General features: G+C 70.9%; 45 protein-coding genes and 2 tRNA genes (1 of these 47 cut by a window edge). 15 read left to right on the top strand and 32 right to left on the bottom strand.

From position 1 onward, the window contains the following. Positions 1–473 carry the final stretch of a hypothetical protein gene (locus ACIGQF_RS19525; RefSeq protein ID WP_399711575.1) on the top strand. Its footprint begins 1717 nt before the window's first position, so the window shows 473 of its 2190 coding nt (coding positions 1718–2190); its start codon lies off the left edge, out of view; its stop codon occupies positions 471–473. 189 nt (positions 474–662) lie between these two features. Here ACIGQF_RS19525 and ACIGQF_RS19520 read toward each other — a convergent pair whose 3' ends face one another. Both ACIGQF_RS19520 and ACIGQF_RS19515 read right to left on the bottom strand, forming a co-directional pair. Then, the gene (locus ACIGQF_RS19520; protein ID WP_399711573.1) at positions 663–869 is read right to left on the bottom strand and encodes a DUF397 domain-containing protein; all 207 of its coding nucleotides are present in this window, start codon (positions 867–869) and stop codon (positions 663–665) included. Beyond that, entirely contained in the window at positions 829–1677 is an 849-nt protein-coding gene (locus tag ACIGQF_RS19515) for a helix-turn-helix domain-containing protein (protein ID WP_399711572.1), read from the bottom strand. Before ACIGQF_RS19515 ends, ACIGQF_RS19520 begins: the two co-directional genes overlap by 41 nt. A gap of 89 nt (positions 1678–1766) precedes the next feature. On the opposite strand from ACIGQF_RS19515, the gene ACIGQF_RS19510 reads away from it, so the two are divergent. Further along, positions 1767–2213, top strand: coding sequence for an ATP-binding protein (locus ACIGQF_RS19510; protein ID WP_399711570.1), 447 nt, complete (start codon positions 1767–1769; stop codon positions 2211–2213). A 31-nt stretch (positions 2214–2244) separates the two neighbouring features. Here the strand turns inward: ACIGQF_RS19510 and obgE are convergent, their stop codons facing one another. The 18 genes from obgE to ACIGQF_RS19420 all read right to left on the bottom strand — a co-directional run bounded on the left by obgE (position 2245) and on the right by ACIGQF_RS19420 (position 28333). Then, positions 2245–3684, bottom strand: coding sequence for a GTPase ObgE (obgE, locus tag ACIGQF_RS19505; RefSeq protein WP_399711568.1), 1440 nt, complete (start codon positions 3682–3684; stop codon positions 2245–2247). 187 nt (positions 3685–3871) lie between these two features. After that, a complete protein-coding gene (gene rpmA, locus ACIGQF_RS19500; RefSeq protein ID WP_052866878.1) occupies positions 3872–4126 on the bottom strand; it encodes a 50S ribosomal protein L27 in 255 nt (84 codons plus the stop codon). A 14-nt stretch (positions 4127–4140) separates the two neighbouring features. Then, on the bottom strand, positions 4141–4461 hold the full coding sequence (gene rplU / locus ACIGQF_RS19495; protein WP_030249628.1) for a 50S ribosomal protein L21: 321 nt from the start codon (positions 4459–4461) through the stop codon (positions 4141–4143). Positions 4462–4720: 259 nt separating this feature from the next. Further along, positions 4721–9136 (bottom strand): ribonuclease E/G, encoded by a 4416-nt coding sequence (locus ACIGQF_RS19490; protein ID WP_399711565.1) that lies wholly within the window; start codon positions 9134–9136, stop codon positions 4721–4723. Positions 9137–9355: 219 nt separating this feature from the next. Next, positions 9356–10159: a TIGR03936 family radical SAM-associated protein gene (locus ACIGQF_RS19485; protein WP_361557621.1), complete on the bottom strand. Its 804-nt coding sequence runs from the start codon at positions 10157–10159 to the stop codon at positions 9356–9358. Positions 10160–10287: 128 nt separating this feature from the next. Further along, positions 10288–11034 carry a hypothetical protein gene (locus ACIGQF_RS19480; protein ID WP_399711563.1) on the bottom strand — a complete coding sequence of 249 codons (747 nt, stop codon included), beginning with the start codon at positions 11032–11034 and terminating at the stop codon, positions 10288–10290. Between the two features lie 42 nt (positions 11035–11076). Then, positions 11077–11619, bottom strand: a complete 543-nt coding sequence (locus ACIGQF_RS19475; RefSeq protein WP_399711561.1) for a GNAT family N-acetyltransferase — start codon at positions 11617–11619, stop codon at positions 11077–11079. A gap of 75 nt (positions 11620–11694) precedes the next feature. Further along, positions 11695–13620 carry a TIGR03960 family B12-binding radical SAM protein gene (locus ACIGQF_RS19470; protein ID WP_399711559.1) on the bottom strand — a complete coding sequence of 642 codons (1926 nt, stop codon included), beginning with the start codon at positions 13618–13620 and terminating at the stop codon, positions 11695–11697. Positions 13621–13781: 161 nt separating this feature from the next. Beyond that, positions 13782–15386 (bottom strand): CHAD domain-containing protein, encoded by a 1605-nt coding sequence (locus ACIGQF_RS19465; protein WP_399711557.1) that lies wholly within the window; start codon positions 15384–15386, stop codon positions 13782–13784. A gap of 111 nt (positions 15387–15497) precedes the next feature. Beyond that, the gene (locus ACIGQF_RS19460) at positions 15498–18881 is read right to left on the bottom strand and encodes a pyruvate carboxylase (protein ID WP_399711555.1); all 3384 of its coding nucleotides are present in this window, start codon (positions 18879–18881) and stop codon (positions 15498–15500) included. Between the two features lie 242 nt (positions 18882–19123). Continuing rightward, positions 19124–20320, bottom strand: a complete 1197-nt coding sequence (gene rodA, locus ACIGQF_RS19455; protein WP_399711553.1) for a rod shape-determining protein RodA — start codon at positions 20318–20320, stop codon at positions 19124–19126. Next, on the bottom strand, positions 20317–22455 hold the full coding sequence (mrdA, locus tag ACIGQF_RS19450; RefSeq protein WP_399711551.1) for a penicillin-binding protein 2: 2139 nt from the start codon (positions 22453–22455) through the stop codon (positions 20317–20319). The genes rodA and mrdA overlap by 4 nt, the downstream gene beginning before the upstream one ends. 39 nt (positions 22456–22494) lie before the next feature. Beyond that, entirely contained in the window at positions 22495–23196 is a 702-nt protein-coding gene (gene mreD / locus ACIGQF_RS19445) for a rod shape-determining protein MreD (protein WP_399711549.1), read from the bottom strand. Positions 23197–23201: 5 nt separating this feature from the next. Next, a complete protein-coding gene (mreC, locus tag ACIGQF_RS19440; RefSeq protein WP_399711547.1) occupies positions 23202–24140 on the bottom strand; it encodes a rod shape-determining protein MreC in 939 nt (312 codons plus the stop codon). Positions 24141–24408: 268 nt separating this feature from the next. After that, on the bottom strand, positions 24409–25428 hold the full coding sequence (locus ACIGQF_RS19435; RefSeq protein ID WP_030249658.1) for a rod shape-determining protein: 1020 nt from the start codon (positions 25426–25428) through the stop codon (positions 24409–24411). Positions 25429–25721: 293 nt separating this feature from the next. Further along, positions 25722–26135, bottom strand: coding sequence for a nucleoside-diphosphate kinase (gene ndk, locus ACIGQF_RS19430; protein ID WP_052866890.1), 414 nt, complete (start codon positions 26133–26135; stop codon positions 25722–25724). A 217-nt stretch (positions 26136–26352) separates the two neighbouring features. After that, entirely contained in the window at positions 26353–26799 is a 447-nt protein-coding gene (locus ACIGQF_RS19425; RefSeq protein WP_399711544.1) for a DUF4233 domain-containing protein, read from the bottom strand. Between the two features lies 1 nt (position 26800). Further along, a complete protein-coding gene (locus ACIGQF_RS19420) occupies positions 26801–28333 on the bottom strand; it encodes a folylpolyglutamate synthase/dihydrofolate synthase family protein (RefSeq protein WP_361557654.1) in 1533 nt (510 codons plus the stop codon). A 373-nt stretch (positions 28334–28706) separates the two neighbouring features. Here ACIGQF_RS19420 and ACIGQF_RS19415 point away from each other — a divergent pair, with 373 nt between their 5' ends. The 4 genes from ACIGQF_RS19415 (at position 28707) to ACIGQF_RS19400 (ending at position 33216) form a co-directional block, all read left to right on the top strand. Further along, positions 28707–29693, top strand: coding sequence for an Lrp/AsnC family transcriptional regulator (locus ACIGQF_RS19415; protein ID WP_399711541.1), 987 nt, complete (start codon positions 28707–28709; stop codon positions 29691–29693). 228 nt (positions 29694–29921) lie between these two features. Next, positions 29922–31343 (top strand): amidase, encoded by a 1422-nt coding sequence (locus ACIGQF_RS19410; RefSeq protein WP_399711539.1) that lies wholly within the window; start codon positions 29922–29924, stop codon positions 31341–31343. A 176-nt stretch (positions 31344–31519) separates the two neighbouring features. Next, on the top strand, positions 31520–31762 hold the full coding sequence (locus tag ACIGQF_RS19405; RefSeq protein WP_399711537.1) for a hypothetical protein: 243 nt from the start codon (positions 31520–31522) through the stop codon (positions 31760–31762). Further along, positions 31759–33216 (top strand): sodium:solute symporter, encoded by a 1458-nt coding sequence (locus tag ACIGQF_RS19400; protein WP_399711535.1) that lies wholly within the window; start codon positions 31759–31761, stop codon positions 33214–33216. Before ACIGQF_RS19405 ends, ACIGQF_RS19400 begins: the two co-directional genes overlap by 4 nt. Positions 33217–33324: 108 nt before the next feature. Here the strand turns inward: ACIGQF_RS19400 and ACIGQF_RS19395 are convergent, their stop codons facing one another. Then, on the bottom strand, positions 33325–34776 hold the full coding sequence (locus ACIGQF_RS19395; protein WP_399711533.1) for a peptidoglycan D,D-transpeptidase FtsI family protein: 1452 nt from the start codon (positions 34774–34776) through the stop codon (positions 33325–33327). Between the two features lie 146 nt (positions 34777–34922). Beyond that, positions 34923–37556 (bottom strand): valine--tRNA ligase, encoded by a 2634-nt coding sequence (locus ACIGQF_RS19390; RefSeq protein ID WP_399711531.1) that lies wholly within the window; start codon positions 37554–37556, stop codon positions 34923–34925. A gap of 140 nt (positions 37557–37696) precedes the next feature. On the opposite strand from ACIGQF_RS19390, the gene ACIGQF_RS19385 reads away from it, so the two are divergent. Beyond that, complete coding sequence (locus ACIGQF_RS19385) at positions 37697–38668, top strand: hypothetical protein (RefSeq protein WP_399711529.1); 972 nt, start codon at positions 37697–37699, stop codon at positions 38666–38668. 89 nt (positions 38669–38757) lie between these two features. On the opposite strand, the gene clpX is transcribed toward ACIGQF_RS19385, so the two are convergent. From clpX to ACIGQF_RS19360, 5 genes are all read right to left on the bottom strand, one after another. Next, a complete protein-coding gene (gene clpX, locus ACIGQF_RS19380) occupies positions 38758–40047 on the bottom strand; it encodes an ATP-dependent Clp protease ATP-binding subunit ClpX (RefSeq protein WP_052866896.1) in 1290 nt (429 codons plus the stop codon). Positions 40048–40222: 175 nt separating this feature from the next. After that, positions 40223–40915, bottom strand: coding sequence for an ATP-dependent Clp protease proteolytic subunit (locus tag ACIGQF_RS19375; protein WP_030614811.1), 693 nt, complete (start codon positions 40913–40915; stop codon positions 40223–40225). A gap of 66 nt (positions 40916–40981) precedes the next feature. After that, a complete protein-coding gene (locus ACIGQF_RS19370; RefSeq protein WP_030614813.1) occupies positions 40982–41584 on the bottom strand; it encodes an ATP-dependent Clp protease proteolytic subunit in 603 nt (200 codons plus the stop codon). Between the two features lie 344 nt (positions 41585–41928). Then, positions 41929–43335 (bottom strand): trigger factor, encoded by a 1407-nt coding sequence (tig, locus tag ACIGQF_RS19365; RefSeq protein ID WP_399711526.1) that lies wholly within the window; start codon positions 43333–43335, stop codon positions 41929–41931. Between the two features lie 243 nt (positions 43336–43578). After that, positions 43579–43655, bottom strand: a tRNA-Pro gene (locus ACIGQF_RS19360). A 138-nt stretch (positions 43656–43793) separates the two neighbouring features. On the opposite strand from ACIGQF_RS19360, the gene ACIGQF_RS19355 reads away from it, so the two are divergent. Together ACIGQF_RS19355 and ACIGQF_RS19350 are read left to right on the top strand one after the other, a co-directional pair. Further along, positions 43794–43867, top strand: a tRNA-Gly gene (locus ACIGQF_RS19355). Positions 43868–43953: 86 nt separating this feature from the next. Then, positions 43954–44322 (top strand): arsenate reductase family protein, encoded by a 369-nt coding sequence (locus ACIGQF_RS19350; protein ID WP_052866898.1) that lies wholly within the window; start codon positions 43954–43956, stop codon positions 44320–44322. 108 nt (positions 44323–44430) lie between these two features. Here ACIGQF_RS19350 and ACIGQF_RS19345 read toward each other — a convergent pair whose 3' ends face one another. Beyond that, a complete protein-coding gene (locus ACIGQF_RS19345; protein ID WP_361557684.1) occupies positions 44431–44625 on the bottom strand; it encodes a hypothetical protein in 195 nt (64 codons plus the stop codon). 547 nt (positions 44626–45172) lie between these two features. Here ACIGQF_RS19345 and ACIGQF_RS19340 point away from each other — a divergent pair. Then, positions 45173–46360 carry an acyltransferase family protein gene (locus ACIGQF_RS19340; protein ID WP_399711523.1) on the top strand — a complete coding sequence of 396 codons (1188 nt, stop codon included), beginning with the start codon at positions 45173–45175 and terminating at the stop codon, positions 46358–46360. Between the two features lie 249 nt (positions 46361–46609). Then, the gene (locus ACIGQF_RS19335) at positions 46610–47797 is read left to right on the top strand and encodes a cation:proton antiporter (RefSeq protein ID WP_399711521.1); all 1188 of its coding nucleotides are present in this window, start codon (positions 46610–46612) and stop codon (positions 47795–47797) included. Between the two features lie 172 nt (positions 47798–47969). Here the strand turns inward: ACIGQF_RS19335 and ACIGQF_RS19330 are convergent, their stop codons facing one another. Further along, positions 47970–49112 carry a PP2C family protein-serine/threonine phosphatase gene (locus ACIGQF_RS19330; protein WP_399711519.1) on the bottom strand — a complete coding sequence of 381 codons (1143 nt, stop codon included), beginning with the start codon at positions 49110–49112 and terminating at the stop codon, positions 47970–47972. 127 nt (positions 49113–49239) lie between these two features. Between ACIGQF_RS19330 and ACIGQF_RS19325 the strand changes: the two genes are divergently transcribed. Continuing rightward, the gene (locus ACIGQF_RS19325) at positions 49240–50469 is read left to right on the top strand and encodes a GNAT family N-acetyltransferase (protein ID WP_399711517.1); all 1230 of its coding nucleotides are present in this window, start codon (positions 49240–49242) and stop codon (positions 50467–50469) included. A gap of 117 nt (positions 50470–50586) precedes the next feature. On the opposite strand, the gene ACIGQF_RS19320 is transcribed toward ACIGQF_RS19325, so the two are convergent. Both ACIGQF_RS19320 and ACIGQF_RS19315 read right to left on the bottom strand, forming a co-directional pair. Further along, positions 50587–51396 (bottom strand): Fpg/Nei family DNA glycosylase, encoded by an 810-nt coding sequence (locus tag ACIGQF_RS19320; protein ID WP_399711515.1) that lies wholly within the window; start codon positions 51394–51396, stop codon positions 50587–50589. 24 nt (positions 51397–51420) lie between these two features. Next, entirely contained in the window at positions 51421–51909 is a 489-nt protein-coding gene (locus tag ACIGQF_RS19315; protein WP_361557701.1) for a ribose-5-phosphate isomerase, read from the bottom strand. A 214-nt stretch (positions 51910–52123) separates the two neighbouring features. Between ACIGQF_RS19315 and ACIGQF_RS19310 the strand changes: the two genes are divergently transcribed. Next, the gene (locus ACIGQF_RS19310; protein WP_399711512.1) at positions 52124–53539 is read left to right on the top strand and encodes an amino acid permease; all 1416 of its coding nucleotides are present in this window, start codon (positions 52124–52126) and stop codon (positions 53537–53539) included. A gap of 80 nt (positions 53540–53619) precedes the next feature. On the opposite strand, the gene ACIGQF_RS19305 is transcribed toward ACIGQF_RS19310, so the two are convergent. Then, the gene (locus tag ACIGQF_RS19305) at positions 53620–54219 is read right to left on the bottom strand and encodes a biotin transporter BioY (protein ID WP_399711510.1); all 600 of its coding nucleotides are present in this window, start codon (positions 54217–54219) and stop codon (positions 53620–53622) included. A gap of 279 nt (positions 54220–54498) precedes the next feature. Here ACIGQF_RS19305 and ACIGQF_RS19300 point away from each other — a divergent pair, with 279 nt between their 5' ends. Continuing rightward, complete coding sequence (locus tag ACIGQF_RS19300) at positions 54499–55920, top strand: amino acid permease (RefSeq protein WP_399711508.1); 1422 nt, start codon at positions 54499–54501, stop codon at positions 55918–55920. Between the two features lie 177 nt (positions 55921–56097). Continuing rightward, complete coding sequence (locus ACIGQF_RS19295) at positions 56098–57522, top strand: amino acid permease (protein ID WP_399711506.1); 1425 nt, start codon at positions 56098–56100, stop codon at positions 57520–57522. The last annotated feature ends 149 nt before the right edge of the window (positions 57523–57671 follow it).

Raw genomic sequence — 57671 nt, 5'->3', positions numbered from 1 at the left:
CCAACACCGCGGGCATGACCGAGGACGAGTTCCGGACGAACTTCCCGACGGTCCGTGCCGCGACGATCCTCACGCCCGAGGCGGACGGCGTCGCCGGCCTGCTGGAGACCGTGCGCAACCCGGAGCGCGACACGCTCGTACAGGCCCGTACGGAGCTGAAGGAGCACCTGCTCGGCCCGTCGGACCCGCCGTCCCTGGCCCGCTTCGACGGCGCCGCGCTCGCCCTGTACGCCGCCGCCGAGGAGCGCCGGATCCGGATGGAGGCCCGGCTCGCCGGCGTCCCCGGCCAGCGCGACGAGGGCACGGAGGCCAACGAGGCGCAGGAGGCCGCCGAGGAGATGGAGCTGGACCCGTCGGAGTCCACCGACCCGGCCCGCCCCGCCACGGAGCCCGCCGAAGCGGCCGAGGCCGCGGACGCGGCGGAGCAGGGCGACCAGCCCACGGACGGCTCGGAGGCCCGGGCGACGGTCTGACGCCGCCGGGAGCATGGCACCGGAAAGGCCCCGCGAGGTGATCCTCGCGGGGTTTTTCCGTACCCACCGGCGACGACCACGACGGGGTGCCGCGACACGGCGACGCGCAGCCGCCGCATAGCCCGTCACCATGACACCGCGTGCCCCTGCGGCTCCAGATGTACGGTGAGACTGCCCCCGGGCCGTGACCTAGGGTCGCGCGCCGCGCCCCACGTAGGCGACGAACGCGGCGAATGCCGCGGGCGCTACGACGAGAGCGGGCCCGTGCGGGTCCTTGGAGTCCCGGATGGCGACGCGGGCGGGGAGTTCCACTATCTCCACGCACTCGCCGCCGGTGTCACCGCTGTAGCTCGACTTACGCCAGTGGGCGCCGGCCGAGATCGGGGTGGTACTCATAACGCTCCTCCATCACTCGGGCGATCAGCTCCGCGGAGTCCACCGGGGGCAGCGCGGAGGCCCGCAAGAGATCGTAACGGAGCGAACGGGCCTTGATCTCCTTCGTGTTCACGGTCGCCCAGCCCTCGTCGTAGCCCTCCATGTAGGCAACGTTGCCGTTGTCCTCGAAGGAGAAGAGGGTGAATGAGCCCAGTAGCCCCGCGTGCCTGCCCGCCGTAAACGGCAGCACCTGGATCTGTACCTCGTCCACGTCGCGGTAATCCAACAGGTGCGCCAGTTGCCTTCCCATCACTTCACGGCCGCCGATTTCCCGGTGCAGCACCGCTTCGTCCAGCACGACCCAGAGCAGCGGCGGATTCTCCCGGCTCAGCACGCTTTGGCGGCCCACCCGGGCATCGACCTGGGTATCGAGGTCCACCTGATGCATGACACCGAGCACTTCACGTGCGTACCCCGGCGTCTGCAACAAGCCGTGCACCAACTGGGCTTGGAACGTCCGGATCTCCGAGGCCGTCGCCTCCAGGTCTGCGATCCGCCGGAACCACGACGGCAGACGCTGCCGCTTCGCCATCTCCCACAGCCGCACGAGCGCGCCATCCGCGCCGAGCGCGGCGTCGATGCGCGGGATGTGCTCGTCCTTCGGCGTCTTCGTGGCCGTTTCGATCTGGCCGAGCATCGAGCCGGTCAGGTAGACGATCTCGCCCAACTGCGCCAGCGTCAGCCCGGCCTCCTCCCGCAGCCGTCTCACCTCCGCGCCGAAGAAGTGCAGCGGGGAGGCCCCGGGATCAAGACACTTGACGTTGGGCATGGGAGCTCCCTCGCTCGACCTGCGCCACCCGACGGAGAGTTGCATTCAGATGGTCGCAGAGCGTAATCGACTCCGCACAGACTTGTCCCGTGAATGACACTTCGGACACCCGCATCATCGGCACCCACGGATTCCCGACGCGGGAGTACCGGCTCTCGCTGACCGTCGGTGACCACAGCCCCCGCCACGTACGGCGGGTCGTACGGGCGCTCCTGCGGCTCTGGGGGCTGGCGCGGCTCGAAGACGCCGCCGCGCTGGCCGTGACCGAGCTGCTGGTCAACGTGTACCGGCACGTGCCGGACCGGCGGTGCACCGTGACCGTACGCCGGTACGAGGGCAGCGGCGCGGGGGTGGTGGTCGGCGTGCACGACGACCACCCCGCACTGCCCGGCGTACAGGACGCCGGTCCGTGGGAGGAGGGCGGCCGGGGGCTCGCCCTCGTCGCGGCGGTCACCGACAAGTGGGGCGTGGCGGCGGACGACGAAGGCCCGCAGTGCACCGGCGGGAAGACCGTCTGGTGCGAGCTGCGGGCCTGACGTGGAAAGAGCCGCGAAGCGGCCAGGGAACTCAGCCCAGCGGGTCGAAGCCGTCGTACTCCGAGTCCGCCTCGTCGCGCTCCGCCTGGCGGTCCCTGCGGCGCTGCGCAGCCGGGCGGGGCGCCTCGAAGCGGTGGTCCTCACCGCGGCGGCCCAGCATCTCGGCCCCGGCCATCATCGTCGGCTCCCAGTCGAAGACGACCGCGTTGTCCTCGGGGCCGATCGCCACGCCGTCACCGGCGCGCGCACCGGCCTTGAGCAGCTCCTCCTCGACACCGAGGCGGTTGAGGCGGTCGGCGAGGTAGCCCACGGCCTCGTCGTTGTTGAAGTCGGTCTGGCGGACCCAGCGCTCCGGCTTCTCGCCGCGCACCCGGAACAGGCCCTCGCCCTCGGGCTTGACCGTGAAGCCCGCGTCGTTGACGGCCTGGGGGCGGATGACGACGCGGGTCGCCTCCTGGACCGGCTTCGCCGCGCGGGCCTTGGCCACGATGTCGGCGAGCGCGTAGCTCAGCTCCTTCAGGCCCGTGCGGGCGACGGCCGAGACCTCGAAGATGCGGTAGCCGCGGGACTCCAGGTCGGGGCGGATCATCTCCGCCAGGTCCTGGCCGTCCGGGATGTCGATCTTGTTGAGGACGACCACCCGGGGCCGGTTCTCCAGGCCGCCGTACTGCCGCAGCTCCTCCTCGATGATGTCGAGGTCGGAGAGCGGGTCGCGGTCCGATTCGAGGGTGGCGGTGTCCAGGACGTGGACGAGCACCTCGCAGCGCTCGACGTGGCGCAGGAACTCCAGGCCGAGACCCTTGCCCTGGCTGGCGCCGGGGATCAGGCCCGGGACGTCCGCGATGGTGTAGACGGTCGAACCGGCCGTCACCACACCGAGGTTGGGCACCAGGGTGGTGAAGGGGTAGTCGGCGATCTTCGGCCGTGCTGCGGAGAGCACGGAGATCAGGGAGGACTTGCCGGCGCTCGGGTAGCCGACCAGCGCCACGTCCGCGACGGTCTTGAGCTCCAGGACGATGTCCCGCTCCTCGCCGGGCTCGCCCAGCAGCGCGAAGCCGGGGGCCTTGCGGCGGGCCGAGGCCAGCGCCGCGTTGCCGAGGCCGCCGCGGCCGCCCTGGCCCGCGACGAAGGTGGTGCCCTGGCCGACCAGGTCGGCGAGGACGTTGCCCTTGCCGTCGAGGATGACCGTGCCGTCCGGGACGGGCAGGACGAGGTCCTGGCCGTTCTTGCCGGCGCGGTTGTCGCCCGCGCCGGGCTGGCCGTTGGTGGCCTTGCGGTGCGGGTGGTGGTGGTAGTCCAGGAGGGTGGTGACGTCCTGGTCGACGACGAGGATCACGTCGCCGCCGCGGCCGCCGTTGCCGCCGTCCGGGCCGCCGAGCGGCCGGAACTTCTCCCGGAAGACGGAGGCACAGCCGTGGCCTCCGTTACCCGCGGCGACGTGCAGCTCGACGCGGTCCACGAAGGTGGTCATGGGGGGTGCCTCCAGTAACTACGGGGGTACGTACGCGAGTGCCCTGTCCTGAGCGGCGGCCGCGTACGGGATGTGTCTCTTCGGTTCTTCGGTAACACGCGAAGGGCGGACCCGCTTCCCGTGGAGGAAGTCGAGGTCCGCCCTCGCGAGGAACCGTTCTACGGTGCCAGAAAACCCGTTACGGGATTCAGGCGACCGGAACGATGTTCACGACCTTGCGGCCACGGTGGGTGCCGAACTGCACAGCACCCTCCTGCAGCGCGAACAGCGTGTCGTCGCCGCCACGGCCGACGCCCGTGCCCGGGTGGAAGTGGGTGCCGCGCTGGCGGACGATGATCTCACCGGCGAGGACGGCCTGGCCGCCGAAGCGCTTCACGCCGAGCCGCTGAGCATTGGAATCGCGACCGTTCCGAGTGGACGATGCGCCCTTCTTGTGTGCCATGTCTCCTCAGTCCCTTACTTCGCCGGAGCGTCGATGCCGGTGATCTTCAGCGCGGTGTGCAGCTGACGGTGGCCGATCCGCTTCTTGTAACCGGTCTTGTTCTTGTACTTCTGGATGCGGATCTTGTCGCCCTTGTGGTGGTCCACGACCTCGGCCTGGACCTTCACGCCGGCGAGCACCCACGGGTCGCTCGTGACGGACTCACCGTCGACGACCAGCAGCGTGGAGAGCTCGACGGAGTCGCCGACCTTGCTGGTGGAAATGCGGTCAACCTCGATGACGTCGCCGACAGCAACCTTCTGCTGACGGCCGCCGGTGCGCACGATCGCGTACACGCGGAACTCTCTCTCGCTAGAAACGGGACCACTGATGCCAGCCGCCCCGGGGCCCTGCGGGCCCGGCTATCCGACGCGCTGCGCCCGCGAGGGGCGCGATCCGCATTGGACGAGCGGCCTCCCCCGGTGGAACCGGGAGGTGTTTGCTCAGATGGTGTGGCGCCATACAGACGCCGACGGTCAAGGTTACGGGGCCTTGACCAGGGGGTCAAACCGGGGCCCCGGGCCGTGACGTACGGCCCGGGGCCCCGGGTACTGCTCAGTCCTCCGCGGAAGCCGACACCGACGAGGGTGCGGGCTGCTCGGCGGCCGCGGTCTTCTTGGCGGCGGCCTTCTTGGCCGTCGTCTTCTTGGCCGTGGCCTTCTTCGCGGTGGTCTTCTTGGCCGCCGTCTTCTTGGCGGGCTTCTCCTCGGCCTCCGCGGACTTCTCCGCGGTGGCCTTCTCCGTGGCCTTCTTCGCAGCCGTCTTCTTGGCGGGGGCCTTCTTCGCGGCGGCCTTCTTGGTCGTCGCCTTCTTGGCCGCCGTCTTCTTGGCGGTGCTCTTCTTGGCCGCGGTCTTCTTGGCGGGGGCCGCCTCCTCGGTGGCCGCCTCCTGGACCTCGGGCTCCGGCTCGACGGCGGGCGCCGCCTCCCCCGGGGCCTCCCGCGGTGCCTCCGCGGGGCCGCCCTCGGGGGCCGCCTCGGCACCGGCCGGAGCCGACACCGCGCGGGTCGCCCGGCGGCGGGCACGGGCCGGACGGGCCGCGGGCTGCGGCTCCGGCTCGGCGGGCTGCTCGGCCACCGGCTCCTCGGCCTGCGCCGGAGCCGCGGGGGCCTCCTGCGTACCGGACACCGCCTGCTCGGCGGCCTCCGGAGCGGCCTCGGCGGCCGGCTGCTCGGCAGGGACCACGATCGCGGCGCTGTCGTCGGCGGCCTTCGGGGAGCCCGCCGGCGCGGACGCCTTCCGACTCGCCCGGCGACGGCCACGGCCGCGGCTGCCGCGCTCGGCAGCCGCCTCGGCCTCGGCCGGGCTGGAGAACCACTCGTCGGAGTCGGCGACCGCGGGGGCCAGCTCCGCCTCCGTGACGGGCGCGGGCTCCAGCACCTCCGCCGGCGCGGCCGCCTCGGCGGCCTTCTCCTGCTGGTGGTCGTGCTGGTGGTCGGCGTGCTTGTCGCCGTTGCCGCCCTTGCCCTTCTTCTTGCGCTTGCCGCCACCGCCGGAGCCGGTCGCCTGGTCCATGTGGACGATCACGCCGCGGCCGTTGCAGTGCACGCAGGGCTCGGAGAAGGACTCCAGCAGACCCTGGCCGACCCGCTTACGGGTCATCTGGACCAGGCCCAGCGAGGTGACCTCGGCGACCTGGTGCTTCGTACGGTCCCGGCCCAGGCACTCCAGCATCCGCCGCAGCACCAGGTCCCGGTTGGACTCCAGCACCATGTCGATGAAGTCGATGACGACGATGCCGCCGAGGTCCCGCAGCCGCAGCTGGCGGACGATCTCCTCGGCCGCCTCCAGGTTGTTTCTGGTGACCGTCTCTTCCAGGTTGCCGCCCTGGCCGGTGAACTTGCCGGTGTTGACATCGATCACGACCATGGCCTCGGTCTTGTCGATCACCAGCGAGCCGCCGGACGGCAGCCACACCTTGCGGTCCAGCGCCTTCATCAGCTGCTCGTCGATCCGGTACGTCGCGAAGACGTCGACGTCCGAGGTCCATTTCTGGAGCCGGTCGGAGAGGTCCGGGGCGACGTGCGAGACGTAGCCGGAGATGGTCTCCCAGGCCTCGTCACCGCTGACGATCACCTTGGAGAAGTCCTCGTTGAAGATGTCGCGCACGACGCGGACGGTCATGTCCGGCTCGCCGTACAGCAGGGTCGGAGCGTTGCCGCCCTTCGCCTTCTTCTGGATCTCCTCCCACTGCGCCTGGAGGCGCTCCACGTCGCGGCGCAGCTCGTCCTCGCTGGCGCCCTCCGCGGCCGTACGGACGATGACGCCCGCGTCCTCGGGGACGATCTTCTTGAGGATCTGCTTCAGGCGCGACCGCTCGGTGTCGGGGAGCTTGCGGCTGATGCCGGTCATCGAGCCCTCGGGCACGTAGACCAGATACCGGCCGGGGAGGGAGACCTGGCTGGTCAGCCGGGCGCCCTTGTGGCCGATCGGGTCCTTGGTGACCTGCACGAGCACGGACTGACCGGACTTCAGGGCGGTCTCGATGCGGCGCGGGCCGTGGCCCATGCCGAGCGCCTCGAAGTTGACCTCACCGGCGTACAGGACGGCGTTGCGTCCCTTGCCGATGTCGACGAAGGCGGCCTCCATCGACGGCAGGACGTTCTGCACCTTGCCCAGGTACACGTTGCCGACGTACGAGGTCGACTGCTCCTTGTTGACGTAGTGCTCGACGAGCACGTCGTCCTCCAGGACGCCGATCTGGGTCCGGTCGCCGTTCTGGCGGACGATCATCTCGCGGTTGACGGCCTCGCGGCGCGCCAGGAACTCCGCCTCGGTGATGATCGGCACCCGGCGACGGCCCTGCTCGCGGCCCTCGCGGCGGCGCTGCTTCTTGGCCTCCATACGGGTCGAGCCCTTGATGGACTGGACCTCGTCGAAGCCCGTACCGGGCTCGCGCTCTTCCTTCTTGCGCGGCTCGCGGACCTTGACGACCGTACGCTCCGGGTCGTCGCCGATCGCGGCGGAATCGGCACCGTCACCACTGCGACGGCGGCGACGGCGGCGGCGACGGCTGCTGCTGGAACCGCCGCCCGACTGCTCCTCGGCGCCCTCCTTGGCCGCCTCCGGCTCGCCGCCCTCGGCGGACTCCTCGGCAGGCTGCTCCTCGGCCTCGGCCTCGGACGCGTCCTCGCCGGACTCGCCGGACTCGCCGGACTCCTCCGCACCCTCGGCGTCCGCGGCGTCACCGCGGCGACGGCGGCGGCCACCGCGACGGCGGCGGCGCGAGGGCCGGTCGCCCTGCTCGTCGTCGCCCTGCGCGGCCTCGCCCTCGGGCTCCTCCTCGGCCTCGGCCTCGGCGGTCTCCTCCGCGGCGGGCGCGGGGGCGGCCTGCTGCTGCTCGGTGTCGGCCGCGCCACCACGGCGACGGCGGCGGCGCGCCGGACGCTCGTCGGCGGCCTCCTCCTCGGGCTCCTCCGCGACGGCGGCAGCGGCAGCGGCGGCGGCCGTCTCCGGGGTCTGGAACATCGGCTCGGTGAAGACCGGGGCCTGGAAGACGGCGCTCGGCGCCTGGGCGGCACGGCGGCGGCCGCGGGCCGGGGCCTCCTCGGCCGCGCTCTCGTCGGCGGCACGGTCCTGGTCGGCGGCGGCCTTGTCCTGCGCGGGCTGCGCGAAGGCGGGGGCGGCCGGACGCTCGGCACGACGGCGCGAACGCCGGCGCGGCGCCTCACCGGCCGCGTCCTCGGCCTGCTCGGGGACGGCCTGCTCGGCAGCGGGCTGCTCGGCAGCGGCCTCCGGAGCGGTCTGCGGGCTCTCGGCACGGCGGCGGGTGCGGCGGCGCGGGGCCGCGGCGTCCGGGGCCGGCGGGGCCTGCTCGGCGGCGAGCGCGTTCGCCGCGGCAGCCACCGGCTGCTCCTCGACGTGCTCGGCGACGGGCGCCTGGGTGGCGGTGGCGGCCTGCTCGGCGGGCGCACCCTGGGGGGAGGTCACCGTACGGGTGGCGCGGCGGCGGGTACGCGCGGGCTTGGCGGGCTGCGGCTCGGCCTCGGCGCGCGCCTCCTCGGCGGCGGCCTCGGCGGCAGCGGTCTGCTCCTCGTCCTCGTCCTCGGCGGCGACCGGCTCCTCGGCCACGGCGGCGACCGGCTCCTCGGCCACGGCGGGGGCCCGGGCGGTCTCGGCGGCCTGCGGCGCACCGGCGGGCGCGGAGGCACGGCGGGTGGCCCGACGGCGGGTACGGGCGGGACGCGGCTCCTCGGCGGCGGCCTCGGCGGGCTGCTCGGCCTCGGTCTCCTGCGCCTCCTGCACGGGCTCGGCGGCCTGCGGCTCTGCGGCGGCCGGGCTGCCGGCCGGCGCGCTGACCTTGCGGGTCACGCGGCGGCGCGAACGGGAGGGGCCCGACTCGGCGGCGGCGGTGGCGGGCCGCGCGGCAGCGGTCTCGGCGGCCGCGGTCTCGGCAGCGGCGGCGGACTCGGCCTGCGCCTCGTCGTCGGCGCCCACGGCAGCCGGATCGGGGTCGACGGCGACGGCCTGCGGGGCCACCGGCGCGGCGGTCTCGTCGGTCTGCGGCGCACCGGCGGGGGCGGAGGCCCGGCGGGTGGCGCGGCGGCGCGGACGCGCGGGGGCCGCCTCCTCACCGGTCACGACGGCGGGGGCCTCGGCGGCAGCGGCCTGCGGCAGGCTCTCGGCGGAAGCGGCGAGCGCGGCGGCGTCCTCGGCCGGCGACTCCGCGGCCTCGGCTGCGGTCGCGGCCGGCGCGCCGGCCGGGGCGGAAGTACGGCGGGTGGCACGGCGGCGGGGGCGCGCGGGCGCGGCCTCGTCACCGGTCACGACGGTGGTGGCGGCCTCCTGCGGGGCCTCGGCCGGCTGTGCGGCGGGCGTCTCGGCACCGGCGGTCTCGGCGACCGGCGGGCCCGCGGGACGCGAGGCGGCGCGGCGCCGGCGGCGCGGCGGCAGGGTGTCGCTCGGTGTGCTGTTCTCGGAGCGGTTGTTCCCGGACTCCGTGGATTCCTTGGGCTCAATGGGTTCGAGCATGCGGGCGGTTCTCCCGTCACGCTCCCGGGCGCCGCGACCGGTTCCGGCCACGGCCCGCGTGTCAAGCGCGGTGCCGCGGTCCGGGGCGCGGGCGCCACACGGGAGCTTTAGTCTCGCTCGCCGGGCCCTTGTTTCCGGGACCGGCGAAAGTCTCCTGGTCAGTTCGTTCGCCGGACCGGGGTGGCTCCCTGGTTGATCGGCGACGCGACGACGGCGGTCCTACGCTGCGCCGTCCGCCGCTCCACCGCCGGCAGGCGGTGCCTGCGTCGCGGCGGTCAGCCCGGCGGCCGTGGGTGGGGCGGCCGTGGCTGCTGCGTCGCGGTCGGGCGCGAGCGGGTCGGTCACTGCGCCGGTCTCCTCATCGAGCAGCCCCTGCGCCAGCCTGGTCACCGCAGCGGGGACCGGCGGCGCCAGGTCGGCCGTAGCTCGGAGGCCGGACAGGACGTCGTCGGGTCGTACGGCAGGTGTCAGATGCCGAACAACCAGCCGCAGTATCGCACAGGCATCAGCGCCCGGCCTATCGGCCTCGCACGCCGCGGCACGAAGATCCGCGACCGCCGCACGTGTGTCGAAGGTACGGATGCCCTTCTTCGTCTGCCGCTCGACCGGCACCTCACCGGCCGCGAGGAACGCCTCGACGGCGCGCTCGGCGTCCGCGACGGACACGCCGTCCAGACGCAGCTCCCACACCGAGGCCTGGAGCCGGTCGGCGAGGCCGGAGGTGTGTGCCTCGACCGCGTCGATCACGTCGAGGCCGTCCGGCAGGGACTCGTCCAGCAGCGCGCGCAGCACCGCCGGGTCCCGCCGCTCGGTGACCGCGATCTCCAGGTACTCGGCCTCGCTGCCGGTACCCGTCGGCGCGGCGTTCGCGTACGACACCTTGGGGTGCGGGGTGAAGCCCGCCGAATACGCCATGGGCACCTCGGCACGGCGCAGCGCCCGCTCGAAAGCGCGCTGGAAGTCACGGTGGCTGGTGAACCGGAGGCGGCCGCGCTTGGTGTAGCGCAGTCGGATGCGCTGCACCGCCGGTGCGGGCGGCGGGCCTTCGGGCTGTCGCTTGCCCAGTGTCGTCAGTCCTTCATGAGTGCGGTCGTACTGCTACCTAGAGTACGTGTCTGCCGGGCCGCCGGTTCCCGCCGGGGTGTGCCCCGTCACCCGAAGAGCGCCTGCCGCACTTCCCGGGCGGCGGTGCGCGCCGCGGAGAGCGCGGCCCGTACCGGCGGCCGGAGGACCGCGCGGATCGCATGCCCCACCGGGGTGAGGATCCAGCGGTACACCCAGCGCAGCGGCGCGACGACCAGCCACCGCCACAGGGCGGCGATGCCCCGGCCGACGGCCCGGGAAACGTACCCGGCGATCCGCCAGGCCCACGCGACCGCCGCGCCGACCGCCCGCAGCACGGGCCACAGCAGGTACTCCCACAGCGCCTTGGCGGGCACGACCAGCAGATAGTGCGCCAGCCAGGCCAGCGCGTGCCCGACCGGGGTCAGGACCCACCGGTACAGCAGGCGGACGGGGACCACGAACAGGTAGTACCCGAGCCAGGTCAGCGCGTGTCCGACCGGCGTGAGGACCCACCGGTACAGCCACACCGCGGGAATCACCAGCAGATACCTGACCAAGAAGACCAGCGGCACCACGACCAGGTAATTGATCAGCCAGGCGACCGCGCGCCCCACGGGCGCGAGTATCCAGCGGTACACCCAGCGCCCGGCCGGCGCCAGCACATGCCGCCCGATCCAGCACAGCGCGTCCCACAGCAGCCGCAGCGGAACCACGACGATCAGCACCGGAATCTTGATCAATTGTGCGAGGCAGCAGCCGCCGCCGTCCGGTTCCCACTCCCGTGCCGTGTGCTGCCGGCCCTGGGCATGCTGGTCGACCTTCTCGAACGCCATGCGCTGCTTCCCCCGGTACTACTGCGTTCCGCCGATCATGTGTTACGCCCGCGTCGGCACCCAGTACCGCAGCTTTCCGCCGCGCTCGTCCTCGAAGATCCCGCCGCAGGCCTCGATGACCTTACGTGACGCGGTGTTGGTGGTGTCACACGTGACCAGCGCGGACCTGATCCCGAGCGCGTGCGCCAGCGGCAGTGCCGCGCGCAGCATCGCGGTGGCATGGCCACGGCGGCGGGCCGTGGGACGTACGTCGTAGCCGATGTGGCCGCCGAGCTCCCGCAGGTAGTCGTTCAGCTCGTGCCGCAGGCCGAGGCGGCCGAGGTAGGTGTCGCCCTCGACGTACCAGAGGTTGGTGCACGGTACGTAACCCATCGGGTGGGCGACCTCCGGGCTGGTCATGGAGCGCAGCCAGTCCGTGTACCGGGAGAAGGCGACCGGGTCCTCCCACTCCCCCGCGAACTGCCGGATCTCCCGCCCGACAGCGGAGCCGTCATCGGCCTCGCCCCGCCCTTCGGCCCGCAGCTCCTTCATCGCCTCCAGAAACGACGCCTGGACACGAAGAGCGGGTGCGATCAGCTCAGCCATCACACCAGTGTGCGGGGCATGCATCGGCCCGGCCACCGGTTTACGGTGCCCGGGCCGATGAGGGTGCCGCTCAGGTCACTTCACGACGGACAGCGGGAGCAGCTTCTTGCCCGTGGGGCCGATCTGGATCTCGGTGTCCATCTGGGGACACACTCCGCAGTCGAAGCAGGGCGTCCAGCGGCAGTCCTCGACCTCGGTTTCGTCGAGGGCGTCCTGCCAGTCCTCCCAGAGCCAGTCCTTGTCGAGGCCCGAGTCCAGGTGGTCCCAGGGGAGGACCTCTTCGTAGGTGCGCTCGCGGGTGGTGTACCAGGCGACGTCGACGCCGTAGTCCGGGAGGGTCTGCTCCGCGGCCTGCATCCAGGCGTCGTACGAGAAGTGCTCGCGCCAGCCGTCGAAGCGGCCGCCGTTCTCGTACACGGCACGGATGACCGCGCCGACGCGGCGGTCGCCGCGGGAGAGCAGGCCCTCCACGATGCCGGGCTTGCCGTCGTGGTAGCGGAAGCCGATGGAGCGGCCGTACTTCTTGTCGCCGCGGATCTTGTCGCGGAGCTTCTCCAGGCGGGCGTCGGTCTCCTCCGCCGAGAGCTGCGGGGCCCACTGGAACGGGGTGTGCGGCTTGGGGACGAAGCCGCCGATGGAGACCGTGCAGCGGATGTCGTTCTGGCCGGAGACCTTGCGGCCCTCGGCGATGACGTTGACCGCCATGTCGCCGATCTGCAGCACGTCCTCGTCGGTCTCGGTCGGCAGGCCGCACATGAAGTACAGCTTCACCTGCCGCCAGCCGTTGCCGTAGGCCGTGGAGACCGTACGGATCAGGTCCTCCTCCGAGACCATCTTGTTGATGACCTTGCGGATGCGCTCGCTGCCGCCCTCGGGCGCGAAGGTCAGACCCGAGCGACGGCCGTTGCGGGTCAGCTCGTTGGCCAGGTCGATGTTGAAGGCGTCGACCCGGGTGGAGGGGAGGGACAGGCCGATCTTGTCCTCCTCGTACCGGTCGGCGAGGCCCTTCGCGACGTCGCCGATCTCGGTGTGGTCCGCGGAGGAGAGCGACAGCAGGCCGACCTCCTCGAACCCCGTGGCCTTCAGGCCCTTGTCCACCATGTCGCCGATGCCGGTGATGCTTCGCTCCCGTACGGGGCGCGTGATCATGCCGGCCTGGCAGAAACGGCAGCCGCGGGTGCAGCCACGGAAGATCTCGACCGACATCCGTTCGTGGACGGTCTCGGCAAGGGGGACGAGCGGCTGCTTGGGGTAGGGCCACTCGTCGAGGTCCATGACGGTGTGCTTGGACACGCGCCACGGGACGCCGGAGCGGTTCGGCACGACGCGGCTGATGCGGCCGTCGGCGAGGTACTCCACGTCGTAGAACTTGGGGACGTAGACGCTGCCGGTCTTCGCGAGGCGGAAGAGGAGCTCGTCACGGCCGCCCGGGCGGTCCTCGGCCTTCCAGGCGCGGATGATCTCGGTGATCTCCAGGACGGCCTGCTCGCCGTCGCCGACCACCGCGCAGTCCAGGAAGTCCGCGATCGGCTCGGGGTTGAAGGCGGCATGGCCGCCCGCGAGGATCAGCGGGTGGTCCTCCGTGCGGTCCTTGGCGTACATGGGGATCTTCGCCAGGTCCAGCGCGGTGAGCAGGTTGGTGTAGCCCAGCTCGGTGGAGAAGGAGACCCCGAGCACGTCGAAGGCGCCGACGGGGCGGTGCGCGTCCACCGTGAACTGCGGCACGTCGTGCTTGCGCATCAGCTCTTCGAGGTCCGGCCACACGCTGTACGTGCGCTCGGCGAGCACGCCCTCGCGCTCGTTGAGGACCTCGTAAAGGATCATGACGCCCTGGTTGGGCAGCCCGACCTCGTACGCGTCGGGGTACATCAGCGACCAGCGCACGTCGCACTCGTCCCAGTCCTTGACGGTGGAGTTCAGCTCTCCACCGACGTACTGGATGGGCTTCTGGACATGCGGGAGAAGCGCTTCCAGGCGTGGGAAGACCGTCTCGACAGGCATCGCGGCGTACTCTCTCGGGTCGACACTGTGTGAGCTGGCAAGGGTGACCCTCAAGCCTAACGCGCTCCGGAGGCGGACCTCGACGCACGCCCCACGATCATGGCGGCGCGGGCCCCGGGGCGCCGGGCGGGGCGGGAGCCCGGCGCCCCGCGGGCACGGCCTCACTTCCGGTGCAGTGACCTGCGGTGTTTCGGTTTCGCTGCCTTGGCCCACAGGGCGGGGAGCTCCCGTTCACGGTCCGCCGCGCGCGACTCCTCGCGGCCGTACAGGAGACCGAAGGTGAAGCTGCTCTCCCCCGCGCCATGGGCCTGGATCCCCAGGTCGCGCAGGGCTCCGCGAGCCACCACGCTGTCCTGGTGGTCACCGAGCAGGTCCTGCACGGCGGTCATCCTCTTGGCGAACTCCTTCGCTGGCTTCCCCAGCTCCGGCCTGGCCGCCTCCGCCGCGTACCGCGTGCGCTTGGCGGCCTTGCGCGCGGCGTGCAGCGCGGCGTCCCGCTCGGCGCCCCGCGGAGTGGCCAGCGCCGCGTCGATGCGGCCCGCGAGCCGCCGGAAGTCCCGCTCGATCACCTTCGGCAGCACCTCGGCGGCGGGACGGTCGGCCCAGGCAGCCGTGGGCGGGTCGGCGAGCAGGTCGTCCAGGGTGGCCAGCAGCGCCAGGTAGCGCGGGCCGTCCAGCACGGCGATCAGATGCTTGCGGGAGCCCTGGCGGCGTGCGTGGGACCAGATCTTCAGCCGGGCCCGTACGGGGCCGAGCTGCAGCGTCCTGGGCAGGCCGGTGAGCCCTTCGTGGAGGCGTGCGGTCAGCACCTCGCGGTCGCGGTCGATGCCCAGCTCTCCCGCGAGCCACTTCAGCTCGGCGCCGACCGGATCGGTCCCGGCCCGGTCCAGCACCTTGGCGTACGAGCGGAAAGTGCTGCGCAGGCGCCGGGTCGCCACGCGCATGCGGTGCACGGAGTCGGGCTGGTCGCGCCGGACGGCGGGGTCCAGCTCGACGATCGCGCGGACCTGCTCGGTGACGTAGGCCAGGACGGCCTCGCGGGCGGTGGGCGGGGCGGGCGGCGCGGCCTTCCCGCCCTTGGCGCCGGACGTGGACCTCTTCTTGTTCGCGGGCTTGCCCCGGGGCTTGTCCCCTCGGGGCTCCGCCTCGCTCTCGGGGGCCGTCTCGGTCCAGGCGCGGGCCGCTTTGGAGGCCGAGGCGGAGGGGCGGAGGCCGGCGCGCCGCAGGCCGGCGTCCACGGCGTCCAGGACCGCCGGGTCGCCGCCGGGCGCCAGTTCGACCTCGATCTCCGTCCACGAGGCCGCCCGGCCGGGACCCGACGGCCTGGTCGCGCGGACCTCGTCGACGGCGAGCTCGGCGATCTTCGTGCCGGCCTCGTCCATGAGGTGGCGCAGCTCGCGCCGGGTCTCGATCCGCACGACGGGCAGCAGCTCGGCGTCGCGCACCCGGGAGCGCACCAGTCCGCGGAGTGCGCGCGGTACCCCCTCGGCGAGCGGGGCACGGACCTCGTCGCGTACGTGGTCGGCGACGGGCAGCTTCAGGTGCCAGCCCGCGTCGTCGCCGCCGGTGCGGCGGCGCAGTGTGATGCCGTCGCGGGCCAGCCGTCGCTCGGCGGTGTCGTAGTAGGTGGCGTCGAGGTGGACCGCGTCCCGTTCGGCAACGGATGCGACCCGGCCCACGCCGGTCAGTTCCGGGAGGCCGGCGGCGAGTACGCCCCCGCTGTCGGCCTCGTACTTGCGCTCGGTCTCCCGCACGGTGTCCGCCATGGGTAGAACGTAGGGTCCGGTTGTCCCCATGTGTACCCCTCCGCGCAGCCTTGCGGGCCCGGACCGGGGCCCGGGCCCGCAAGGCGGTGCCGTGGTGGCGGCGTGCCGTGGCTACTCCACGACGATGAGCAGGTCGCCGCCCTCGACCTGGGCGATCGGGGAGATGGCGATGCGGCTGACCGTGCCGCCGGTGGGCGCGGTGATCGCGGCCTCCATCTTCATCGCCTCGATGCTGCCGACGGTGGCGCCCGCCTCGACCTGCTGGCCCTCCTCGACGGCGAGGGTGACGACCCCGGCGAACGGGGCGGGCAGGTGGCCGGGGTTGTTGCGGTCGGCCTTCTCGGCGGCGGGCACCTCGCTGGCCACGGCGCGGTCGCGGACCTGGATGGGCCGCAGTTGGCCGTTGAGGATGCACATCACGGTGCGCATGCCGCGCTCGTCGGCCTCGGAGATGGCCTCCAGGCCGATGAGCAGCTGGACGCCGGGGGCGAGCCGTACGACGTTCTCCTCGCCGTGGTGCAGCCCGTAGAAGAACAGGTCGCTGGAGAGCGGGGAGGTGTCGCCGTAGCGGTCGCGGTGGGCGGTGAAGTCCTTCGTCGGGCCGGGGAAGAGCAGCTCGTTGAGGACTTCCTGGCGTTCGGCGGAGGTGCCGGAGAGCCGCTTGCTCTCGGTGGCGGACAGCTCGGTGATGCCGGGGGCCTCGGCGCGGCCTTCGAGGGCGCGGCTGCGGAGCGGCTCGGGCCAGCCGCCGGCCGGTTCGCCCAGCTCGCCGCGGAGGAAGCCGATGACGGAGCCGGGGATGTCGAAGCGGGCGGGGTCGGTGGCGAACTCGTCCGTCGAGACCCCCGCGCCCACCAGTGACAGTGCGAGGTCGCCGACGACCTTGGAGCTGGGGGTGACCTTGACCAGGCGGCCGAGGAGCCGGTCGGCGCCCGCGTACGCCTTCTCGATCTCCTCGAAGCGGTCGCCGAGGCCGAGCGCGATGGCCTGCTGGCGGAGGTTGGAGAGCTGCCCGCCGGGGATCTCGTGCTCGTACACGCGTCCGGTGGGCGCGGGCAGGCCCGCCTCGAAGGGCGCGTAGACCTTGCGTACCGCCTCCCAGTACGGCTCCAGGGCGCAGACCGCGCCGAGGTCGATGCCGGTGTCCCGGTCGGTGTGCGCGGCGGCGGCCACGATCGCGGAGAGGGCCGGCTGGCTGGTCGTTCCGGCCAGTGCGGCGGAGGCGCCGTCGACCGCGTCCGCGCCCGCCTCCCAGCCCGCGAGGTAGGTGGCGAGCTGGCCGCCCGGGGTGTCGTGGGTGTGGATGTGGACGGGCAGGCCGAAGTTCTCGCGGAGGGCGGTGACCAGCTTCTTCGCGGCGGGCGCGCGGAGCAGGCCGGCCATGTCCTTGATGGCGAGGACGTGCGCGCCGGCGTCGACGATCTGCTCGGCGAGGCGGAGGTAGTAGTCGAGCGTGTAGAGCTTCTCACCGGGGTCGGCGAGGTCGCCGGTGTAGCTCAGGGCGACCTCGGCGACGGCCGTGCCGGTCTCGCGTACCGCGTCGACGGCCGGGCGCATCTGGTCGACGTTGTTGAGCGCGTCGAAGATGCGGAAGATGTCGATGCCGGTGTCCGCGGCCTCCTGCACGAAGGAGCGGGTGACCTGCTCGGGGTAGGGCGTGTAGCCGACGGTGTTGCGGCCGCGCAGCAGCATCTGCAGGCAGATGTTGGGGACGGCCTCGCGCAGCGCCGCCAGCCGCTCCCACGGGTCCTCGTACAGGAAGCGCAGCGCCACGTCGTACGTCGCGCCGCCCCACGCTTCGAGGGACAGCAGTTCGGGGGTGGTGCGGGCGACGTGTCCGGCGACCTCCAGCAGGTCCTTCGTACGGACCCGGGTGGCCAGCAGGGACTGGTGGGCGTCGCGGAAGGTGGTGTCGGTGACGCCGAGCGCGGGCCGGGCGCGCAGGTCGGCGGCGAAGCCCTCGGGGCCGAGCTGCAGGAGCCGCTGCCGGGAGCCGTCGGGGATCGGCCCCGAGGTGTCGATCGCGGGCAGCTTCTCGTGCGGTGCGATGTTCAGGGGGCGTTCGCCGTGCGGCTTGTTGACCGTGACGTCGGCGAGGTATTCGAGGATGCGGGTGCCGCGGTCGGCGGAGCCGCGCTGGGTGAGCAGTTCGGGGTGCTGCTCGATGAAGGAGGTGGTGACCTTGCCCTCGCGGAAGGCCGGGGTGTCCAGCACCGCCTGGAGGAACGGGATGTTGGTGGCGACGCCGCGGATGCGGAACTCAGTGACGGCGCGCCGTGCCCGGCCCACCGCGGTCGCGAAGTCCCGGCCCCGGCAGGACAGCTTGACCAGCATCGAGTCGAAGTGGGCGCCGACCTCGGCTCCCAGGTTGGTGCCGCCGTCCAAGCGTACGCCGGCGCCGCCCGGGGAGCGGTAGGCGGTGATCCGGCCGGTGTCGGGGCGGAAGCCGTTGGCGGGGTCCTCGGTGGTGATGCGGCACTGCAGCGCCGAGCCGCGCAGCACGATCTTGTCCTGGCTCAGCCCGAGGTCGGCCAGCGATTCACCGGCGGCGATGCGCATCTGCGACTGCACGAGGTCGACGTCCGTCACTTCTTCGGTGACGGTGTGCTCGACCTGGATGCGGGGGTTCATCTCGATGAAGACGTGGTTGCCGCGCGCGTCGACGAGGAATTCGACCGTACCGGCGCAGGTGTAGCCGATCTGCTTCGCGAAGGCGACCGCGTCGGCGCAGATGCGTTCGCGCAGCTCGGGGTCGAGGTTCGGGGCCGGGGCCAGCTCGATGACCTTCTGGTGGCGGCGCTGCACGCTGCAGTCCCGCTCGTACAGATGGATCACGTTGCCGTGGGTGTCGGCGAGGATCTGCACCTCGATGTGGCGCGGGTCGACGACGGCCTGCTCCAGGAAGACGGTCGGGTCGCCGAAGGCCGACTCGGCCTCGCGCGCCGCCGCCTCGACGGCCTCGCGCAGCTGGCCGCGCTCGGCGACCCGGCGCATGCCGCGCCCGCCGCCGCCGGCCACGGCCTTCACGAAGACCGGGAACTCCATGGTCTCGGCGGCCGCCATCAGCTCCTCGACGTCCGAGGACGGTGCGGAGGAGGCGAGGACGGGCAGTCCGGCGGCCTTGGCGGCGGCGATGGCGCGCGCCTTGTTGCCGGTCAGCTCCAGTACCTCGGTGGAGGGGCCGACGAAGGTGATGCCCTGCTCCGCGCAGGCGGCGGCCAGGTCGGGGTTCTCGGAGAGGAACCCGTAGCCGGGGTAGACGGCGTCGGCACCGGCCTGCCGCGCGGCGCGGACGATCTCGTCGACCGAGAGGTAGGCGCGCACCGGATGACCGGCCTCGCCGATCTGGTAGGCCTCGTCCGCCTTGAGACGGTGGCCGGAGTTGCGATCCTCGTAGGGAAAGACCGCGACGGTCTGCGCGCCCAGCTCATAGGCGGCGCGGAAGGCGCGGATAGCGATTTCGCCACGGTTGGCGACCAGGACCTTCGAGAACATGGGAGCTGACTTCTCCTGACGGGGCGGCATGCGGGCGCCTGCGTGCGGATACGGAACTCTGTCTCGGGATGCGGACTGTCGTCTCGCTGAAGCTGTTCCGCGACAGCATGCCGCCCGGACGGCGTCACCGCCACGTAAGACCTGTCACAGTCCGTGTCGGCGGGAACTGGGTAGACGCTCCGGAACGTCTGTGGTCCGGCCCCCGTGAGGGGAACCGGACCACGGGCCGTGCTGACGGAAAGTCAGGCGGAGACGGGCCGCTGCACCTTGATCGACTGCAGTAGCCCTATGGCGATCCACACCGCGAACATCGACGTACCGCCGTAGGACACGAAAGGCAGCGGCAGACCGGTGACCGGCATGATCCCCAGCGTCATCCCGATGTTCTCGAAGGCCTGGAAGGCGAACCAGGCGATGACGCCGGCGGCGACGATCGTGGAGTACAGCTCGGAGGACTCCCGCGCGATCCGGCAGGCGCGCCAGAGCACCACACCCAGCAGGAAGATGATCAGCCCGGCGCCGAGGAAGCCCAGCTCCTCACCGGCGACCGTGAAGATGAAGTCCGTCTGCTGCTCGGGCACGAACTGGCCGGTGGTCTGGGAGCCCTGGAACAGCCCCGCGCCGAAGAGGCCGCCGGAGCCGATGGCGATACGTGCCTGGTTGGTGTTGTAGCCGACGCCGGCCGGGTCCAGGCTCGGGTTGGCGAAGGCCGCGAACCGGGCGATCTGGTAGTCGTCCAGCAGGTGCAGCTGCCAGACGGCCAGACAGCCCACGACGCCCAGCGTGACCAGCCCGATGACCCAGCGGTTGGACGAGCCGGAGGCGAGCAGCACGGCGAGCACGATCGTGCCGAGCACCATGACCGAGCCGAGGTCGGGCATCAGCATGATGACCACGATCGGCAGCAGGGCGATGCCGAGCGCCTGCAGCACGGTGCGGTGCCCCGGATGTTCCCGGTCGCCCGCGTCGACCTTGGCCGCGAGGACCATCGCCATGCCCAGCGTGATGGTGATCTTCGCGAACTCGGCGGGCTGCAGGGAGAGCCCGCCGGGTACGGCCAGCCAGGACCGCGAACCGTTGATGGTCGCGCCGAGCGGGGTCAGCACCAGCGCCGACAGCAGCAGCGAGAGGCCGTACAGGATCGGCACGGCGCCCCGCAGGGTGCGGTGGCCGAGCCACACCGTGCCCGCCGCGAGCGCCACGCCGATACCGGTGTTGAGCAGGTGCTTCAGGACGTACGAGTACTGGTCGCCGTGGTTCAGCTCGATGCGGTTGCGGGTGGCCGAGAAGACCAGCACCGCGCCGATGAGCGAGAGGGCCAGGCAGGAGAAGAGCAGTATCCAGTCCAGCCGCCAGATCACGGAGTCCCGGGCGGTGAGCTTGCTCCAGACACCGCGGTCAGGGGCGTAGCGCCGGATGGCGTAGCTGCTGCTGGTCACTGGACCGCCTCTTCCGGCTTCTTCTCGTTGACGATCGGCTTGGTCAGCTTCCCGGACTCGATGTTGCCGTCCCGGTCGATCCGCGGCAGGTCCGCCTGCGGCCCGGACAGCAGCGCCTTGTCCTTGTGGATGTCGCCCTTGGCGTCCACGCCGTACAGCGCGTCGTAGATCTTGCGCACGGCCGGACCCGAGGCGCCGGAGCCGGTACCACCCTGGGAGATCGTCATGACGATCGTGAAGTCCTTGGTGTACGTGGCGAACCACGACGTCGTCTGCTTGCCGTAGACCTCGGCGGTACCGGTCTTGGCGTGCATCGGGATCTGCTTCTGCGGCCAGTTCTGGAACCGCCAGGCGGCGGTACCGCGGGTGGCCACACCGGCCAGCGCCTTGTCGATCTGCTTCAGCGTCTTCGGCGTGTCCGGCAGCTTCCCGTGCGCCTTCGGCTCGATGTCCCGGACCTTCTTGCCGTCGGCGCTGATGATCGCCTTGCCGATCGTCGGATCGTACAGCGTGCCGCCGTTGGCGATGGCCGCGTAGATCGTCGCCATCTGGATCGGCGTCACCAGGGTGTCGCCCTGGCCGATGGAGTAGTTGACCGAGTCACCGGCGCGCATCTTCATGCCTTCGAGACAGCTCTCATAGGCGATGCGCTCGGTGTAGCTGCCGCCCTTCTTGCCGTTCTTGCACCACTGGTCCTTGTTGGCCTTCCAGAAGTCCTTCTTCCACTGGCGGTCCGGCACCCGGCCCTTGACCTCGTTGGGCAGGTCGATGCCGGTCTCCTTGCCGAGACCGAACTGGTGCGCGGTCTTGTAGAACCAGTCGGCGGTGGCCTTCTTGGGCTTGTTGCCGCCGTCCTTGACCCACTGCTTGTACGCCAGGTCGTAGAAGACCGTGTCGCAGGAGACCTCCAGCGCCCGGCCCAGGGTGATCGAGCCGTGGCTCTCCGACTCGAAGTTCTTGAAGACCTGCCCGCCCACGTTGTACGAGCTGGCGCAGTTGTACCGGCCGTTGAACGGGTAGCCGGCGTTGACCGCTGCCGAGGACGAGATGACCTTGAAGATCGAGCCGGGCGCCGCCTGGCCCTGGATCGCGCGGTTCAGCAGCGGATAGTTGGACTTCTTCCCGGTCAGCTTCGCGTAGTCCTTCGCGGAGATGCCGCCGACCCAGGAGTTCGGGTCGTAGTCCGGCTGCGAGGCCATCGAGACGACCCGGCCGGTCTTGTTCTCCATGACGACCACGGCACCGGCGTCCGCCTTGTAGTTCGTACCGGTGTTCCGGTCGTGCTGCTTGCGGGCCTCCACCATCGCCTGGTGGAGCTCCTTCTCCGCGACGGCCTGCACCCGGGCGTCTATCGAGGTGACGACGTTGTCCCCGGGCCGCGCCGGATCGCTCTTGGCCTTGCCCATGACACGGCCGAGGTTGTCGACCTGGTAGCGGGTGACACCGGCCTTGCCGCGCAGCGCACTGTCGTACGTACGCTCCAGGCCCGAGCGGCCGACCATGTCCGAGCGCAGGAACGGCGAGTTCGTGTGCTCGGCCTTCTGGATCTCCTCGTCGGTGACCGGCGAGAGGTAACCCAGCACCTGGGAGGTCTTCCCCTTGGCCGGAGCCGGGTAGCGGCGCACCGCGGTCGGCTCGGCCGAGATGCCGGGGAAGTCCTCGCTGCTCTCGCGGATCTTCAGGGCCTGCTGCGTGGTGGCCTCGTCCGTGATCGGGATGGGCTGGAACGGCGAGCCGTTCCAGCACGGCTGCGGCGTCTTGGCGTCGCACAGCCGGACCTTGTTCTTCACGTCCGTGTACGACATGCCCAGCACGTGCGCCAGACGCGTCAGCACGGCCTTGCCCTCGTCGTCCATCTTCATCAGCGCGGTACGGCTGGCGGAGACGACCAGGCGGGTCTCGTTGTCGGCGAGCGGCACGCCGCGGGCGTCGAGGATCGAGCCGCGCACGGCGGGGTCGACGACCTGCTGGACGTGGTTGCCGCTGGCCTCGGCGGCGTACTCGTCGCCGTTGCGGATCTGGAGGTACCAGAGCCGCCCGCCGAGCGTGAGCAGCAGCGAGAACACCAGGATCTGAATGGCGACCAGGCGGACGGTGACGCGGGAGGTCCTGCCCGTCTCAGGAATGTTGCTCACGGCGCGCCCCCTCCGTCCGTGCCCGGCACAGTGTGTGGCTCACAGGCGCTTGACCCCCTTGATGCGTGCCGGCTTCCGGCCGCCGAGCAGACCGCCGCGCTGGCTGCCGATGCGCGGCGTCCGGCCGCCCCGCCCGGACCGGCTCATGCGCAGCCCGCTGCCGGTGGACAGCCAGCCGTACGCGGCCTCGCCCGCCATCGGCCCGGACTGGGTGCCGCCCGAACTCTCGCCCGCCAGCGGTTTCTCCGAGCGGCGGGCCAGCGCCATCACCAGCGGGACGCAGAAGGGCGCGAGCACCAGGTCGTAGACGGTGGCGGTGAGCAGCAGCATCGGGATGCCGACCGTGTCGCCCGCGTTGTCCCCGGCCAGCGAGCCGACACCGGCGTACAGCAGCGTGGAGCCGATGGCCGCGCACACCACCACGATGAGCGGCATCGAAGCCGAGCGGTGCTGGCTCTTGTCGGGCTTGGTCAGCCCGGCGACGTAACCGATGACGCACAGGACGAGGGCGTACCGGCCGATGGCGTGGTCCGAGGGCGGCGCCAGGTCGGCGAGGAGCCCGGCGCCGAAGCCGATGAACGCCCCGGCGACATGGCCGTAGACCATGGCCAGGCCGAGGACGACGAGCAGGAGCAGGTCCGGCACGGCTCCGGGCAGGTGGAGCCGGGCGAGCACACCCACCTGGACGACGAGGGCCACGGCCACGAGGACGGTGGAGAGGAGGATCCGGTTGATACGCATCGGGCTCAGCTCCTGGGGGCGCCGCTCGAGGAAGGCTTGGGCTTGGCGGTCACGGTGACCGTCGGGGTGGGCTTGGGCTTGGCGGGCTTGGGCGGCAGGACCGTGTCCCGGGGGTTGTCGCGCGGCGGCTGGACCACGACGCCGACCACGTCCAGGCGGGAGAAGCCGGCGAACGGCTTGACCTGGACCGTGCGGGTGAGGTCGCCGTTGGCGCTGCCGACGTGGGTGATGGTGCCGACCGGCACGCCGGGCACGAAGGGCTTGCCCTCGCTGGAGCCGAAGGTGACCATCCGGTCGCCCTTCTTCACGTTCGCCTTGCCGTTGAGGAGCTGGACGCGCAGCGGCCCGCCGCCCTGGCCGTTGGCGAACCCGATCTCGTTGGTCTTCTCCATGCGGGTACCGACGGTGAAGTCCGGGTCGATGGCCAGCAGGATGGTGGCGGTGTCCTTGCCGACGGTGGTGACCCGGCCGACCAGCCCGTCACCGTTCAGCACGGTCATGTCACGGGCGATGCCGTCCTTGGAGCCCGCGTCGATGGTGACGGTCCAGGAGAAGCCCTGCGTGGCTCCTATGGCGATGACCTGGGCACCCTTGATGGCGTACTGGCCGGCGCCGGCGGTCTTGAGCATCTTGTCCAGCTCGGCGGCGCGCACCCGGTTGCGGTCGGAGGAGCCCAGTTTGGACTTCAGGGCGGCGTTCTGGCGTTCCAGTTCGGCGATGCGGCTGTGCCTGCCGTCCGAGTCGCGTACCGCGTCGACGGCGTTGCCGACCGGGTCCACGACCGAGGCGACACCGGTCTCGACCGGCCCGAAGGCGGAGGCCGCGACCTGCCGGGCACCCTGCAGCGGGGACTGCTCGCCGCCGCGGATGTCCACCGTGATCAGTGCGAACGCGATCGCGACCAGCAGCACCAGCAGGAGCCGGCTCTCTCGTGTGTCCCTCACGTGCGGCGGCCGTGTCCTTCCTCGTAGGACCGGCCGGCTGCGGGCCCGCGCCGGTCTCGCTGGGGATCTGGGTTGTGCCTGTATTGCGGTTGTGCGCGGGACCGCCGCGAGAGGGCGGTACCGAAGGTGCCTGTACTACCGGTACTGCGAAAAGCGGGAGGCGGGAGCGGGGGAGGTGGGGGGTGTTACGCGAGTGTGTGCTGTCTGTATATCAGCGATCCGCCGTACGGGACTTGCGGGTGGCCGTACGGCAGATCGCCGATCGTGGTCATCTGCGCGGCTGCGAGTCGAGCACCTGCTGCAGTGCCTCGAACTCCTCCACGCACTTGCCGGAACCGAGCGCCACGGAGTCCAGCGGGTCCTCGGCGATGTGGATCGGCATACCGGTCTCGCGGCGGAGCCGCTCGTCCAGGCCGCGGAGCAGGGCGCCGCCGCCGGTGAGCACGATCCCGCGGTCCATGACATCGCCGGACAGCTCCGGCGGGCACTTGTCCAGGGTCGTCTTCACCGCATCGACGATGGAGTTGACCGGCTCCTCGATGGCCTTGCGGACCTCGGCCGCGGAGATCACCACGGTCTTGGGCAGGCCCGAGACCAGGTCACGGCCGCGGATCTCGGTGTGCTCGTCCTGGTCGAGGTCGTACGCCGAACCAATCGTGATCTTGATGGACTCGGCCGTCCGCTCACCGAGGAGGAGGCTGTACTCCTTCTTGATGTGCTGGATGATCGCGTTGTCCAGCTCGTCGCCGGCCACCCGGATCGACTGCGCCGTGACGATTCCGCCGAGCGAGATCACGGCGACCTCGGTCGTACCGCCGCCGATGTCCACCACCATGTTGCCGGTGGCCTCATGGACCGGCAGCCCGGAACCGATGGCCGCGGCCATGGGCTCCTCGATGATGTGCACCTGTCGGGCGCCGGCCTGGGTGGACGCCTCGATGACGGCACGGCGCTCGACACCTGTGATGCCGGACGGCACACAGACGACGACCCGCGGCCGGGCGAGGTACCGGCGCTTGTGGATCTTGAGAATGAAGTAGCGGAGCATCCGCTCGGTGATCTCGAAGTCGGCGATCACGCCGTCCTTGAGCGGGCGGACGGCCACGATGTTGCCAGGGGTGCGGCCGATCATCTTCTTGGCCTCGGCGCCCACGGCGAGGATCCCGCCGGTGTTGGTGTTGATGGCCACGACCGACGGTTCGTTGAGAACGATCCCTCGACCCCTGACGTACACCAGCGTGTTGGCGGTGCCGAGGTCGACAGCCATGTCACGGCCGATGAACGACATGTTGTTCCCCATGAGGATACGTCTGGCCTTCCCAACTGGAGCGAATGCTTACTGGAGGTCGGCAGGAGGTGATGCGCTGACGCGCGGAAGCCTTCATGGTAGTCCGGGAAGGCCCGTCCGCTCGAACGCGGTGCGGGGTTCCTCCGCCATTGTCAGCGGAACACGTACCCGCCCCCCTTAATGGTGACGTCGTGTCGGGGTGATGCGTTCCCCCGTTGGCTGTACATATGCCGAAGGGCGACCGAATTTCTTCGGTCGCCCCAGGTGGCAGCGGGTTTCCCCCTGACGCACCGTCAGGACAGGCCGGGGAAGAAAATCTTGATCTCACGCTCCGCGGACTCCTCGGAATCGGACGCGTGAATGAGATTTTCCCGGGTGATTGTCCCGAAGTCGCCCCGAATGGACCCGCTCGGCGCCTTGATCGGGTCGGTAGGACCAGCCAACTGGCGTACGCCCTCAATCACCCGCTCGCCTTCCACGACCAGAGAAACGACCGGACCGGAGGACATGAAGGCCACCAGCGGCTCGTAGAAATCCCGGCCGACGTGCTCGGCGTAGTGCTGCTCCAGCACCGCGCGGTCGAGGGTGCGCAGCTCCAGCGCGCCGATCGTCCAGCCCGCCTTCCGCTCGATGCGGCCCAGGATCTCGCCGACCAGGCCACGCCGGACGGCGTCCGGCTTGAGAAGGACGAGGGTGCGCTGGCTCATCGGTGGGGCTCCTTGCAGTACAGAGAGTTACGGGTGTGCCGAGGAGGCTACATGGGCCACCGGGCGGGGCCGGGGGGCGGGCCCTGGGGGCGGATACGGACGGTGCGGGGCGGGCCCGGGGCCGGGGCCCTGCGGGGAGGCAGCGTACGGTCCCGGGCTCTGAGCGCTCGTACGGTCTCGGGCTCTGAGCGATGGGCTCAAGTCCTGAGCAGTGGGCTCAGGCGGGGTCCGGCTCAGCGCCGGACGCCCGGGCCGCGGTGTCCGCCCGGCCCGCGGTGTCCGCCCGGCCCGTGGTGGCCGCCTGATCCGTGGTGGCTGCCTGATCCGTGGTGGCTGCCTGGGCAGCCCAGTGGGCCTTCGCCTCGTCGATCTTGCGGCCGAAGTGGACCGAAGCCCACCACAGGGCGGCGAAGACCGCGCCGAGGAAGTACATCGTCGGCACGACCACACCGCTGGCGATCAGCGCGATCTGCAGCACCCAGCCCAGCGCCACCCCACCCGGGCGGGAGATCATGCCGCACAGCAGCAGCGACACCAGCATCGCGATGCCACTGACCGTCCAGACCGTGGCCGCGGACAGATCCGAGGTCTGCATCGCGACCAGCGCCGCGAAGCCGATCACGAAGAACTCACCGATCAGGGTGCTCGCACACAGGGTGCGCATGTCAGTTCCTCCCCAGGAGCAGCCGGGCCTCGCCGACCGTGATCACGGAGCCGGTGACCAGCACGCCGGCGCCGCTGTACTCGCCCTCTTCCTCGGCCAGCGTGATGGCCGCCTCCAGGGCGTCGTCGAGCCGCGGCTCGACCTGGACCCGCTCGGCGCCGAAGACCTCGACCGCGATGCCTGCCAGTTCGTCCGGGTCCATCGAACGGGGCGTGCTGTTCCGCGTCACCACGATCTCCGCGAAGACCGGCTCGAACGCCTCCAGCAGCCCGCGTACGTCCTTGTCCGCACTCGCGCCGACCACGCCCACAAGACGACTGAAACCGAACGCCTCGGTCACCGCTTCGGCGGTCACGCGGGCGCCCGCGGGGTTGTGCGCCGCGTCCAGCACCACCGTGGGGCTCCGGCGCACGACCTCCATGCGGCCCGGCGAGGACACCGAGGCGAACGCGGTACGGATGGTGTCGATGTCCAGCGTGCGGGAGTGCTGCGTACCGACCCCGAAGAACGCCTCCACCGCGGCGAGCGCGACGGCCGCGTTGTGCGCCTGGTGGGCGCCGTACAGCGGCAGGAAGATGTCGGTGTACTCGCCGCCCAGACCGCGCAGCGTCAGCATCTGCCCGCCGACCGCGACCTCGCGGTGCAGCACGCCGAACTCCATGCCCTCGCGGGCCACCGTGGCGTCCACCTCGACGGCGTGCTTGAGCATCACCGACGCCGCCTCCACCGGCTGCTGCGCGAGCACGACCGTGGCGTCCTTCTTGATGATCCCGGACTTCTCGCCCGCGATGGCCTCCGGCGTATCGCCGAGCCGGTCGGTGTGGTCCAGCGAGATCGGCGTCACGACGGCCACATCACCATCGATCACATTCGTGGCATCCCACTTCCCCCCCATCCCGACCTCGACGACCGCGATGTCCACCGGCGCGTCCGCGAACGCGGCGTACGCCATGCCGGTCATCACCTCGAAGAAGGACAGCCGGTATTCCTCGCGCTGGTCCACCATCTCCACGTACGGCTTGATGTCCTCGTACGTCTCGATGAACTTCTCGGCGGAGATCGGGGCGCCGTCCAGGCTGATCCGCTCGGTGATCGACTGCACGTGCGGGCTGGTGTAGCGCCCGGTACGCAGGTCGAAGGCGGCCAGCAGCGCCTCGATCATGCGCGCCGTACTGGTCTTGCCGTTCGTCCCGGTGATGTGAATGGAACGGTACGAACGCTGCGGCTCCCCGAGGATGTCCATCAGGGCCGCGATGCGCTGCACCGACGGGTCGAGCTTGGTCTCGCCCCACCGGGACGCCAGCTCGGTCTCCACGGCGCGCAGCGCGCGGTCCACCTCGGGGTCCTCAGGGCGCGCGGGGATGTCGCTCGTCGGCGGTCCGGCCTGGGCCCGCAGCGTGCGGCTGCCGGCCTCGATCACCGCGAGGTCGGGGTCCCGGTCGGTCTCGGCTCCGACCATCTCCTCGAAGGCGTCGGAGACCTCGTCCGGGTCCGGGATCGGGTCGGGGTCGTCGTTCTGGGGGCGCTCGCTCACGCCCCCAGTCTAGGAGAGCGGCCGCATTTACCTCACAGGGCGTACAATCACAATACGTAATTGACTCGGGGCACGATCTGACCCTCAGTAATCGTTGCCGTAAAAAGAGGACCCCGCGCGGCCCACTCCCCAGCCACCCCGCACACCGACCACCGCCCCGCACTCGACTGCACCGCCGACTCGGGCACCGCATCGTCAACCCGGGCACCGCATCGCCGGCTGGGGCACTGCATCATCGGCACCGCCGGCTGGGGCACTGCATCATCGGCCCGGGCGTCACCCATCGCCCCCGACGTCCCCATCACCCCCACCACCACATCATCGGCCCGGGCGCCCCCATCACCCCCACCACCGCCCTCGCTACTGTGAACGCGTGACCGCTGCCGACACGGGCCAAGGGCCCGATGCCCTGGACCGCCGGATCATCGCCGCGCTGCAGATCGACGGCCGGGCCTCCTGGCGCCGCATCGCCGCCGCGCTGGGCGAGCCCGAGCGCACCGTCGCGCGCCGCGGCCTGCACCTGCTGGACAGCGGGCAGGTGACGGTCACCGGCCTGGTCGCACGCGGCGAGACCGCCATCGTCCGCCTCGGCTGCCCGCCGGGTACGGCCCGGGACGCGGCGCTGGCCATGGCGGGCCGGGCCGACACGATCTTCAGCTACGTACTGTCCGGGCCGCCGGACTGCGTGGCGGAGGTGCAGTGCCCGCCGGGCCGGCTCGCCGCGCTGATGCTGGACGAGGCCCCGCCCGTACCGGGCCTGCTCGCCCAGCACGTCTCCCCCGTACTGCGGTACTTCCGTACGGTCCACGACTGGCACCCCGGCATCCTGGACGAGGCCGAGGTGGCGGCGCTGTCCCGCTTCCCGGCCCGCCCCGAGGAGGCGGGGGCGCCCGCCGAGGAGCTGAGCCCCGAGGAGCGGCGCATCGTGGAGGCGCTGGCCGAGGACGGGCGGCGTACGCACGAGGAGCTGGCGGCGCTCGCGGGGGTTTCCGAGGCGACCGCGCGGCGCCGGGTGGAGGCGCTGACCCGCTCGGGCGCGGTGTCGATCCGGGCCGCCGTGGAGCCGGCCCTGCTGGGGCTGCCGGTCGAGGCGCTGCTGTGGATCCGGACCCGGCCCGACGCGGTGGAGGCCGTGGGCCGGCTGCTGACGGAGTCGCCGCTGGTGCGGTACGCGGCGGTGGTGATGGGCGAGCACCAGCTGCTGGTCGATGTCACCCAGCCGTCGATGTCGGCGCTGCACGCCTTCCTCACCGAGGGGCCGTGGGTACGCCACGTCGAGGCTGTCAGCTCGCACCTGGTGGTGGCGGCCATGAAGCGGAGCGCCACGCCTACGCCCTTGATGCGGTCGCTGTCCGCGTAGTCGCGGACGAGATGGATGAGGCGGATGAGATGGATGAAGTGGACGAGGTGGGCGCGTAACGCTTGGCTCGTGCGGCTTGGCTCCTTGATCTGGTAGCCGCGACAGCGACTGTAAACGTCAGCGAGTCGAGGTGAGCGTCTGAAAAGTTCATTGCGGCAGGAGTCTTGACCGTTTCCGGTAGGGGACTTCAGGATGAGCCACCATCCACGCCGCTGCTCCAGGACGGTCATGACGGACGAGATCACGTATGCCCCGGCCACCGAACTCGCTGCCCGGATCCGTAAGCGCGAATTGTCGGCCCGGGAGGTCGTGCAGGCCCATCTGGAACGGATCGAGCGCGTCGGCCCGCAGGTCAACGCCGTCGTCACGGTTGACACCGACGGTGCGCTGGCCGCCGCCCGTGACGCCGACGACCGGCTCGCCCGGGGCGATGAGCCGGGGCCCCTGCACGGGCTGCCCATCGCCTTCAAGGACACGCATCTGACGCGCGGCATGCGGACGACGCACGGGTCGCCGCTCTTCGCCGATCATGTGCCCGACGAGGACGAACTCCTCGTGGAGCGGATACAGGCGGCCGGTGCGATCCGGATCGGCAAGACCAACGTGCCGGAGTTCGCGGCCGGTTCGCACACCTTCAACCCGGTCTTCGGCGCCACCCGGAATCCGTACGACCCGACGCGCACGGCCGGGGGCAGCAGCGGCGGCGCCGCGGCCGCCCTCGCCGCCGGGCTGCACTCCCTCGCCGACGGCTCCGACATGGGCGGCTCGCTGCGCAACCCCGCTTCCTTCTGCAACGTGGTCGGGCTGCGGCCGACGCCGGGCCGGGTACCGGCGCTGCCCAGGGGCAACCCGTGGGACACCATGGCCGTGGCCGGGCCGTTGGGTCGTACCGTCGCCGACGTGGCGCTGCTGCTGTCGGTCATGGCGGGCCCCGATCCGCGCTGTCCGCTCACGCTGGAGACGCCGGGCGCCGCCTTCCGTGCGCCGCTGGAGCGGGACCTGAGCGGGCTGCGGGTCGCGTGGACCCCCGATCTGGGCGGCCGGGTGCCGGTCGATCCGGAGGTCACGGCGGTGCTGGAGCCGCAGGTCCAGGTCTTCGAGGAGCTGGGTTGCCGAGTCACCGAGGACTGCCCGGACCTGGACGGGGCCGAGGAGGTCTTCCGTACGCTGCGGGCGCAGGAGTTCGCGCTGGGGCTAGGCGAGCTGCTCGACGCGCATCCCGGCGCGCTCAAGCCCAGCCTGGTGTGGAACATCGAGGAGGGGCGGCGGCTCACCGGTGCCGATCTCGCGCGGGCCACCGTCGCGCACGCTCGTATTCACCTCGCCGCAGTGGACTTCTTCTCGCGGTACGACGTGCTGCTCGCGCCGGTCAGTCAGGTCGTGCCGTTCGACATCGACCTGGAGTACCCCGCCTCGATCGCCGGGCAGCCGCAGCGGACCTATCTGGACTGGATGCGGTCGGCGTACTTCGTCACGGTTCTCGGCGCGCCCGCGCTGTCCGTGCCGGCCGGGTTCACGCCCGGCGGTCTGCCGGTCGGCCTGCAGGTCGTCGCCGCGCCGCGGGCGGAGTTGACCGTTCTGCGGGCCGGAGCCGCGTACGAGGCCGCGACCGGCCACGGCCTGCGCCGCCCCGTACTCCCCCGCGGCTGAGCCGCTGCCGGTACCGAAACGGCCCCGCTCCCCGTACGTCGCCCCCCCCCCCGCGGCTGAACCTCCCAGGCCCCCCGGCCCCCCGGCCCCTAGCGCCCGCCTCCTCACCCCGCCTCCTCCTCCCCCCCCCCGCACCGCTGTTCTGCTCCCCTCCCCTCCTTCGACGGGACTTCGTCATGAGCCAGCGTCATCTGGCGTGCCTTGCCGTGCCCACGGCAGGGTTCTTCGCCACGCCCTTCCTGCCCTTCGTCAATACGACCCGGTTGTGGCTGGGTCTGCCCGCCGTTCTGGTGTGGAGCGTGGTGTGGACGGTGGGTACGACCGTCGCGCTCGCGTGGTACGAGGCGCGTGCTCCGCACCCCGAGGACGCCCTGGATGCCCTGGATGCCCGGGACGCCCAAGAGGAGGCCGCGGTATGAGCACCACCTTGGTGGTCACCCTCGCCGGCATCCTCGCGATTGCCGCCGTCGGTCTGTCCGGGCGTCGCAATACGGGCCATGATCTCGGCGAATGGGCCGTGGGCGGGCGGCGTTTCGGGACCGTGACGATGTGGTTCCTGCAGGCCGGCGAGTCGTTCACGACGTTCAGCTTCCTGGGGCTGGCGGGTCTCGCTTTCAGTGACGGGGTGGCGGCGACGTACGCGCTGGGCTATCTGTCGCTGTGTCTGATCGGGCAGTACCTGACGGGGCCCCGGCTGTGGCGGCTGGGCAAGGAGAACGGGTACCTCACGCAGGCGGACTTCTTCGCCGACCGGTTCCGCAGTCCGCTGCTGGGGAAGGTCGTCGCGGTGGTGGGCGCGGTCTTCCTGCTGCCGTACCTCCAGCTGCAGATCACCGGGCTGGGCCTGATCGTGCAGCTGGCCACGGGCAGCGAGACGGGGGCCACCGGCTCGATGATCCTGGCGACGGTGCTCACCGTCGGTTTCGTCCTGTGGTCCGGGATTCGCGGGATCGCCCGTACCGCGTACTTCAAGGACGTCCTGATGGTCGTCGCGCTGCTGATCCTGGTGATCGCCGTGCCGTTGGCGCTCGACGGCGGGCTCGGTGGCCTGTTCAGCGCCGTACGGGAGAGCCGTCCGGAGCTGCTCACGCTGCAAGGCGGTGGCACCGACGCGACGTGGTTCACCACCGCCATGCTGATCAGCTCGATCGGCGCGGGGCTGAACACCATGCCGCACCTGTGGTCCGCGATCCTCTCCGCGAGCAGTTCGCGTGCGCTGCGCCGGAACTACATCTGGCTGCCGCTGTACCAGGTCGCCATCGCCGTACCGGTGGTGATCGGCTTCGCCGGGGCGATGACGCTCGCGCCCGGTACGGACAGCAAGGCCGCGCTGCTCACCGTGGCCGGGGACGCGCTTCCTGGGTGGCTGGTCGGTGTGGTGGCGGTGGCCGCCGCGGCGACGGCCATGGTGCCGTCCGCCGCGCTGCTGCTGGGCATCTCGACGCTGATCTCGCGCAACCTGCTGCCGGCGCGCGGCGAGCGGGCCACGATGCGGATCAACCACGGCTGTGTGGTGCTCGCTTCGGGGCTTGCGCTGGTGCTCGGGCTGACCCGGCCGGCGCTGCTGGCCAACCTGCTGTTGCTCACGTACGGCGGGCTGGCGCAGCTGGCCCCGGCGACGGTGGCGGCGTTGGCGCGGCGGGTGCGGCTGCGGGCGGTGCCGGCGCTGCTCGGCATTCTCGCCGGGGTGGGGACGCTGGCCTGGCTGACGTTCGGGGGTGTGGACATCGGGACGGTGGATGCGGGGCTGTTGTCGCTGGTGCCGAACCTGGTGGTGACGGTGGGGGCGCAGCTGCTGAGCGGTGGCCGTGCGGCGACGCCGGCGGGCCGCGCGGATGCGGAACGGGCCCCGGCGAGCGGTCTCACGTCCTGAGCGGCCCGCCGGGGGAGGTGACGTACAGGCCTCCCCGACCGCGGGCCTCGTCCGGAGCCCCCGATCCGCCCCCGCCGGGCGCGTGGCACTCCACGGCCCGACGGCCCCTCACTTCTTGAGCGCCGCCTCCATCATCGCCTTGGCGACCGGGCCTGCCAGGCCGCCGCCGGAGATTTCGTTGCGGGCGGCGTCGCTGTCCTCGACGACGGAGGCGACGGCGACCTGGTGGCCCTGGGAGTCCTCGGCGTAGGAGACGAACCAGGCGTACGGTGTGCCGCTGTTGTCGACGCCGTGCTGGGCGGTGCCGGTCTTGCCGCCGACGGTGAGTCCGCCGATCTTGGCGCCGGAGCCGGTGCCCTTCTCGACGACGGTCTGCATGGCGGACTGCAGTTGTTCGGCGTTCTCCTGGGACATCGCGGTCCGGTACGTCTTCGGGCCGTACTCCTGGACGGTGTTGCCGCCGCCGTCGGTGATCTTGTCGACCTCGTGCGGGGTCTTCAGGTCGCCGTCGTTGGCGATGGCGGAGACGACCATGGCCATCTGCAGCGGGGTGGCCTGGTCGTCGAACTGGCCGATGCCGGAGAGGGCGGTCTGCGCGGAGTCCATGCCGGAGGGGTAGATGCTCTTGCCCGCGCGGACGGGTACGTCGATCTTGGCGTCGTTGAAGCCGAACTTCTCGGCCTGTTCCTTGACCTTCTTCTCGCCGAGGTCGGCGGCCAGTTTGCCGAAGACGTTGTTGCAGGAGTACTGGAGCGCGGTGCGGATCGTGGCGTCCTTGCAGGGCGCGGCGGGGTTCTCGTTGGTGAGGTCGGTGCGGGTGTTGGGGAGCCGGTAGGGGTTGGGGCTGTCGGTGCGTTCGTCGACGGAGGAGTAGAGGCCGTTCTCCAGTGCGGCCGCGGCGACGACGAGCTTGAAGGTGGAGCCGGGCGGATAGGTCTGACGGAGCGCGCGGTTGAGGTGCGGCTGGGACTTGTCGCCGGTGAGGGCGGCCCATGCCTTCTGATCGGTGCCGGACTGGCCGGCGAACCTGCCGGGGTCGTAGGAGGGGGTGGAGACCATGCCGAGGATGCGGCCGGTGGCCGGGTCGAGGGCGACGGCGGCACCGGTCTTGTTGCCGAGCGCCTTGTAACCGGCCTTCTGGATCTTGGTGTCGAGGGTGGTGGCCACGTCGCCGCCCTTGGCGCGTTCGCGGGAGGCGAGGTTCTCCGGGGACTGGAGCCGGGTGTCGGAGCCGTCCAGTACGTCGCCGTAGAGGGCTTCCAGCTGGGTGGAGCCGTAGATCTGGGACGAGTAGCCGGTGAGGGGCGCGTACAGCGGGCCGTCGGTGTAGGTCCGCTTGTAGGCGAGGGGGCCGTCGGTCCGTGCGGAGCCGGTGACCGGGCGGCCGTCGACGAGGATGTTGCCCAGCGGGCGGGAGTACTTCTGGATGGCGACCCGCGGATTGTGCTCGTCGTCCGCGAGGGAGTCCGCCTTGGCGCCCTGGATCCAGGTGACCCAGCCCATCAGGGCGAGGACCAGGGCGATGCAGAAGACGGAGACGCGTCGCAGGGGTTTGTTCATGGCCCCCAGCGTCACTCCGCTCGATGAGAGGCGGATGAGAAAACAGTACGCATATATCGACAATCGGCACACTGTGTGCCACCGGTCGGCGACGCGAGGCCCCCGTCCCTGCGAAGGGGCCGGGGGCCTCGGTTCGAACGGTGCGGTTACGCCTTCGGCAGGCGCTCCAGCTGGGCGGTGATGCGGACGATGTCCGCCTCGGCGGTCTCCAGCCGGGTGCGGATCTTGTCCACGACCTTCTCGGGGGCCTTGGCGAGGAACGCTTCGTTGCCGAGCTTGGCGGTCGCCTGTGCCTTCTCCTTCTCGGCCGCGGCGAGGTCCTTGGCCAGGCGCTTGCGCTCGGCCTCGACGTCGATCGTGCCGGAGAGGTCCAGCGCGACGGTCGCCCCGGCCACCGGCAGCGACGCGGTGGCGGCGAAGTCCTCGCCGGCGGGCTGGAGGCGGAGCAGGGAGCGCATCGCGGCCTCGTGCGCCGCGAGCTCCGTGCCGGCCAGGTCCAGCCGGGCCGGGACCCGCTGGCCGGGCTGGAGGCCCTGGTCGGAGCGGAAGCGGCGGACCTCGGTGACGACCTGCTGGACCGTCTCGATCTCCTTTTCGGCGCTCGGGTCGCGGAAGCCGCTGTCCGAGGGCCAGTCGGCGATGACGACGGACTCCTTGCCGGTGAGCGTGGTCCAGAGCGTTTCGGTGACGAAGGGCACGACCGGGTGGAGGAGGCGCAGGGTGACGTCCAGGACCTCGCCGAGGACACGGGCCGAGACCTTGGCGCCCTCGCCGCCCGCCATGAAGGTGGTCTTGGACAGTTCGACGTACCAGTCGAAGACCTCGTCCCACGCGAAGTGGTAGAGGGCGTCGGAGAGCTTGGCGAACTGGTAGTCCTCGTAGTACGCGTCGACCTCGGCGACCACCGAGTTCAGGCGGGAGAGGATCCAGCGGTCGGTGGCGGACATCGCGGCGGCGTCCGGCAGCGGGCCCTCGACCGTGGCGCCGTTCATCAGCGCGAAGCGGGTGGCGTTCCAGATCTTGTTGGCGAAGTTGCGGGACGCCTGGACCCAGTCCTCGCCGATCGGCACGTCGACGCCCGGGTTCGCGCCGCGCGCCAGGGTGAAGCGCAGGGCGTCGGAGCCGTACTTGTCCATCCAGTCGAGCGGGTTGACGACGTTGCCGAAGGACTTCGACATCTTCTTGCCGTTCTCGTCCCGGACCATGCCGTGGAACGCGATCGTGCGGAAGGGGACGTCGTCCATGGCGTACAGGCCGAACATCATCATCCGGGCGACCCAGAAGAACATCAGGTCGTAGCCGGTGACCAGGACGGAGTTCGGATAGAACTTCTCCAGCGACTCGGTCCGCTCCGGCCAGCCGAGCGTGGAGAACGGCCACAGGCCCGAGGAGAACCAGGTGTCGAGGACGTCGGTGTCCTGGTGCCAGCCCTCACCGGTGGGCGCCTCGTCGTCCGGGCCGACGCAGACCATCTGGCCGTCGGGGCCGTGCCAGACGGGGATGCGGTGCCCCCACCACAGCTGGCGGGAGATGCACCAGTCGTTGAGGTTGTCGACCCAGTCGAAGTAGCGCTGGGTCATGTCGGCCGGGTGGATGGTGACGCGGCCGTCGCGGACGGCGTCACCGGCGGCCTTGGCGAGCGTCTCGACCTTGACCCACCACTGCATCGACAGCCGCGGCTCCAGCGTGGTCTTGCAGCGCGAGCAGTGGCCGACGGAGTGCACGTACGGGCGCTTCTCGGCGACGATCCGGCCGTCGGCGCGCAGGGCGGCGACGATCGCGGCACGGGCCTCGAAGCGGTCCAGGCCCTGGAAGGGGCCGGGGGTGGTGATGACGCCGCGCTCGTCCAGGACCTGGATGGTCTCCAGGTCGTGGCGCTGCCCGATGGCGAAGTCGTTCGGGTCGTGGGCGGGCGTCACCTTGACGGCGCCGGTGCCGAACTCGGGGTCGACGTGCGCGTCGGCGACGACCGGGATGGTGCGGTCGGTCAGCGGCAGCTTGATCCGCTTGCCGATGAGGTGCGCGTACCGCTCGTCCTCGGGGTGGACCGCGACGGCGGTGTCGCCGAGCATCGTCTCGGCACGGGTGGTGGCGACGACGATCGTCTCGTCGCCCTCGCCGTACTTCATGGAGACGAGCTCGCCGTCGTCGTCCTGGTAGTCGACCTCGATGTCGGAGATGGCCGTCAGACAGCGCGGGCACCAGTTGATGATGCGCTCGGCGCGGTAGATCAGGCCGTCGTCGTACATCTTCTTGAAGACGTTCTGGACGGCCTTGGACAGGCCCTCGTCCATGGTGAAGCGGTCGCGGGACCAGGCCAGGCCCTCACCGAGGCGGCTCATCTGCCCGGCGATCTGCCCGCCGGACTCGGCCTTCCACTGCCAGACCCGCTCGACGAACGCCTCGCGGCCCAGGTCGTGGCGGGACTTGCCCTCCTTGGCGAGCTCGCGCTCGACGACGTTCTGGGTGGCGATGCCGGCGTGGTCCATGCCCGGCTGCCACAGCGTCTCGTACCCCTGCATCCGCTTGCGGCGGGTGAGGGCGTCGATCAGCGTGTGCTCGAAGGCGTGGCCGAGGTGGAGGGAGCCCGTGACGTTCGGCGGGGGGATCACGATCGTGTACGGAGGCTTCTCGCTCTTGGCGTCGGCCTCGAAGTAACCGCGCTCTACCCAGCGCTCGTACAGCGGCCCCTCTACGTCGGCCGGCGCGTACTGGGTCGGCAGTTCGGTGGGGGTGCTGTTCGGCCCGGCATGGGGGCTCTGGTGAGTCGTCTCGGTCACGTCGCTCAGTGTACGGGCGCGGATGTAGCAGTCTCGAATCGGTTTGGCCCCCGGGGCACCGGTGGTGTCCGGAGTCGTACAGGATGTGAGCAACGCATAAAGCTCTCCGTTGTTCTGTTGTCACGAGGGGAAACCGCTCCATGAGTTACAACCAGCCGCCACCCGGCCCGTACGGGCAGCCCCCGCAGCCGGGCCCGTACGGGCAGCCGCAGCAGCCGCAGGGCCCGCAGCCGGGCTACGGCTACCCGCAGCAGGGCGGCCCGGTGCCCCCGCAGCAGGGATACGGCGGTCAGCCCCAAGCGCCGTACGGCCAGCCTCCGCAGCAGCCGTACGGACAGCCGCAGCAGCCGTACGGACAGCCGCAGACGCCCTACGGTCAGCCGCAGACGCCGTACGGGCAGCAGCCCGGCCAGTTCCCGCAGCAGGCCCCGTACGGCCAGCAGCAGCCGCAGTACGGCCAGGTGCCGCCCCAGCCGGAGAGCGGCGGTGGCGGCAACGGCAAGAAGATCGCGCTGATCATCGGTGCGGTCGTGGTCGTGGGCGCGATCGCGGGCGGTGCCGTCGCGGTCTTCGGCGGGGGCGGCGGCCTGGAGGACGACGGTCCGCACAAGCTCTCGACGCCAAGCCGGGCGGCCGGTTACTCGCTGGTGCCGGGCTCGGGCCGGACCTCCGCCGGCAAGGACGGCATGTCCAAGAACCTGCCGATGAAGGACCCGACATCGGTGCAGGGCGTCTACTCCCCCGGCGCGAACCCGAAGAACGGCCTGGTGCTGCAGGGCTCGTACGGGACGATGACCGACCCCGGTACGGCGCTGGACGCCTTCTTCCTGTACATGCAGAAGCAGACCGTGAAGAACGGCAGTGACGCCGATCTGGTCGGCACGCCCGAGGAGTTCACCCCCGAGGGCGGCGAGGGCGCGCTGGTGAAGTGCCAGATGGCGAAGGCCAAGGACCCGAAGCCGGGCGAGGTCTCCGAGCTGCCGATCTGCGCCTGGGCGGACTACAGCACCTTCGCCGTCGTCATGCCGGGCGAGAAGAACACGGCGCGTGAGCTGGACTCCGCCGCCGATCTGCTCGGCAAGGTCCGCAAGGACGTCCGCGTCAAGAAGTGACCTCGCGGGTCACACCCCCGGAGCGGTGACACGAAAAGGGGGCTCCCGGCATCTGCCGGGAGCCCCCTTCGTCGCTGTAAGCGTGCGGACTACGCACTCTTCTCGTGGTGCTCGCCCGACTCGCCGCCGCGGTTGCGCGGGACGAGCGTGGGATTCACGTTCGACTGAACAACGTCCTCGGTGATGACGACGCGGGCCACGTCCTTGCGGGACGGCACCTCGTACATCACCGACTGGAGGACCTCCTCCATGATGGCGCGCAGGCCACGGGCGCCCGTGCCGCGCAGGATCGCCTGATCGGCGATGGCCTCCAGCGCCGGACGGTCGAAGTCCAGCTCGACCCCGTCCAGTTCGAAGAGGCGCTGGTACTGCTTCACGAGCGCGTTCTTGGGCTCCATCAGGATCTGGAGGAGCGCCTCGCGGTCGAGGTTGTGGACCGAGGTGATCACGGGGAGGCGGCCGATGAACTCGGGGATCATCCCGAACTTCACCAGGTCCTCCGGCATGACCTCCTGGAACTGGTCCTTGGACTCGATCTCGCGCTTGGAGCGGATCGTCGCGCCGAAACCGATGCCCTTGGCGCCGGCCCGGGACTCGATGATCTTCTCCAGGCCCGCGAACGCGCCGCCCACGATGAACAGCACGTTCGTCGTGTCGATCTGGATGAATTCCTGGTGCGGGTGCTTGCGGCCGCCCTGCGGCGGAACCGAGGCGGTGGTGCCCTCCAGGATCTTCAGCAGCGCCTGCTGGACGCCCTCGCCGGAGACATCACGCGTGATCGAGGGGTTCTCGCTCTTGCGGGCGACCTTGTCGATCTCGTCGATGTAGATGATGCCCGTCTCGGCCTTCTTGACGTCGTAGTCGGCGGCCTGGATGAGCTTGAGGAGGATGTTCTCCACGTCCTCGCCGACGTACCCGGCCTCCGTCAGCGCCGTCGCGTCGGCGATGGCGAACGGGACGTTGAGCATCCGGGCGAGCGTCTGCGCGAGCAGCGTCTTGCCGGAGCCGGTCGGGCCGAGCAGCAGGATGTTGGACTTGGACAGCTCGATGCCCTCGTCGTTGCCGCGCGCGCCGCCGTTCTCGCCGGCCTGGACCCGTTTGTAGTGGTTGTAGACGGCTACCGAGAGTGCCTTCTTCGCGGCCTCCTGGCCTACGACGTAGCCCTCCAGGAACTCGTAGATCTCCCGGGGCTTGGGCAACTCCTCCCAGCGCACCTCGGAGGTCTCGGCGAGCTCCTCCTCGATGATTTCGTTGCAGAGGTCGATGCACTCGTCGCAGATATACACACCAGGACCCGCGATGAGCTTCTTCACCTGCTTCTGGCTCTTCCCGCAGAACGAGCACTTGAGCAGGTCGCCGCCGTCACCGATGCGTGCCACGAGGTGCTTCCCCTTCGCCTGGGATCCGCATTGCTCCTACGGACCCGGGTGCTTGCCTAATCGACGGTACCTTGCCGGGCCCCCGCTGCGGGCCCCCCTTGAACCGACTCGGCCGACTCGGTCCAAGGGGGAGCCACTCCGGCTCAAGTCGCGACCAGCGCGATCAATCGACCGGTCAAACGGAAACGGAACTCTTCCGGGTCGACACGATCTGGTCCACAAGACCGTACGCGAGGGACTCCTCGGCCGTCAGGATCTTGTCGCGCTCGATGTCGTCGCGGATCTTCTCGATCGGCGTGGTGGAGTGCTTGGCGAGCAGCTCCTCCAGCTGGGTCCGCATGCGCAGGATCTCGTTGGCGGCGATCTCCAGGTCGGAGACCTGACCGCGGCCCGTCTCGCTGTACGGCTGGTGGATCAGCACGCGGGCGTTGGGCAGCGCCATCCGCTTGCCGGGGGTGCCGGCGGCGAGCAGCACGGCCGCGGCGGAGGCCGCCTGGCCCATGCAGACCGTCTGGATGTCCGGCTTCACGAACTGCATCGTGTCGTAGATCGCGGTGAGCGCCGTGAAGGAGCCGCCGGGCGAGTTGATGTAGATGGAGATGTCGCGGTCGGGGTCCATCGACTCCAGGCACAGCAGCTGCGCCATGACGTCGTTGGCCGAGGCGTCGTCGATCTGCACGCCGAGGAAGATCACGCGCTCCTCGAAGAGCTTCGCGTACGGGTCGTACTCGCGCACGCCCTGCGAGGTGCGCTCCACGAAGCGCGGAACGATGTAACGCGACTCGGCCTGCGGGCCGGTGTACTGCGACTGGCCCGCGGACTCGGACATCGTCCGCTCGTACAGGCCGCTGCCGGGGAAGTTGTTCATCTGGGTGTTCACCGTCCTGGTGGCGATCAAGTGGGCTGGGTCGGCTGGGGGTGAGTCTCCGGCGCGTCAGGCGCCGGTGCCGCCCCCGCCCGGGACGCCGGCGGCGGAGCCCATGACGTCGTCGATGAGGCCGTACTCCTTGGCCTCGTCGGCGGAGAACCAGCGGTCGCGGTCGGAGTCGCGGGTGATCTGCTCGACGGTCTGGCCGGTGTGGAAGGCGGTCAGCTCCGCCATCCGCTTCTTGGTGTGCAGCAGCCGCTCGGCGTGGATCTTGATGTCCGACGCGGAGCCCGCCAGGCCCGCGGAGGGCTGGTGGATCAGGATCTCGGCGTTCGGCAGCGCGAAGCGCTTGCCGGGGGTGCCGGCGCTCAGCAGGAACTGGCCCATGGAGGCGGCCAGGCCCATGGCGATGGTGACCACGTCGTTCTTGATGTACTGCATGGTGTCGTAGATCGCCATGCCGGCCGTGATCGAGCCACCGGGAGAGTTGATGTAGAGGAAGATGTCCTTGTCCGGCTCCGCGGCCAGGAGGAGCAGCTGCGCGGTGATCTTGTTGGCGATGTCGTCGTCGACCGGCTGGCCGAGGAAGATGATCCGCTCGCCGAGCAGCCGGTTGTAGACCTGGTCGCCGAGGCCACCGAAGGTCGGCTCAGCGGCGGCGGAAGGCATCGGGATCGTCACGTGTCCACCTGCTCGTTGTCGGACGGCTTCGAGGACCGTCTCAGCGTCGTCTTCTGGGGCGCGGGACCCGGCGCCTCGTCGGCGCCCCCGGCGCGGTGTCGGAAAGTCCCCTGCCCACGTATCTACGGACCCTAACGCGCTGGTCGGCGGGCGCCATCCCGCATTGAGAACTGTTCGCTCTGAGCGCAGGTGCCCGGGGCGCTCCCGGGGCCGGCGGGAAGCGCGGATACACGACGGGCCCGGACACGCGGGTGCGTGTCCGGGCCCGTCGTCAGCGTGCTGTGCGGCCTGGTGCGGCCGCGGTCCCGGCCCTGGCGGGCCGGGCGGCGGACTCAGGCCTTGGTCTCGTCCTCGGCCTGCTCGTCCTTGGCCTCGGCGGCCTCGGCGGTGGCGTTCTCCACGGCCTCGACGGTCTCGGCGGTCTCGTCCTCGTCGTCCAGGTCGACGACCTCACCGTTGGTGTCCTTGACGGTGGCGGCCTCGACGACGACCGCGAGGGCCTTGCCGCGGGCGACCTCGCCGACGAGCATCGGCACCTGGCCACCCTCGACGACGGCCTGCGCGAACTGGTCGGGGGACATGCCGGAGGACTGCGCGCGGCGCATGAGGTGCTCGGTGAGCTCCTCCTGGCTGACGTTCAGCTTCTCCTTGTTGACCAGCTCGTCGAGGACGAACTGGGTACGGATGCCCTTCTCGGCCTGCTCCTTGGTCTCGGCGTCGAACTCTTCCTCGGTCTTGCCCTGGAACTCCAGGTACTTGGCGAGGTCGAGGCCCATCTGGCCGAGCTGGTGGTTCACGAGGTTGTGCTTGCGGGTCTCGATCTCGTCCGCGAGCAGCTTCTCGGGGATCGGGACCTCGACGAGCTTCAGCAGCTCCTCGAGGACCTTCTCCTGGGCCTGGGTGGCCTGGTCGTACTTCTTCGTCTGCGCAAGGCGCTTGCGGCTGTCGTCCTTGAGCTCGTCGAGCGTGTCGAACTCGCTGGCCAGCTGCGCGAAGTCATCGTCCAGCGCGGGCAGTTCCTTGGCCTTGACCTCGGTCACCTTGACCGAGACCTCGGCCTCCTTGCCCGCGGCGGAGCCGCCCTTGAGCTCGGAGGTGAAGGTGGCCTCGCCACCGGCCTCCAGGCCCTTGACGGCGTCGTCGATGCCGTCGAGCAGCTCGCCCGAGCCGATGGTGTAGCTGACGCCCTCGGCGACGCCGTCCTCCAGGACCTCGCCGTCGACCTTGGCCTGCAGGTCGATCGTCACGACGTCGCCCTCGGCGGCGGCGCGCTCGACGGCGGAGGTGGAGGCGAAGCGCTCACGGAGCTGCTCGACCGCCTTGTCGACGTCCTCGTCCGACACCTCGACGGCGTCGACCTCGACCTCGATACCGGAGTAGTCCGGGATCTCCAGGGCGGGGCGGATGTCCACCTCGGCGGTGAAGGCCAGCAGCTCGCCGTCCTTCAGCTCGGTGATGTCGACCTCGGGCTGGCCGAGGACGTTGAGCTCACCCTCGTTGACCGCCTCGGTGTAGAACTTCGGGAGCGCGTCGTTGACGGCCTCCTCCAGCACCGCACCGCGGCCGAACCGCTGGTCGATCACGCGGGCCGGGATCTTGCCCTGGCGGAAGCCCTTCACCGTGACCTGCTGGTTGATCTTCTTGTACGCCGCGTCGAGGCTGGGCTTGAGCTCCTCGAAGGGCACCTCGACAGTGAGCCGAACCCGGGTCGGGTTCAGGGTCTCCACGGCGCTCTTCACGGTTCGGTCTCCTTGGGGCTGACTTCTGGGGTTCTGCTGGAAGATCCCCCGGCCTTCGAGACGCTCGCGGCGTATCGGGCCCGGCGGATCGCGCCCGGGAGACCCGAAAAAGAGGCACACGGACGCGCAGCTTGCATAGTAACCGCAAGCACGACGCGCCCCACAATGCGATCTTGACAACACCCGTCCGCGCAGGCCGGGCGGTGGTTGATGCGATCATGGGGATGGCTGAAAGCCACATGATGGTCGGGGTGGCCGGATTCGAACCGACGACCTTCCGCTCCCAAAGCGGACGCGCTACCAAGCTGCGCCACACCCCGTCGGTGCGACACGTAGGGTACATGCCCGCAGGCCATGCGGCTGCCAGATATCCGAGGGGCGAGTGGGGTGTGCGGCGGACGGCCCGGACCCGCTACGATGCTCACCGTGCCGGAGCCGCTCCACGGTCCCCGGCGCATGCGGGCGTAGCTCAATGGTAGAGCCCTAGTCTTCCAAACTAGCTACGCGGGTTCGATTCCCGTCGCCCGCTCCACGACAGGAGGCCCGGTCGCGCGCAGGACGGCGCGGCCGGGCCTTCTGCGTATCCCGGGGTACGTGCCTGCTGGCTAGGGTGCGGGCATGGAGATCTGGGTGAACCCCGCGTGTTCGAAGTGCCGGTCCGCTGTGCAGCTGCTGGACGAGGAGGGCGCGCAGTACACCGTGCGCCGCTATCTGGAGGACCCGCCGAGCGCGGCGGAGCTGCGGGCGGTGCTGGACCGCCTGGGGCTGGAGCCGTGGGACATCACGCGCACCCAGGAGGCCGCGGCGAAGGAGCTGGGCCTGAAGGACTGGGAGCGGACGGCGGACGCCCGGGAACGCTGGATCGAGGCGCTGGCCGCGCACCCGAAGCTGATCCAGCGGCCGATCATCACCGCGGACGACGGCAGTGCCGTGGTGGGCCGCAGCGAGGAGTCCGTACGGGACGCGCTGGCCCGCGGCCGGAAGTGAGGCGCGGGCGGTGAAACGAGCGGCGCCGGGCCGCGGGGAGCCGGTCCGGTGCCTTGTTCGCGCTGCTCGAAAGCGGTTCGTCCGCTGATCGAAAGCGGTTCGCGCCCGTCAGAAGCTGATGTTGTTGATGGTGTCAGCGACTGAGGCGAAGAAACGGTTCACGGACGGGGCTATGCCGGTGGCCGCGAGGAAGAAGCCGAAGAGAACGGCGACGAGCGCGGGCCCCCACTTCAGCGACTTGTTGCGGAGCAGCACGATCAGAATGATCGCCAACAGCACCACCACAGACAGGGAAAGTTCCACAACTGATCACACCCTTGGTCGGAACGCCACACCGGCCCTGGAAGCATGCAGCCGTGCATACCCCCGCCGGCACCCATCGTGCCACCAACTGTCTTCCCGGTGGAGATGAGTGACGAATCATCGGCCAAGGCTTTACGCACTTCGGGGCGGCCACGTCTTCCGGACAGCTCTGCCCGCCGGCCCGCGCCAAGTAATTGAACGAGGCGGTTCCGGCCGCCGATTCGGCCTGATCATTTCCGTCGGCCGGCACCGGGTGCGACGGGTATACCCACTTCACGCGCGGTAATTCGAATTCCGGAAAGCCGTTCCCGTGAGAAGCGCCACGCGAGCGGAACGTCACACAGCGGGACATTCCCTCCGGGCCGCCCCCGAGGCATATGGACCGCTAAAGCGGGATGTTCCCCCACAGAACGGGCATGAATGGGCCCGGCCGGAGAACGGCCGGATCTTCCCGCCTGCCTGCGATCTCCGCGGGTAGCAGCAGAAATACCCGAGCGCCAAGAAGACGGTTTTACGCAATCTCCGGTCCCCCACTAAGGTGCCTCAGATGTTCCACGGCGACCAGCGAAGTCCGCTCCCCCCGGCCAAGGAAACGCCCGCCGCAGCCGCGCCTGCAGAGAAGCCACCGGGCTCCCCCGCGGCGCCGGCCGGCTCCGTCCTGACGGAGTCCGCACCGGCCGCGCCGGAGAAGCCGAAGAAGAAGGAACGCGATCCCTTCTTCGACAACGCGAAGTACCTGGCGATCGTGCTCGTGGCCATGGGCCACGTCTGGGAGCCCCTGACCGACGGCAGCCGTGCCGCCGAGGCGCTCTACATGGTCGTCTACACCTTCCACATGCCGGCGTTCATCATCGTCTCCGGCTACTTCTCGCGCAGCTTCGACATGCGCAAGGACCGGCTCCAGCGGCTGATCACGGGCGTCGCCGTGCCGTACGTGCTCTTCGAGGTGGCGTACAGCCTCTTCAAGCGCTGGGCCGACGACGACCCGGGCCACCCGATCAGCCTGCTGGACCCGTGGTTCCTGACCTGGTTCCTGGTCGCGCTGTTCGTCTGGCGGCTGACCACGCCGCTGTGGAAGATCGTGCGCTGGCCCGTCCCGCTGGCCCTGGCCATCGCGATGCTGGCCTCGATCTCGCCGGACATCGGGGACGACCTGGACCTCCAGCGGGTCCTGCAGTTCCTGCCGTTCTTCGTCATCGGGCTCTTCATGAAGCCCGAGCACTTCCAGTGGGCGCAGCGCCGGGCAGTGAAGTGGGCCTCGCTCCCGATCTTCGCCGCCGCGGTGGTGACGGCGTACTGGGCGGCGCCCCGGATGACGTCGGCGTGGTTCTACCACCGCGACAGCGCGCAGGAGCTGGGCGCGCCGTGGTGGTCCGGGCTGGTCATGACGCTGGCCATGTTCGGCTGCTCGGCGGTGCTGGTGACCTGCTTCTTCGCGTGGGTGCCGAAGCGGCGTACGTGGTTCACGGTGCTGGGCGCGGGCACGCTGTACGGCTACCTGCTGCACGGCTTCCTGGCGAAGGGCTCGCGCTTCTGGGGCTGGTTCGACGACTACCAGTGGCTGCACACGCCGCTGGGTGAGATCGCGGTGACGGTGATCGCGGCCGTGGTGGTCACCGCGCTGTGCACACCACCGGTGCAGCGGGCCTTCCGCTGGGCGATGGAGCCGAAGATGAACTGGGCGTTCAAGCGGGACCCGGCCGACACGGCGCGGGCGCGCGGCACGGCGGCGTAGCCGGCACCCGGCGGGCAGGGAGCGTCCCGCCCGGGTGCGGACCGTCAGGGCGCGGGAGCGGCAGTGATGCCGCCCCGCGCCTTTCGCGTTTCCGGCGCCCGCGGGAAGCCCCGGCGGAGCAGGTCGGGACCCCTCCAGAGATCGTTTGGTAAACTAATTACATACGTTCTTTTGACCATCCCTTGACTCTTGCCCGAGCCCCACCCGAACCCTGGAGGAGCCATCGGACACGCGGAGACCCTTCTCGCCATGGGCGGTGCCTTCCTGGCCGCCGCCGTCCTCGCCCGCCTCGGCGGCCGCATCGGCCTGCCGACCATTCCCCTCTTCATCCTGGCCGGCATCCTGCTCGGCCCGAACACCCCCGGTTACGTCCTCGTCTCCGATCCGCACGATCTGGAGATGCTCTCGCTGCTCGGCCTGGTACTGCTGCTCTTCTACCTGGGCCTCGAATTCCACATGGACGACCTCAAGACCGGCGGCCGCAAGATGGCGCTGGCCGGCGGCGCGTACCTCGCGCTGAACGTCGGCGCGGGCCTCGGCTTCGGCTTCGCGCTGGGCTGGGGCACCTCGGAGGCGCTGGTGCTGGCCGGTGTGCTCGGCATCTCGTCCTCGGCCATCGTCACCAAGGTCCTGGTGGACCTGGGCCGGCTCGGCAATCCCGAGACCCGGCCGATCCTCGGCATCATCGTGGTCGAGGACATCTTCCTCGCCCTCTACCTGGCCGCCCTGCAGCCGGTGATCTCCGGTGCCGACTCGATGGCCTCCGCCGCGGTCGACGCCGGCAAGGCCTTCGGCTTCCTGCTGCTGCTCGCCGCGGCAGCCCGCTGGGGCACCAAGCTGGTCGGCCGGCTGATCGCCACCCGCGACAACGAACTCCTCGTGATCTCCTTCCTCGGCGCCGCCGTACTGGTGGCGGGCATCTCGGAGGTGTTCGGGGTCGCCGACGCGATCGGCGCGTTCATGGTCGGCCTGATGCTCGGCAGCACCAGCTCCGGCGAGCGCATACGCGAGCTGGTGCATCCGCTGCGGGACGCCTTCGGCGCGATCTTCTTCTTCGCCTTCGGCCTGTCCATCGACCCGGGCGACCTGCCCACCGTGCTCTGGCCGGTGCTGATCGCGGTGGCGGTGACCCTGCTGATGAACGTCCTCGCCGGGCTCGTCGCCGCCCGCATCTACCGCTTCGGGACGCGGCCCGCGGCCAACATCGCGACCTCGCTGCTGGCCCGCGGCGAGTTCGCGCTGATCCTCGCGACGATGGCCGCGACGGCCGGCCTGGACGACCGGCTGTCGCCGTTCATCGCCGGGTACGTCCTGATCCTCGCGGTACTGGGCCCGCTGGCGGCGGGGCGCGCCGGCTGGCTGGCACGGATCCTGCCGGGGCGCGCGGCACCGCGTACGGAGAAACCGGCGGAGGCCGAGCCGGTGGCGGCCGGGTAGGTCGCCCGGCACAGGCGCGGGCTCGTCCGGGTCCGCGCCGTTCCCTGGCCGGGCATCCGGCGTTCACGGATCGGGCAGCCGGGCGCACGCACGCCCGCGCCGTTCCCGGGTCGGGTATCCGGGCCCGCGCCGGCCCCCGGGCCCGCCGCGCCGGAAAGCGCGGCGCGGGCGGTCAGTCCCGGCTGATCAGGAGCAGCGCGCGGTCGTCGTGCACGTCCTTGGCGACCGCCTCGATCAGATGCCAGGCGGCACCGGTGAAGCCGGCGGTCACATAGCGGTCGGCCTCACCGGTGAGGCGGTCGATGCCCTCGGCGATGTCCCGGTCGGAGGCCTCGACCAGCCCGTCGGTGAAGAGCATCAGCACGTCACCCGGGCGCAGCGTGCCCTTGATCGGGTCGAACTGGACGCCGTCCATGATGCCCAGCAGCGGCCCCTCCGCCGCCTTCTCCTCCCAGCGGCCGCTGCCCGCGCTCAGCTGGAGGGCGGGCGGATGCCCCGCGGAGAACAGTTCGTAGTCCCCGGACTCCAGGTCCAGTACGAGGTGGATGGCGGTCGCGAAGCCCTCGCTCCAGTCCTGGCGGAGCAGATAGCCGTTGGCCGCCGGCAGGAAGCCGTGCGGCGGCAGCGAGCCGAGCAGACCGCCGAACGCGCCCGACAGCAGCAGCGCCCGGGAGGCGGCGTCCATGCCCTTGCCGGAGACGTCGGTGAGGACGACCTCCAGGATGTGGCCGCCGTGGGTGCGCGAGGCGACGACGAAGTCGCCGGAGAAGGACTGGCCGCCGGCCGGCCGCAGCGACATCTCGCGGTGCCAGCCGCGCGGCAGCTGCGGCAGCGCGCTCTGGACCCTGATGCGCTCGCGCAGGTCGAAGAGCATCGTGCCGCCGCGCCGCCACGGCACGCCCACCCGGCTGCGGAACTGCGCGATCAGCAGCCCGAAGAGGCCCACCGCCGCGACCACCAGGACCGTGCCGGGCGTGATCCGGTCCGGGCCCCGCTCGTACGGGCCGAGCGCCGCGGCCTCCACGATCAGCGCCACCGCCGCGGTGCCGTACAGGGCCAGCAGGCTGGAGGGGCGGAGCAGCAGGCCGCCCGCGACGATCGGGAGGACCAGGGCGGTGGGCGCGAACCAGTCGGGGCGCCAGATCGTGCAGGCCGCGAGGAGCGGCACGGAGATCAGCAGGGCCACCAGCGCGACCCAGTCGGAGCCGTCGCCGCGGAAGTAGTCGACCATGGCCTTGCGCACGCCGATGCGAACCCGGTGCATCGCCTTGCGCACCCGGGCCGTCAGGGTCTCCGCTGCCGCGCCGCTCGCCATTTGCCCGTGACCATATCCACCCCTTTGGCGGCGCGTCGATTCGCGGCACGCCGCCCGCGGCAATTGCCGGGAAAACGTGTTCGAAATCCAGTCGCGTCCGCGAGCCGGAGCCTGCTACGCATGACGTATGACGACACAGGTACGGACATTGCGGGCAGCCGAGTGGGACGGCTGGTACGCCAAGTTGGAGCGGGCGTTCGGCGGGGTTCCCGAGTCCTCCGAGGAGCGCGGGCTCTTCCGGGACCTCACCGAGGTGGACCGGTCGCTCGGCGTGTGGGACGGGACCGAAGTCGTGGGCACGGCCGGGGCTTTCAGCTTCCGGGTGACCGTGCCGGGCGGAGCGTCGGTCCCCGCGGCCGGCGTGACGATGGTCAGCGTGCAGGCGACGCACCGGCGGCGCGGACTGCTGACCGAAATGATGCGGCATCAGCTCGACGACGTACGCCGCCGTGCGGAGCCGCTCGCCATTCTGACTGCGTCCGAACCGGTGATCTACGGCCGGTTCGGATACGGCGTGGCCACCCGCCAGGCCACGCTGCAGGTCGAGACGGAACGGGTCGCACTGACGCTCCCGGACGGCACGGACGACGTAAGCCTGCGGATCGTGCCGCCCGCCGAGGCGGTGGCCGACTGCGAACGGGTGTACGCGCAGCTCGTCGCCGGCCGCCCCGGGATGCTCGCCCGGCAGCCGGGCTGGGAGCGACTGCCGGTGCTGGACCCGCCCGGCGACCGGGAGGGCTCGGGGGAACTGCTGTGCGTGCTGGCGGAGGTCGCCGGCGAGGTGCGGGGGTACGCGCGGTACGCGGTCAAGCCGGAGTGGGGCGGGAGCGGCCCGGAGGGCACGGTGCAGCTGCGCGACATGGAAGCGCTGGACCCGGTCGTCCGTGCGGCGCTCTGGCGCTACCTGCTCTCCATCGACCTGACCTCCAGCCTGGTCTCCCACAACCGCCCGCTGGACGACCCGCTGCTGCACATGGTGTCCGACCTGCGCCGGTGCGGAGTGCGGGTGCGGGAGGGGCTGTTCCTGCGTCCGGTGGAGGTGGGCGCGGCGCTGGCGGGGCGTACGTACGCGGCGCCGGTGGACGTCGTCCTCGACGTCCGGGACGCCTTCTGTCCGTGGAACGAGGGGCGGTGGCGGCTGTCCGGTGACGCGAAGGGCGCGTCCTGCGAGCGGACCACGGACGCTGCCGACCTGGCGCTGTCCGTGCGGGAGCTGGGCGCGGTGTACCTCGGGGACACCCCGCTGAGCGCGCTGGCGGCGGCGGGCCGCGTGACGGAGCTCCGCCCGGGCGCCCTGGCCGAGGCCTCGGCGGCCTTCGGCTCGGACATCACACCGTGGCTGCCGCACGGATTCTGACAAATCAAGCCCGTCCTGGGGCACCTCCCAGCGGTGGCTGGGGGAGGCTGAGGACCGGGTTCCCGGGCGGAGCCCCGTACAGGGCGCCTGCACCCGGGAGCCGGACGGGCGGGCGCGTCAGCGCGTCTGGCACCCCGGACACCAGAACAGGTTCCGCCCGCCGAGGCCCGTCGTTCGGATGTCTGCCCCGCAGACATGGCACGGCTGCTGCGCGCGGCGGTAGACGTACACCTCGCCGCCGTGGTCGTCCACGCGCGGCGGCCGGCCCATGGCCTCGGGCTCGTGCTCGGGGCGCACGGTGTCGATGCGGTTGTTGCGGACGCCCTCACGCATGAGGACGACCAGGTCCGACCAGATCGCGTCCCATTCCGAACGCCGCAGATCGCGGCCTAGGCGGTACGGGTCGATTCCGTGCCGGAAGAGGACCTCGGCGCGGTAGACATTGCCGACGCCGGCGATGACCTTCTGGTCCATCAGCAGCGCGGCCACGCTCGTCCGGCTGCGCGAGATCCGCCGCCAGGCCGGCTCCCCGTCGTCGTCCGCGCGCAGCGGGTCGGGGCCGAGCCGGTCGTGCACCGCCTGCTTGTCGGCGTCCGTGAGCAGCGCGCAGGCGGTGGGCCCGCGCAGGTCGGCGTAGTGCCCGTCGTTCAGCAGCCGCAGCCGCACCGTGTCGGTGGGCGGCGGCGCCGGTGCCGCACCGAAGCCGAGCTTGCCGAAGAGGCCGAGGTGGACATGGACCCAGCCGGCGCCGTCGAAGCCCAGAAAGAGGTGCTTGCCGTGCGCCTCGGCGGCCGTCAGCACCTGGCCGTCGACCAGCGCGGCGCCGTCGGCGAACTTGCCCTGCGGGCTGCTCGCGCGCACAGGCCGGCCGCCGAACCTCTCGAAGTGGTCGGCGGCCAGCCGGTGGATCGTGTGCCCCTCGGGCATCTGCGATCAGTCCTGTCCTGCGGGTCAGCCCTGCTGCGGGTGGTGCGCCGGGATCGGGGGCAGCTCGCCGGTGGTCTCGTACGCCGAGAGCATCTCGATCCGGCGGGTGTGCCGCTCCTCGTCGCTGTACGGCGTGGCGAGGAAGGCCTCGATGAACTTGGTGGCCTCGTCCTGGCTGTGCATCCGGCCGCCGACGGAGATCACGTTGGCGTTGTTGTGCTCACGCCCGAGCTTGGCGGTCTCCTCGCTCCAGGCCAGCACGGCCCGTACGCCCTTCACCTTGTTGGCGGCGATCTGCTCGCCGTTGCCCGAGCCGCCGATCACGACGCCGAGGCTCTGCGGGTCGGCGGCGGTCTTCTCCGCGGCCCGGAGGCAGAAGGGCGGGTAGTCGTCCTGGGCGTCGTAGATGTGCGGGCCACAGTCGACGGGCTCGTGGCCATGGGCCTTCAGCCACTCGACGAGGTGGTTCTTCAGTTCGAAACCGGCATGATCGGAGCCGAGGTACACGCGCATGCGATGAGTGTGACACGGCGGGGTGGGGGTAAGTGCCGTTGGGTCTCCCTACGAGTACACCAGGGGAAACGCCCGCGTTACGTCTCGCACATGAGTTCGTCGTACAAACACACGAAGTCGTTAACGATACGGATTCGGGGCTTCCCCTCCGAGCACCCCGGACGTTCTCATCCAGGGGCTCGACACATCCGTGAACCACACAAGGACGGTGCACATGGGCGCGCACCCGCCGACCACGACCGCCGAGCGGACCACCGGTGACCCCGGTGACGGCCGGTCGCCGGAGGGCCTGCAGGCAGGACTCAAGAACCGCCATCTGTCGATGATCGCCATTGGCGGAGTGATCGGCGCCGGACTCTTCGTCGGCTCCGGTGCCGGCATCGCGGCCGCCGGCCCCGGCATCCTCATCTCCTACGCGCTGACCGGCCTGCTGGTCGTCCTCGTGATGCGGATGCTCGGCGAGATGGCCGCCGCCTCCCCCACCTCCGGCTCCTTCTCCACCTACGCGGACCGCGCGCTGGGCCGCTGGGCCGGCTTCACCATCGGCTGGCTGTACTGGTTCTTCTGGTCCGTGGTGCTGGCCGTCGAAGCCACCGCGGCGGCCGCCATCCTCACCCACTGGGTCCCGGACGTCCCGCAGTGGGCCTGGGCGCTGCTGGTGATGATCGTGCTGACCGGTACGAACCTGATATCCGTCGGCTCCTTCGGCGAGTTCGAGTTCTGGTTCGCCGGCATCAAGGTCGCCGCGATCGTGATCTTCATCGTGGCGGGCGCGCTGGCGGTCTTCGGACTGCCGCCGGGCGACGAGGCCGTGGGCCTGTCGAACCTCACCGGCCAGGGCGGCTTCCTGCCGAACGGGCCGGGCGCGATCCTCTCCGGCATGCTGCTGGTCGTCTTCTCGTTCATGGGCAGCGAGATCGTCACCCTCGCCGCCAGCGAGTCGCCCAACCCGGTACAGGCCGTCCGCAAGGCCACCAACAGCGTCATCTGGCGTATCGCGATCTTCTACCTGGGCTCCATCGCGGTGATCGTCTCCCTGCTGCCGTGGGACGACAAGGCGGTAGAGGCCAGCCCCTACGTCGCCGTCCTGCAGTCGCTGGACATCCCGTACGCGGGCACCGTCATGGACGTCGTCGTCCTCACGGCCGTGCTCTCCTGCCTGAACTCCGGCCTCTACACCGCGTCCCGCATGGCCTTCTCGCTCGGCGAGCGGGGCGACGCGCCGAAGTCCTTCACCCGCGTCAACAAGGGCGGCGTCCCCGCGGTCTCCATCTGGGCCTCGGTCGCCTTCGGGTTCATCGCGGTGATCTTCAGCTACACCTCGAAGGACACGATCTTCCAGTTCCTGCTGAACTCCTCGGGCGCTGTCGCGCTGTTCGTGTGGCTGGTCATCTGCTTCTCGCAGCTGCGGATGCGCCGCACCATCGAGCGGGAGACGCCGGAGCGGCTGACCGTCCGGATGTGGCTGTACCCGTACCTGACGTACGCCACGATCACGCTGATCCTCTTCGTCGTCGGCTACATGTTCTACGACAAGGAGGGCCGCCAGCAGATGATCATGTCCGTGCTCGTCGGCCTGCTGGTCCTGGCCATCGGTCTCTACCGCGACCGCCGCAGGTCCCGCGCCTGAGCCGCCGGACGGCGCCACGAACGGCACGGGCCCCGCACCTCCAAAAGGGAGGTGCGGGGCCCGCCGCGTACGGCCGGGGTTCAGCCCCGGCGGCCCGCCAGCTTCCACGCCGCCGGCAGCGCGCCCATCGCGAGTACCGCCTTCAGCGCGTCACCGATCAGGAACGGCACCAGACCCGCGACGACCGCCTCGCCCATCGACATGCCGGTGGACAGGGCCAGGTACGGCACGCCGATCGCGTAGATCAGGGCCTCGCCGACCAGCATCGTGCCGGCCGTCCGCAGCAGCCCGCGGTCCCCGCCGCGCCGGGCCAGCGCGCCGACGGCCGTCACGGCCAGCAGCATGCCGAGCACGTAGCCGAAGGAGGCGCCGCCCGCACCGGACTGCGCGCCCGCGAACCACGGCACGCCGGCCATGCCGACCAGCGCGTACAGGGCGAGGGAGAGGAAACCGCGGCCCGCGCCGAGCGAGGCACCGACGAGCAGCGCGGCGAAGGTCTGGCCGGTCACCGGGACCGGGGAGCCCGGGACCGGTACGGCGATCTGGGCGGCGACGCCGGTGAGCGCGGCGCCGCCGACGACCAGCGCGGCGTCGCGGACGCGGGCGCGCGGGGCGGTGACGGCGGGCAGCAGGTCGGCGAGGACGGCGCCCGGGCGGACGGAAGCGGCGGCAAGGCTCATCGGAACTCCGCTGGGTGGGAATCGAACAGGGACGCATCGAACTTAGACCAGTCAAGGCCGGGCGATCATCGTGCGGCGCCGACAAACGCGTCACACCGGGCTTTGGATGCTTCCGCACTCGGCGCACGTCCGCGTCCGGGCCGGACGACCGGCGGTTTCTCCAGGTCACGTGATGCTCGTCACGACCGACGGGCCGATCGTGCGGGCATTTTGTGCTAGTGCGGCCCGGCCGGAGACACTGTGGGGTCCCCCCAACGTCTCCTGTGAGAGTACGAGCGCATGCACGACGCACCCCCCACCTCCGGCACCGGCCCGACCGGTGGCGCGGACAGCGGCGAACCCCTGTCCGGCGGACTGAAGCAGCGCCACCTGACCATGCTGGGCCTGGGCGGCGTGATCGGCGCGGGCCTGTTCGTGGGATCCGGCGCCGGCATCAAGGTGGCGGGTCCGGGCATCGCGCTGTCGTATCTGATCGCGGGCGCGCTGGCGATGCTGATCATGCGGATGCTGGGCGAGATGTCCTCGGCGATGCCCGCCTCGGGCGCGTTCTCGGTGCACGCGGAGCGGGCGCTGGGCCGCTGGGCGGGGTTCAGCGTGGGCTGGCTGTACTGGTTCATGCTCGTGGTCGTGCTCGCCGTCGAGGCGACCGGCGCGGCGCAGATCGCCAACGGCTGGGTGCCCGCGGTCCCGCAGTGGGGCTGGGTGCTGATCTTCATGCTGTTCTTCACGGGGGCCAACCTCGCCGCGGTCCGCAACTTCGGCGAGTTCGAGTTCTGGTTCGCCACGCTCAAGGTCGGGGCGATCGTGCTCTTCCTCGTCCTGGGCCTGCTGGCGATCTTCGGGGTGCTGCCGGGGTCCGGCGCGTACGACGGGGACCCGGTGGGCCTTGCGCATCTGACCGGCGACGGCGGCTTCCTGCCCAACGGCTGGTCCGGGGTGGTCTCCGGGGTGCTGGCCGTGGTGTTCGCGTTCGGCGGCCTGGAGGTCGTGACCATCGCGGCGGCGGAGTCCGACGACCCGGCGCGCGCGGTGGGCCGGGCGGTGCGCAGCGCGGTCTGGCGGATCCTCCTCTTCTACGTCGGCTCGATGCTGGTCATCGTCACGCTGCTGCCCTGGTCCTCGATCGAGCCGGGCAAGAGCCCGTACGTCGCGGTGCTGGACCGGCTGGGCGTGCCGGGCGCGGGCCAGATCATGAACGTGGTCGTCTTCGTGGCGCTGCTGTCGGCCCTGAACGCCAACCTCTACGGCTCCTCGCGGATGGTGTTCTCGCTGGCCGAGCGGGGCGAGGCGCCGCGCGGGCTGCTGAAGGTGTCGGGCGGCGGGGTGCCGCGCCGGGCCGTGCTGGCCTCGGTCACCTTCGGCTTCATCTCGGTTCTGCTCAATCTCAAGTGGCCGGATTCGGTCTTCCTGTATCTGCTCAACGCGGTGGGTGCGGTACTGCTCTTCGTCTGGGGCCTGATCGCCGTCTCGCAGCTGCGGCTGCGCCGCCGGATCGAGCGCGAGGCGCCCGAGAAGCTCACCCTCCGTATGTGGGGATTCCCCTGGCTCACGTGGGTGGCGCTGGCCGCCATGGCGGCCGTGATCGTGCTGATGCTCTTCGACGCGGGGGCCCGTCCGCAGCTGCTGTGGTCGGCCGGGGCCACCGTGCTGGTGCTGCTGGTCGCGGGCGGGCGCGAGCTCCGCGACCGGCGCCGCGGGTGAGACGCCGGTCACCCTCTGTCGCTGTCGATCACGCCTCGGGCGCGGTCGGTCACGATTCAGTCTGAATATCGAACAACCAGCGCACGAGTGTTGTCCTGAGCGGACACCTTGCCCAAACTGAGCGGGCTCATCGGATCCGCCTCAGCTCCGCTCTCACATTACGGGACAGGTACGACCATGAATCGGACACCTTCGTCCACCGCGCCCGAGCGCGAGCCGGCCGACCGGGCCGCAGGCGCCGGACCGGACAACGGCACCTCGCTGTCCAACGGGCTCAAGCAGCGCCACCTTTCGATGATCGCGCTGGGCGGCGTGATCGGCGCCGGCCTCTTCGTCGGCTCCGGCGCGGGCATCGCCGCGGCCGGCCCCTCCATCGTCATCGCGTACGCGATATCCGGCTGCCTGGTCATGCTCGTCATGCGCATGCTGGGCGAGATGGCCGCGGCCAACCCGGCCTCCGGCTCCTTCTCCGTGCACGCCGAGCGGTCCATCGGTCCCTGGGCCGGCTTCACCGCGGGCTGGATGTTCACCGCCCTGCTCTGCGTGGCCGTAGCCGCCGAGGCGCTGGGCGCGGCCGACATCATGGTGGGCTGGTTCCCCGGCACCGAGCCGTGGATGTGGGTCCTCCTCTTCATGGTGATCTTCTGCGCGACCAACCTCGCCGCGGTCGGCAACTTCGGTGAGTTCGAGTTCTGGTTCGCCACCCTCAAGGTCGCCGCGATCGGCATCTTCCTGGTCCTCGGCCTGCTCGCCATCTTCGGCGTGCTGCCCGGCACGGACGCGCCCGGCGCCTCGCACCTCACCGGCGACGGCGGCTTCCTGCCCAAGGGCGTGGACGGCCTGATGGTCGGCCTGCTCGCCTCGGTCTTCGCGTACGGCGGCCTGGAGACGGTGACCATCGCGGCCGCCGAGTCCAAGGACCCGGTGCGCGGCGTGGCGAGCGCCGTGCGTACCGCGATGTGGCGCATCGCCCTCTTCTACGTCGGCTCGATGGCGATCATCGTGACCGTCATCCCGTGGAGCGCGCCGGAGATCACCAAGACCGGCCCGTACGTCGCGGTGCTGGACTACCTGAAGATCCCCGCGGCCGGCCAGATCATGAACGTGGTCATCCTGATCGCCCTGCTCTCCGCGATGAACGCCAACATCTACGGCTCCTCCCGGATGGCGTACTCGCTCACCGCCCGCGGCCAGGGCCCGCGCTTCCTGTCCAAGGTGAGCAATGGCGTGCCGCGGCGCGCGGTGCTGCTCTGCTCGGTCTTCGGCTTCTTCACCGTGGTGCTCAGCATCGTGTGGCCGGACACCGTCTTCCAGTGGCTGCTGAACATGGTCGGCGCGGCCGTCCTGGTGGTCTGGGGCTTCATCTCCGTCGCGCAGCTGCGGATGCGCCGCCGGCTGGAGCGGGAGGCGCCGGAGCGGCTGGTCGTGCGGATGTGGGCGTTCCCGTTCCTCACCTGGGTGGCGCTGGCCGGCATCGCGGTGGTGCTGCTGCTGATGCTGCGGGACGAGGCCCAGCGCATCCAGCTGTACTTCACGGGCGGCTTCGCGGTGGCGCTGACCGCGATCGGGCTCGTGCGGCAGAAGCTGACCGCCCGCGACTGAACCGCGACCCCTTTCCTGATCCTGCGAGGCGGGGGGGGGGGGGGGGGGGGGGGGGGGCGCCCCCCCCCCCCCCGCGGGGCCGCCCGCCCCCCCCCCCCCCCCGCCCCGCCCCGCCCCCCCGGACGCGGGGCGGGTCATAGAGTAAAAAA

It is taken from the genome of Streptomyces sp. NPDC053560, from assembly GCF_044544605.1.
Lineage (GTDB): Bacteria > Actinomycetota > Actinomycetes > Streptomycetales > Streptomycetaceae > Streptomyces.
Note: the sequence above shows the minus strand (reverse complement) of the source record. Positions and strands in the feature narration are given on the sequence as shown.

Bases quoted from the DNA above. Each gene is read 5' to 3' on its own strand.
- ACIGQF_RS19320 (WP_399711515.1), bottom strand. From the start codon at position 51,396: ATGCCCGAGGGGCACACGATCCACCGGCTGGCCGCCGACCACTTCGAG.
- ACIGQF_RS19400 (WP_399711535.1), top strand. From the start codon at position 31,759: ATGAGCACCACCTTGGTGGTCACCCTCGCCGGCATCCTCGCGATTGCC.
- ACIGQF_RS19300 (WP_399711508.1), top strand. From the start codon at position 54,499: ATGCACGACGCACCCCCCACCTCCGGCACCGGCCCGACCGGTGGCGCG.
- ACIGQF_RS19480 (WP_399711563.1), bottom strand. From the start codon at position 11,034: ATGGCGTTCGAGAAGGTCGACCAGCATGCCCAGGGCCGGCAGCACACG.
- ndk (WP_052866890.1), bottom strand. From the start codon at position 26,135: ATGAGCCAGCGCACCCTCGTCCTTCTCAAGCCGGACGCCGTCCGGCGT.
- ACIGQF_RS19465 (WP_399711557.1), bottom strand. From the start codon at position 15,386: ATGGCGGACACCGTGCGGGAGACCGAGCGCAAGTACGAGGCCGACAGC.
- rpmA (WP_052866878.1), bottom strand. From the start codon at position 4,126: ATGGCACACAAGAAGGGCGCATCGTCCACTCGGAACGGTCGCGATTCC.
- ACIGQF_RS19435 (WP_030249658.1), bottom strand. From the start codon at position 25,428: ATGTCGTTCATCGGCCGTGACATGGCTGTCGACCTCGGCACCGCCAAC.
- ACIGQF_RS19335 (WP_399711521.1), top strand. From the start codon at position 46,610: ATGGGCGGTGCCTTCCTGGCCGCCGCCGTCCTCGCCCGCCTCGGCGGC.
- ACIGQF_RS19405 (WP_399711537.1), top strand. From the start codon at position 31,520: ATGAGCCAGCGTCATCTGGCGTGCCTTGCCGTGCCCACGGCAGGGTTC.
- ACIGQF_RS19395 (WP_399711533.1), bottom strand. From the start codon at position 34,776: ATGAACAAACCCCTGCGACGCGTCTCCGTCTTCTGCATCGCCCTGGTC.
- ACIGQF_RS19475 (WP_399711561.1), bottom strand. From the start codon at position 11,619: ATGGCTGAGCTGATCGCACCCGCTCTTCGTGTCCAGGCGTCGTTTCTG.
- ACIGQF_RS19460 (WP_399711555.1), bottom strand. From the start codon at position 18,881: ATGTTCTCGAAGGTCCTGGTCGCCAACCGTGGCGAAATCGCTATCCGC.
- ACIGQF_RS19370 (WP_030614813.1), bottom strand. From the start codon at position 41,584: ATGCCTTCCGCCGCCGCTGAGCCGACCTTCGGTGGCCTCGGCGACCAG.
- ACIGQF_RS19330 (WP_399711519.1), bottom strand. From the start codon at position 49,112: ATGGCGAGCGGCGCGGCAGCGGAGACCCTGACGGCCCGGGTGCGCAAG.
- ACIGQF_RS19520 (WP_399711573.1), bottom strand. From the start codon at position 869: ATGAGTACCACCCCGATCTCGGCCGGCGCCCACTGGCGTAAGTCGAGC.
- ACIGQF_RS19410 (WP_399711539.1), top strand. From the start codon at position 29,922: ATGACGGACGAGATCACGTATGCCCCGGCCACCGAACTCGCTGCCCGG.
- ACIGQF_RS19350 (WP_052866898.1), top strand. From the start codon at position 43,954: ATGGAGATCTGGGTGAACCCCGCGTGTTCGAAGTGCCGGTCCGCTGTG.
- ACIGQF_RS19425 (WP_399711544.1), bottom strand. From the start codon at position 26,799: ATGCGCACCCTGTGTGCGAGCACCCTGATCGGTGAGTTCTTCGTGATC.
- ACIGQF_RS19305 (WP_399711510.1), bottom strand. From the start codon at position 54,219: ATGAGCCTTGCCGCCGCTTCCGTCCGCCCGGGCGCCGTCCTCGCCGAC.
- ACIGQF_RS19325 (WP_399711517.1), top strand. From the start codon at position 49,240: ATGACGACACAGGTACGGACATTGCGGGCAGCCGAGTGGGACGGCTGG.
- mreD (WP_399711549.1), bottom strand. From the start codon at position 23,196: ATGCGTATCAACCGGATCCTCCTCTCCACCGTCCTCGTGGCCGTGGCC.
- obgE (WP_399711568.1), bottom strand. From the start codon at position 3,684: ATGACCACCTTCGTGGACCGCGTCGAGCTGCACGTCGCCGCGGGTAAC.
- ACIGQF_RS19470 (WP_399711559.1), bottom strand. From the start codon at position 13,620: ATGCCTGTCGAGACGGTCTTCCCACGCCTGGAAGCGCTTCTCCCGCAT.
- ACIGQF_RS19295 (WP_399711506.1), top strand. From the start codon at position 56,098: ATGAATCGGACACCTTCGTCCACCGCGCCCGAGCGCGAGCCGGCCGAC.
- ACIGQF_RS19310 (WP_399711512.1), top strand. From the start codon at position 52,124: ATGGGCGCGCACCCGCCGACCACGACCGCCGAGCGGACCACCGGTGAC.
- ACIGQF_RS19385 (WP_399711529.1), top strand. From the start codon at position 37,697: ATGAGTTACAACCAGCCGCCACCCGGCCCGTACGGGCAGCCCCCGCAG.
- ACIGQF_RS19490 (WP_399711565.1), bottom strand. From the start codon at position 9,136: ATGCTCGAACCCATTGAGCCCAAGGAATCCACGGAGTCCGGGAACAAC.
- ACIGQF_RS19315 (WP_361557701.1), bottom strand. From the start codon at position 51,909: ATGCGCGTGTACCTCGGCTCCGATCATGCCGGTTTCGAACTGAAGAAC.
- ACIGQF_RS19515 (WP_399711572.1), bottom strand. From the start codon at position 1,677: ATGCCCAACGTCAAGTGTCTTGATCCCGGGGCCTCCCCGCTGCACTTC.
- ACIGQF_RS19340 (WP_399711523.1), top strand. From the start codon at position 45,173: ATGTTCCACGGCGACCAGCGAAGTCCGCTCCCCCCGGCCAAGGAAACG.
- ACIGQF_RS19375 (WP_030614811.1), bottom strand. From the start codon at position 40,915: ATGAACAACTTCCCCGGCAGCGGCCTGTACGAGCGGACGATGTCCGAG.